Raw genomic sequence first — 57,671 nt, forward strand, 5'->3', positions numbered from 1 at the left:
TTAAGATTTAGCTGACCTTGTATTAAGCGGAGCAGCATGGCTTCTCTTTCCGCCTCCAACGACTGGGACATTCGTTGCCGCACACCATTTTCTTGCCAAATCTTATCGGCCAGCTTTCCTAATACCTCTGTAAGCTCTTCATCGTTTATTGGCTTGAGCAAATAATGATCCACACCAGCCTCGATCGCTTTTTTGGCATAATGAAATTCACCATGACCGGATAAGATCAGTACTTTCGTATTAGGGTATTGTTTCTTAATGAGCACGCTTAATTCCAAGCCATCCGTTTGCGGCATTCGAATGTCTGTGATTACGACATCCGGGAGGAGCTTGTCCATGATTTCAAGAGCTCCGGTTGCTTCTTCGGCCTCACCGATGATTTGATAGCCGAGTGCGCTCCAATCTACACAATACTTCAACAAATCTCTAACCAAATATTCATCATCCACGATAAGGACGCGTATCGGTAGTTCAAGCATGGTCTTTCCTCCGTTTCTAAGTAAGCGGGATACGAATCGTAATTTCGGTTCCTGTGCCTTCTTCGCTATCTATCGTAACGAGATGAGTCCTCTCGTAATACAAATGAATACGTTCTATCGTGCTTCTCAATCCAAATCCGCCTTCATCCTCGTCAACATCGCTGCGCTCATTGCTGTTATCCGCCAGTACCGTTTCTAATTGCAGTGAACTCATGCCTACACCATTATCGGCAACTCGAATGACGAGCCACTGCTTCTCTTCCGTTACCGACACCTTAATTTTCCCGTGTTTTCCTTTTGGCTTAATTCCATGATACAAGGCGTTCTCAACAAGCGGCTGCAATATAAGTTTTAGAATGGGCAAGCCGAGATAGCGATTATCGATCTCCAACTCTAGATCCACCAAATCCCGATAACGTATGTTTTGAATCGCAATGTAACTGCTTACGATGTCCAGCTCTTTGCTTAATGAGATCACTTCTTTGCCGTTGCTTAGACTATTCCGGTAGTATGTTCCTAAAGCTTTAACCATTGCGTATACCGTTTCCGACTTGCCGGCAAAGGAAAGAGAACTGATCGCATCGAAGGCGTTGTACAAAAAGTGCGGTTTAATTTGAGCTTGAATAATGTCCAGCTCAGCCCTGCGCAGCTTGTTCTGTTCATCGATGATACGTGAAATCAAGCTTTCTATTCGTTCAACCATTAAGTTGTAACCGTCACGGAGGACGGTCATTTCATAGCTGCCGGTTTTGAATTGAACAGGAACCAAATGTCCCGTATTAATTTTGCGCATGGAACGAACCAAGCTTCCGATCGGGACCGTAATGATTCTAGAAATGACGAACGAACCGCCGAGCAGGAACAGAAAGTTGATGATGAGCAATGCGAGCAATATCATTGTAAAATAATCGTTCTCCTTAGCCATCTCGGAGAATGGGGTAATCGACAGTATGACCCAATCGTACTTGTTGATCTTTGTCGATGACACCATATAATTTACGTTCTCATGCTTAAGAAGCGATGAGCCCTCTGTTCGATGCTCTGACAAATAATCCGGACGCACCCGCTCCTCTAGAACCGGATATTGTTCCCCGGCGGTGGACAGCAATTTCCCCTCCTTGTCCAATATTTCAACAAAGCTAGAGGTCGTATTTCCAACTCGCTCATAAGACGGCTGGATATCGTTACCGGGAATATTCACAATAAGCAGCCCGATTGGCTGCATCGTATCTGTACTATTGATTATTCTGACATAAGACACCAAATTGCCGTCCGATCGCGGCTTTAGCAATTGGTCGACGTTTACGGAAATAACCGGAGAGCCATTCAACCGCAATGCTCTGTCAAATAATCCTGAACCTTTAACATCGTTTAGACTAAGCGAGAGCTGGGCTTGAGCGCGTTGTGTGTCGCTTGAATAACGATTGCCCTCCAAATCAAAAATGTATATCGAGGAGAATAACGGAGCGCTGTCTAGAAACTCCAGTAAATATAAATTGATTTTTCTGGAATCGGACAGCTTGACTTCACTGCCTAAGGGTAAGTTTTCTTGCAATAGCTCATTGGATAGAAGCATCTTCGAGAAGTTATTTACCGTATCCATGGTCAGTAATACGTTCTCCCTAATGATCGTATTCGACTGCTCCGACATCTCGGCCACTTTGGAGAACAAAATGCGGGAGTTGATCTCCTTGAAGGTGAATCCCGTTATCGTAATCGTGAGGACTACCAATACGAAATAATAAATAATCAATTTGTGCATGATTTTCATTTTCAACATTCGTTCACGCCCTTCAATCCATCTAAAATATATCTAAAAGTTGCATTCAACATTTTAGCACATAGACAAACGAAAAACCCGCAAGTCGGTCGCTTCGTTATGGAAGCAGCCATCTTGCGGGTCTTCGTCATTCACATCATATCATTATTTCGAACGTTTCTTGGAAGATGTTTTGGCACGTTTTCCGCGTTTTGCGCTTGAAACCATGACATTTTTTTCTGAATACGTGTACTGGTGCTTATAAACTGGGCAGCAGTGATGCTGTTTGACTGTTTCAATATTTTGAACGACATTCACAAGCTGCGGATGGTAGTAATTCTCGTATTGCGTAATTGGAGGATCAAAAATAGTTTGGGTTGGACAATCGGGACAAAATTCAGCGTCACTCACGCCTGCTACTTGATTCATGTTGTTACCTGCTTGACTCATATTATAGTAATTGCGATTCAAAGTAACTAACCCCTTCCTGTTATTGGAATACATCATATTGTATTCATTGAAAAACAATACGATTGTATGTTTGACATGGAAGGCTTTCGCCTCTTATGTTTCCGCGACAGGGAAGGCAAGATTATTGTCCTGTACCATGTAATTTCTCCGCGTTAATGCAGAGAAGTTCTGCGCTAGGAAGAGCGGTGTATACGGAATATCATTTCTTAGCCACTGCACTATCGTTCCGATCAAAGCTGCCGAACCATACCAAATCGCGATATCCTTCGGCGCACCTGATGCCGAGATGATCCTATTACTCGTTCCTGCTCCTTGCTCTATTCGGGAGGCAATCATTTCGGTCAAGATTTTCAATAAACGCTCTGTAAAGATTGACGTTTGCTTCGAGCTTAAAATGGTTTTATAAAACTTGGCGTTTGCCGCAATATGTTCAAGCAAGTTAACCAAATTTATCATATCAAAATCTAACATCGAAATTTTATTATCCACCGGTAATTGTTTTAACACATATCGAATGTCATCTTCCATATCATCCGCCATCTTCTCCATCATATCCGAGATATCATGATAGTGCAGATAGAAAGTGACTCGATTAATGCCGGAGCGCTCCGCAATTCGGTTAACGGAAATTTTCCCGATATCCATTTCCTGCAAAAGATCAATGAAAGCATCCTTTAGCAGCAGTCGAGTGCGAATTTTCCGGGGATCAATCCTTGGCTTACCTTGATCTGTCATTTCCTGATTCATCTCCTACATTTTGTTAATCTACAATATTTGAAATTTTGTCTTATATTTTAGAGATAAACGACACTTTGATTAATATTGACAACTAGTTTACATTTCGTCAAGATGCGTTGCTTGTAAGACCATGCTTTCTTATTATATTCTACTTTATACGATGTTGAGTATTTTACACATTGTAAAATAGATTAGAAGAAATGTTGGAGAGGATGGAGTAAGTTGAGTAAAAGCAAGGTACCAAACAGCAGTTCCATACAAAAAGGGCCAATCTTAATCATTATGATTTTAGGCGCCTTTCTAGCGACGTTGAATCAAACGATCATGAGTGTCGCTACCCCAGAACTCATGATTGATTTCAACATCACGGCCGCAACCGCACAATGGTTGACAACGGGTTACATGCTCGTGAACGGCGTGCTAATCCCGATTACGGCCTACTTCATGCAGCGATTTACTACTAGGCAGTTATTCCAAGCTTCAATGATCATTTTCCTTGTCGGCACAATCGTATCTGCGCTCGCGCATACGTTCGAGATTTTGTTAACAGGTCGTATGATCCAGGCAGCCGGCGCGGGTATCATCATGCCGCTGCTCACGAATGTTATTCTTACGCTATTCCCTCCTGAGAAACGTGGAGCAGCGATGGGTATGATGGGGTTGGCTATTATCTTCGCCCCAGCTATCGGACCTACGCTTGCCGGTTATATTCTTGAGAATTACGCTTGGCAAACCATGTTCTACGGCATGATCCCGCTTGCGGTCATTGTTATCGTCTGCGGATTTATTTTCCTTCGAAATGTATCTGAACGCGGGAACACCAAAATCGATCTCGTCAGCGTTATCCTTTCCACCGTTGGATTCGGCACCTTGCTATACGGCTTCAGCCGGGCTGGCAGTGCGGGCTGGTCAAGCGCAGAAGTTATCGAGTCCATTGTGGCGGGCGTCATAGCTCTTGCTCTATTCACTTGGAGACAGCTGATGGCCAAAAACAAAAACCCATTGCTCGATCTTCGGGCTTTCAAGTACAGCATGTTCTCTCTAACTACAGTTATTAATATTGCGGTTACGATGGTCATGTATGCGGATATGATGTTGCTTCCGCTTTATCTTCAGAACAACCGTGGTTACACGGCATTAGAATCCGGCTTGCTGCTGCTCCCTGGTGCGCTTGTCATGGGTTTCCTAATGCCGGTTGCAGGCAAGCTGTTCGATAAATTCGGAGCGAAGTGGCTGTCCATTGTCGGTATGATCATTACAATCGCAACTACGATTGGCTTTATCAACTTAACGGATTCGACCAGTTATACGTATCTCCTTCTTATGTCGACGGGACGTCGAATCGGGATGGCCTTGCTGCTGATGCCGGTTCAAACCGCGGGTCTAAATCAATTGCCTAATAGACTTAATGCGCATGGTACAGCGATCTCCAATACCGTTCGGCAGGTTGCAGGTGCGGTAGGCACTTCCCTTCTTATTACTGTCATGACTAACCGAACGGCGACACATATGAAGGATATGGTTACATCAGGTGCTGGCGAAGGCGCTACTCAAGAGCATCTGCTTATGGAAGCATCTATTCAAGGGATCAACGATGCTTACCTCGTCATTGTCGGAATCGGCGTCATCGCATTGCTGCTTTCCTTCTTCATTAAGAAAGTCCCTCAAGCTCCAGATGAAGAACCTACAGTAACATTGAAGAAATCCGTCCTCAATGAAGCTTAATTGCATAAATAATTAATCATATAAAGGAGACTACTTCCCTCGTAGAAGGAAAGTAGTCTCTTTTTGTCCGATTAAGATCAGACACGCGAAAGTGTGTACGCCTACGCCCCGCAAAGCGTCGTCGTTTCCGTCCAACTCATTTTCCCATAACACTTACGCCATCAAAAGTTCCATTCTCGAACTCACATTTTGTCCGCATAATCGTCACCATATCTCCTCTAAAACGATCCATTATTCGAAAATCAAACATTATAACATAGTCACTATAGATCAACAAGAAAGAAATTATTCATCCCAATTATTCCAGCACGTTTATGATGCCAAAAACCCGTATAAACACTCGCTTTTTCTAACCCTATTATGTAATTGTCGCGTTTACATGCCAATTTTTGCAGGTTTTTTACTCCTCGAAAGGATCTTTATAATACAAGGGAGACGAACAACGAGGAGAGATGATCGATCATGAAAAAAGGCTTTAAAACAAAATTAGCTATCTTAATGTTAGCCGTCAGCTTACCTGCCACTTCCTTATTTGCAACTTCCAATGTGGATGCTGCCTCGGCATCCGTAACGGCGAAACAAAATAAAGTCGTTCAAACAGCACTTTCGCTGCAAAGCAAAGTACAATATGTGAACTGGAAACAAAGACAAGAAGTGAAGCCTCCATACAAAACAGACTGCTCTGGATTCACATACCTAACTTACAGACTTGCCAATATCGGGGTATCGCTCGTAAACAAAGACGATGACGATCAAGCTAAAGTAGGTACGAAAGTATCGTGGAGCAATCTTCAGAAGGGCGATCTCGTATTTTTCTGGCTTAACAGCAAGAACAAAAGCGACGTCGGCCATGTAGGTATCTACATCGGCGACGGCAAAATGATTCACAATCTTACAGCAGCACGCGACGTAGTCATTACGAACATCTATACGAACAACTGGTACAAACAAAGATTTGTAGTCGCAAGACGCGTCATCAAATAAATACAGCTGCTTCTAGTTTAGAGGGGATTAACAGTCCAAGTTATCACCTATCAGGTCATCCCAATCCCCTCTAACTCTTTCCATTCCTGTAATGCAAAGGTACATAACCGGTCACCGACTTGAACACTCTGCCAAAGTGAGTAACACTTCCGAAGCCTACTTTAGCGGCAATCACGCCTACTTTCATCCCAGATTGCTCTAAAAGCTTCTTCGCCTCCTTCACCCTTACGCTGTTCAAATACTCCACGAACGTGAAGCCGGTCGCCTCCTTAAAGGTACGGCTCAAATAATAAGGACTGACGTAAAATTTCTCAGCTAGCAGATGCAGCGACAGCTCCTGCCCATAATGGTTGTTGATATACGTTACAATGTTCGAGATCGTTTCGTGCATGAGGCTTGGCGACTCCAAGTGTCCATTGATGTCTTGCCTAACATGCCGACAGCATATGATGAGCAGCTGTATTACCAACGTCTGCATATACATCTCAAAGCCGGGTTTCTGATCCAGCATCTCCTGCATGATCTGATGCGACAGCGACTTAATGACGAGCTGATCATGCAAGGAACATTTGATAACCATGTATTCTCGTGACAACAACGGCTGGAGCAGCTCCATATAAGAACGATTAACCGCTGCCATATAGCTCTCGGAAATATTTACGATAAGCCGCTCATGCTTAGGCATTGCCGCATTGATTGTGCGATGCAAAATATTCGGAGAGATAATAATGACATCCCCCTCATCAACCTGCATCGATCGATCCTTAATAAAAAACTCCCGGTTGCCCGACATCAGATAAAAGATTTCATACGTACTGTGAAAATGGCTGATCGGCATATGATGGCTCAATGCTTTCCGATACGACACCATAAAGCTACCCTGACCGTTGTCATATAAAAAATTGTCCATGATGCGCCTCTCTCCTCCCCGCCAATTATCTCTCCATTATACGATTTCAACTCACCAGCGCAAGATATAAGAAGAAATACTCGTTTCAAGCAAAAAATGTACATATTCATCATGCTACTATAGTTCTATAAATTGATGAAGGAGGCATGCGGAAGATGAATGCATCATCATCCAATACGAAAGCGGATTTACGAGCGGTACTGACTCCCATACAGTGGGCCGAGAAAGCTTGCGAGGCATTAATGTTCAAATATGAGCCGGAGTCGCTGCCGCCCGGTCGCTTTCATTATCATCAAGGCGTATTTCTGTCCGGCATGGAGAAATGCTGGCAGCAGACTAACAACCATCGCTATTACGAATATATTAAGCGCTGGGTGGACAGCCAAGTTCTTGAGGATGGCAGCTTCAAGAAACATAATCCTGATGAGCTCGACGATATTCAACCAGGTGTGCTGCTCTTTAACCTCTACGAGCAAACGAAAGATGAAAAGTATAAGAAGGCGTTATACAACCTCGTTCCGCTGTTCAAGACATGGAAGACGAATCCGTCAGGAGGATTCTGGCACAAGGAACATTACCCGAATCAAATGTGGCTCGACAGCTTGTATATGGCCGGACCGATTGCTGTACAATTCGGGAAGACGTTCGGCGATAGCGAATATTTTGATAGGATGACCCATCAGGCTTTATTGATGGAGAAGCATACGAAGGACCCCGTCACCGGCCTGCTGTACCACGGGTGGGACGAGACCAAATCCGCAAGCTGGGCTGACCCGGTCACGGGCCTAGCTTCACAGTTCTGGGGACGCGCGATCGGCTGGTATCCCGTCGCTCTGCTCGAAATGTTCGAGCATATGCCCGAGGACCATAAGGATAAAGCTGCGCTCATAACGATTGTGCAAGACCTGCTTATCGCACTGACTGCCTATCAGCATTCGGCTACGGGCTTATGGTATCAGGTGGTGGACAAAGGCGACCTGGCCGATAATTGGCTGGAAAACTCCTGTACCTCGTTGTACGTTCACGCGATTGCCAAGGCTGTGCGATTGGGTCATCTAGACGCCAGGTACCTGCAATATGCATGGAAGGGTTATCAAGGCGTCATTGATACGCTGAAGTTCGACGAGAACGGCAATGTTATCATCGGTCAAATATGTATTGGTACGGGGATCGGCGATTATGCCCACTATATTGCCCGTCCGACCAGCGAGAACGATCTGCATGGCGCAGGCGCTTTCATTCTCATGTGCGTTGAGATGAACCTTGCTCAATCGGTTCAATAAACAAAAAAGCTGAAGCCCGCATGTAGCGGGATTCAGCTTTTTATTTATAACAATAACCGTTACAAGGTCGCCATATCAATGACGAAGCGATAACGCACATCGCTGCGAAGGATGCGCTCGAAAGCTTCGTCTACTTGCTCTGCGCGAATAACTTCGATTTTCGGGGCGATGCCATGCTGAGCGGAGAAATCAAGCATCTCCTGCGTTTCACGAATGCCGCCTACAAGCGAACCGGCTATGCTGCGGCGACTCATGATTAGCGAGAACACTTGATACGAATCCGGCTCGGAGGGCGCTCCGACGTTGACGAGCGTTCCATCAATTCGCAGCGTAGATAAGTACGCATCAACGTCCAAATTTGCAGATACGGTATTAAGGATAAGATCAAATCGGTTAGCAAGCTCAGCGAACACAGTTGAATCGCTTGTGGCATAATAATGATCTGCACCGAGCTCCATCGCTTCGTCTCGTTTGGAATTGGACTGGCTGAGTACCGTTACTTCCGCTCCCAGTGCATGCGCGAACTGGACAGCAAGATGTCCCAGCCCGCCCATTCCCACGATGGCAACCTTCTTGCCCGGACCGACGTTCCATTTTTTTAAAGGAGAGTACGTCGTAATGCCTGCGCATAATAGCGGACTGGCAACATCCAGGTCCAGCTTGTCAGGTATACGGACAACGAACTCTTCCTTCACGACAATATGCTCACTGTAACCGCCGTAGGTGAGATTGCCATCGTAGTCTAGTGAATTATACGAATTTATAACGCCTTTCGTACAATATTGTTCTTCACCGCTTAAGCAATATTCGCATGTGCCGCACGAGTCAACGAAACATCCGACGCCAACGCGATCGCCGGGAGCAAATTTCGTAACGGCCGTCCCTACCTTCGTTACCACGCCGGACATCTCATGTCCCGGAACCATAGGGAACATACCGCCTCCCCATTCATCGTAAGCGCTGTGGATGTCGGAGTGGCATATACCGCAATACTTGATATCGATTAGGATGTCGTTAGGCCGCAGCTCTCGCCGCTCAATCGTCGTTTTCTCAAAAGGCGCTTTTGCAGTTGGTACGCTTAATGCATGGGTTTTGCACATATGGTTTTCTCTCCTTAATCTAATGCCTATCTTTAGCCATTACTTCTCTGGTCTAGATAGCAAGTTTACTTTGTCCACTACCGCTTCTTGATACCGTTCAATCTTATAATCCAGCCGCTCCATCGTATTTTGCATATCCTCAATTCTCGAGTTTAGCAGCCTTCGTTGCTCAATAAGAAGCTCTTTCCTAGCCTCGAGCGTTTCATCCCCTTGTTGAAACAAAGCGACGTACTCGATTAAGACTTCAACAGGCAGACCTGCGTTACGCATGCATTTAATGAACTCAACCCATCTGCAGTCTTCTTCGGTATAACTTCGGAATCCGCTTTTTTTGCGATTGACTCGCGGAATCAGACCTATTCGTTCATAATAACGGAGCGTATCCTGTGAAAGCTCGAATTTGTCGCTCACTTCCGCAATGGTCAGCATGCGGGTTCACCTCCTTCAAATAACTAAAGCTGCCTACCAGCTGACTACTGAAGTGTACACCTTGGAGTTAACTCCAAGTCAATACCTTGCTTCTAAAAATAAAAAAGTGAAGCAGGCAATACTCCCATGCCGAGCGTTATAGACGTATTGTTGATTAAAAGATACAGTGCTGATAAGATACTAGCATGATCAAGATTGGCCGCAAAAATAGACATAAGGATGGGAATCGATGAAATCCGAGAACGACAAAATAGATCCTCGAATTAAACGGACGAGGAAAATGTTTAAGGAAGCGCTTATCGCATTAATTCAAGAAGATCCGGACAAAAGCAAGCTGACCGTCCAAACGATCGCCGATCGGGCTGAATTGAACCGCGCAACGTTCTATTTGCATTACGACAGCATTGACGATTTGATGGAGCACATGATTGAGGATGTGCTGGGTGAGATGTACCAGACGATTACAATCGAGGCGATCAAGAAGTCTCCCCCCACCCCCTCGTCGCATCCGGTGCTTACTTCATTTTTGGAACACTTTTATCGCAATGCCGGGTTATATACGGTAATGTTGGACAACAAAGCGTTCCACGATCGCGTGTTCGCTATGCTGATGGGCATTATCACGGAATGGGGGGAGGAAAGAAGATCGAAAGGCAGACAATTCCATGTGCTTAACGAGGTATTAGCCTCATCGACATTAGGAATCGTAACCTGGTGGCTGAAGGAAAAAACGCCATACAGTCCTGTCTATATGGCCAATCAGATTACGCAATTAATCAAGGGCGAGAAATAAATCTCGACACATGACTAATCTTCCTAAATAGCCTGCATGAACTGACTATTATAGAGCTCGCTGTAAACGCCTTGAAGCTCCAGCAGCTGTTCATGATTGCCTTGCTCGACAATCCGCCCTTGCTGCATGACGAGAATCCGGTCCGCATCCTGAATCGTGCTTAATCGATGTGCGATCACAAAGCTGGTACGCCCTTTCATCAACGTTTTCATCGCTTGCTGGATATGCATTTCGGTACGAGTATCCACGCTGCTTGTCGCTTCGTCTAGAATGAGAATGGCCGGATCGGCGAGAATCGCTCGCGCAATGGTCAGCAGCTGTCGTTGTCCATGGCTCAGATTGCCGCCTTCCGAGCTTAGCGTCGTGTCATAACCGTGAGGAAGCCTGGATATGAACCCTTCGGCATTCGCCAGCCTGGCAGCCTCCTCCACCTCTTTGTCGGATGCGTCCAGTCTTCCGAAGCGAATATTGTCCCGTACGGACCCCGAGAATAAGTGCGCGTCCTGCAGCACCATCCCCATCTGGCTGCGCAAAGCGTTTTTGTCCAGCATTCGGATATCATGGCCGTCAATAAGAATAGAGCCCCCGCTCAGCTCATAAAACCGAATCAGCAAATTAACGATGGTCGTCTTGCCGGCGCCCGTTGGACCGACGAGCGCTATTTTGTCGCCTGGCTTCGCATCGAAGGTTACTCCGCTCAGTATCGGAACGTCTGCTTTATAACCGAAGGACACATCGCGATATGCAACTTCTCCAGACAGTCTTGGCAATTCCATATGATTAGCTTGCTCGTATTCGGAAGACCTATCCATCACTTCAAATACCCGTTCGGCACCTGCGATAGCCGACTGGATAAGATTGTATTGGTTGGCAAGCTCCGAGATCGGTCTGCCGAATTGCCTCGAATAGTTAAGGAAACTAACGATCACGCCTACCGTAGCCAGATCATGAAAAGCCATCCACCCGCCAACGCCGGCAATGATTGCGAAGCCGAGATTATTGATCATGTTCATAGTCGGACCTACAAGTCCCGACATGATCTGCGCTCTGATACCAACCTTATTCAGCTCTCCGCTGATCGCCCGGAATCGTTTCACTTCAAGCTCTTCCCTGCGGTATTGCTTGACTACCTTCTGTCCGCTGATCGTCTCCTCGATGTACCCGTTCAGTTCGCCCAAATACCGCTGTTGTTTTTTGAAATATTTACTGCTGATGCCAATGATTTTGCGACTGGCGATAAGGACTAAAGGAATCGTGATGAGCGATACGACGGTCAAAGGAACATTCAGCATGAGCATAATCACGAGTGAACCGCTTAGCGTAATCAGACTGTTCAGCAACTGCGTCACGCTTTGATTCAGCGTATTGGACACGTTCTCGATGTCGTTCGTAGCCCGGCTCATGAGCTCCCCGTTCGCATGCGTGTCAAAAAAAGGCACTGGCAACTCCTGATATTTGCCGAATAAATCGCGACGCAGCTCGAATACCGTTTTCTGCGAAACGAATGTCATTACATACGCTTGCACCCATGCGATAACGCTTCCCAGGACATAGATGCCTAGAATAAGCAAGCAATAACGAATCAGTCCGTCATAATCGCCGGGAATGACAGCATGATCAATCGCTTGACCCATCAGGTACGGACCGATCAAAGTAAGGATCGCACCAAGTACGGTGAACACATATACGATGATTAGACCGGACCGCTGGCGATTCATATACGCCCAGATGCGTTTGATCGTTGCTCCTCGATTTTTGGCGCGCGCTTTCGGTACAGGGCCGCGTCCTGGACCTGGGCCATGACCTGGCATTCTTCCGAATAATTCAGTCGACCTACCGGGAGATTCAGCATCCTTGCTCTTAGTTAGCATGGTCATATATCTCTTCCTCTCCTTTCAACTGTGATTGCCTAATATCCCGGTATATTTCGCTGCTGTGCATCAATTGCTCATGCGAGCCTTGTGCAACGATCTTGCCGTTATCTAGAACTAATATACGGTCTGCGTCCATAACAGTCGAAATCCGTTGCGTAATGATAATGTTAGTGCTGCGGCGTCGTTGCGATTTCATATGCTGCCGGAGCCGTGACTCTGTTGCCGCATCCAACGCGCTTGTACTGTCATCCATAATCAGAATAGCTGGATCGCTTAGGAAGGCGCGCGCAATCGATAGCCGCTGCTTCTGTCCTCCGGATAGATTGATTCCTCGTTGACCGAGCAAGGTGTCATACCCTTCCGGAAGTTCAGTGATGAAGCTATGAGCTTGGGCGGCTTGGGCGGCTTCCTCAACCTCTTCGTCTGTTGCATCGGGCCTTCCGTAACGAATATTATCGCGAATCGTGCCGCTGAACAGAATCGTTTGCTGCATGACGAATCCGATCCGGCTGCGCAAATGATCAAGGCTCATCGAACGCGTGTCTGTTCCATCGATTGTAATTGAGCCTGTGGACACATCATAAAGCCGCGGAATGAGACTAACGAGCGTTGACTTGCCGGCTCCGGTAGCTCCTAGAATTGCAACGGTTTCTCCAGGTTTCGCGGTGAAATCAATGCCTTCCAGCACGAGATTTTCGTCGCTCTGATCATAGGCGAATGAAACGTTGTTGAAAGCGATCTGTCCTGTGAGAATGGCTTCACCGCTCGCGTTAGAAGGCTCTGTAATCTCGCTTGCCGAAGCAAACACTTCATTCTCCCGATATGCCGAAACCTTCGCCCGGGAGACGAAGGTTAGCATCGTACTCAGCATGAGCATAGACATCAGCAGCTGGGTAACATAGTTAATGAAGGCAACCAGCTCACCGACCGTCAGCTTGCCGTTCCAGCTCTGCAAGCCGCCGAACCAAAGGACGGCAACAATGCTAACGTTCAGCACAAGCATCATAAGCGGCATATTTAACGCCATTAATCTTACGGCTTTTATTGCTGTTTCTGTATAGTCCTTATTCGCTGCATTGAATCGCTGCTGTTCATGCTTGGCACGTACGAATGCCTTAACGACACGGATACCAGTCAAATTTTCTTGCAGAACGACATTAACCCCGTCAAGCTTAGCTTGCATACGTTCAAACAACGGAAAGGATAACCGGATGAGTCCAAACAAGATAATGAATAGAATCGGTACGGCAATAACGAGAATCTGGGCAAGCGAAGGGCTGATTCGGAAAACCATCACCAAGCTGCCTATGAAAAGCAACGGAAACCGGATCATTCGGAGAATCATCTGCACGAATGTTTGCAACTGCACCACATCATTCGTTAAACGAGTGATTAGAGATCCCGTTTTCAACTGATCCAAATTCCGATTCGATAACGTCTGGATATGTTCAAACAACCGAATCCGCAGATCATTACCGACATTTTGAGAGGCGATGCTGGAGAATATGGTGCAACCAACTCCGCCGATTAAACCGATTAAGGCAACGCCGATCATTAGCGATCCAGTCTTCATAATATGGGAAAGGTCATTACTCATAATTCCATTATCCACTATACTTGCCATAAGCGACGGCTGCAGCAAATCCATTGCCACCTCGACAACCATCAGCAGCGGCGCTAATAGGCACCACAGCCAATACGGCTTCAAAAATCGTTTAAGCTTCCACATTCAGTCACCTTCATGCCCTTTCGTCGTTTGAAATACTTCTTCAGCCTGCTCCTCAGAGGCAGTCTCATGAAGCTGGAACATATGAATAAACTCATCCATAATCGATTCTGTTGCCTTTAACTCACCGCTGATGACTGCTTTAATGCTTTCAAGCTCAGGATCAATCAGCTGGCGCTTAAGTGTCGCTTGATTTACTTGAAGCTTCTCCAGAAAGGCGAGTGCTCTGCCTCTCCGGAACGTTTGTGCGCTCTTATGGTGATGATGGCCGTTCTCCCGGTGCTCTCCATGCTCCCTATGGCCGTGTCTGCCTCTATGTCCGTGTCCTTCACGCATTGTGTATCCTCCTCATCGTCGTGTGTTGTATACATATGTATACAACAAACTCTATGTATACAAATGTATACGACGCTATCGATGAATGTCAAGCTTGATTCCGATTCAAACAACAAATAAGCCGCTCAATCCAGAGCGGCTTATTTGTTAGCAGTTATTTCGGATATTATCCAACGGGCTGTGCAGACATTTTATTTTTCACGAATTTGACGAACAGATAGCGAACCAACGGCCCCATAACGATGAGCTGGAGCGGGAGAGCAATGACATAATTGTGCCAAACATTCGACACATAGCTTTGGAATAGTGAATTCCCGTGTAATTGGTCAGCAAAGTATGCCATGGCTAATCCAAATAAAGACATGCACAGCACCATGCCGCTTACCATAAAGAAGGCTAACGAAACGATCACAAGCACCTTCTTGGATTTGTCATAAGGCAATGAGAAGGCAATCTACTTGGCAATCGGACCTACCACAAACCATTCAATTATAAATGCGACAATAAAACCTACAACAAGTTGCATGATAACGTCTGCGATTGAAATCGTCCCAATCAAATCATTCCGAATCAAATTGTAACTCGTCATGAAGATAACCATCCCGATACACATCATCATCCCAAAATAAAATTCTTCTCTCTTTGTTTCTGGCACTCTCTATCATCCTCTCTTTTACTTTACCCATTATAAAAAAAGAGGAAGTGTCCGCATAAGTGAACAGTTTGTGAACTTTGCTCAATTAGCATTGCGCATCATTCTGCCTACTCAAAAGTTAGCCCCTTCTGCTGCAGCTTTAAGGAATAGGTGAGCTGTTCGCTCATGGATTCCGGGCTGCGGGCAAAGCCGTCCATGCACCATTGAATGAGCAACCCCATAATCGCATTCGCTTGATAGGTAACCATCATGGAAATGTCTCCTTCTGCGACTTTAGCAATCGGGGAACTGTCCGTAATGAGGCTTTTGATTTTGTCCAGCAACGAATAATAGTAAGATAACGATGATTTTTTATCAAAAACGATCTCGTAAAACGGCTGATATTTTTTCACATGGTGAAAGATCCGAATCGTTGACGGATCAAGCCCTCTCGAAATGAGATCAGGCACAAGCCGGTAAGGCTCATAGAAAGACTCCTCCAGATCCTTAAGCAAATGATGGAGATGCTCGTCGAATAATGCTCCCACGTCCTTGTAATGCAAATAAAACGTACCTCTATTCACGGCTGCCTCCCTGCATAAGGTGGAGACGGAGATCGATTCGAGCGCTTTGGATTTCAATAATGCCAGCAGCGCTTGATGCAGCGCTTTTTTCGTCTTAATGACTCTTAGGTCGTTCTCATTCATTTCCTCTGTTCCCCTCTTATCATGCAAAGCTATTATTCGTTTATCATACAATTTCATGCATATCTGTTCAATAATTATACGGTGTAAGTAGCAATCTGAAAAGAAAAATAGACTACAGGCAGCGAGCGCTGCTTGTAGTCTATGGATTGGATTCACATGATAGTAGATTGATGAATTTAGAAGCCTGCAGTCCAGCCCGCATCTGCCGCAATAATTGCGCCGTTCACGAAACTTGATTCATCCGATGCCAGGAACAGAGCGACTTGAGCGATTTCTTCCGGTTGTCCCAAACGAGGAATGACCCCTTGCGTCAATTTGGTCCGCGAAGCGCCGAACTCGTCCATATTGTTAATGGAAGAAGTGATGTTCGTCATCGTCGCGCCTGGCGCGATCGCATTACAGCGAATACCTTTTTGGGCATACATATAACCTGTGTTTTTGGTAATGCCGACAACCGCATGTTTGGAAGCCGTATAAGCAGCGCCCGCATGAGCACCGCTGAAGCCGCCCGTAGAAGCGGTATTCACAATAACGCCTTTGCCCTTCTCCAAGAAGATCGGAAGCGCTTTACGAATCGCGCGCATAACGCCCTTCGTATTCACATCAAAGATAAGATCCCATTTATCGTCATTCACATCGCCTACAGCAGCCATGTTATCCATAATACCGGCATTGTTGACCAGAATATCGAGCGTGCCGAATTCGTTAACGGCTGTATCGATCATTGTATTCACATCGTTCAGGTCCGCCACATTCGTTTTCACGGCAATGGCTTTGCCTCCGTTTGACTTAATGCTTGCTACAACCGCTTCCGCGCCTTCGATGTTCAAATCCGAGACGACGACGCTTGCTCCTTCTTTTGCATACAACTCCGCAATAGCTTTACCCATACCGGATGCGGCGCCTGTTACAACCGCTACTTTACCTTCTAAACGCATAATGAATCCCTCCAGCGATTTATTGAACAACTGTACAATAAAATTATAGATATTTTTGCATGACCTTGTCAACGTCCATTTGTTTCGCAATTTTAACAGCTGTAGTATAATATACACATGTAAATTATCTACACGAAAATGAGGTGATCCTTTGCACAACACCCATACCTTAGACCCAAGGATTATTCGAACAAGACAATTGATTCATGACGCCTTTTTCGAATTGATTCAAGAGGTCGAATTCAGAAAAATATCCGTGAACCTCATAACGACCAGAGCGGGAATCAACCGCGTAACCTTCTATCTCCACTACAAGGACATAGAGGATATGATCGACAGCTTCGTGAACGAAATGATCAATGAAATCGAAGCTATCTTATTAGAAAAGCAGAAGGAACAAAATATAAACGATTATGTGCGCTCAACGCTCGTGAACTTAATGGAGTATATCGCAAGCCATGCTAAAGTCTATAAAGTGTTATTAGTGTCCAAAAAAATACCTGTATTCACGCCAAAATTTCTTGAATTAATGGTTGAGCTCATTTCGAAAAGCAGCGAATACAAGTCATCTTCCCATTCTAATGCACAAAATCCAATTAGCACTGTCCCAAGAGAAATTACGGCATGGTATGGCGCTTCAGCGCTCGTAGGCACCATATCACTGTGGCTTGGCAATGATATGCCGTATTCACCGCATTATTTGGCATCGCAAATTATCAAATTCAATCTCTAGCTGTTATGTGAAAAAATTTAGCGGCTGTCTGTCTAACATGTATGCTCTAAATTTACACACGATTTCATTGTGTAGTTTAAATGACGAAACGGCCTCTGTTGTCGTTTGCTCCAGGGTTTGAAAACGATTACGATATTGTCAGTTCCTATTACTAGAAGGAGTGACTTTATACGATGAAAGCAGCGATTTATTATGGTAAAAACGATATTCGGGTGGAAGAGCGAGCAATTCCCAGCATTGGGCCAAAGGACGTCTTAGTTCGTAACCTGCGAAGCGGCATCTGCGGCACAGACATTAATATAGTTAAGGTCGGCGCCGGCAATATGGGCATTAGCCTCGGTTCTGAGTTCGGACACGAAATGGTAGGCGAAGTGGTCGAGGTCGGTGCAGAAGTATCGTCAAGCCTGACAATCGGCATGCATGTTGGAATAAATCCGATCACGGCAAAAAAAGTCGGAAGGTACAAATCCTTGGAATGCTCCGGCTTCTCGCAATATGTAGTTGTAGAAGATGCGGCGCTCGATTATAACCTGTATGCTATGGCAGACAGCATACCGCTAGAGGTTGCAGCCCTCATGGAACCGATGAGCGTTGGACGTCATGGCGCATTCAGCGCAAATCCGGTGCCGTCCGATAACATCGTCGTTTTGGGTGCTGGACCAATCGGTCTTACGGCTGCGGCAAGCTTGATCGCGGAAGGCATGACGAAGGTTTGCGTGGTCGATATTGATGAATGGCGCTTAAATAAGGCAGCCGAATTAGGTGCCCTTACCGTAAATACAAGCAAAGAAACTATTGATGAGGGTCTTGCCAAACATTTTGGAATCGTTAGTGTTTATGGACAAAATGTGCCGAATGTCGATGTATTCATCGACGCGGCAGGCGCTCCTCCATTATTCGAAAATGTCATGAAAATAACGAAACCTCAGGCTAGAATTTCGGTAATTGCCGTGTACAAATCCGAAGTGCCCGTCAGCCTTGTGCAACTCATGTCCAAAGAAGTGCAAATCAAAGGTGCAAGCGGCTATACGCATGAAGATATCTCGAAGGTCGTTGAGCATCTGGGCAATCAAAAGGACAAGTTAGCCGGTCTCATTACGCATGTGTACAAGCTCGACGATATCGGAGAGGCTTTCAACAAAGCGATCGAAGCTAAAGGAACGGTTAAAGTGATTGTCGATATGACTTAATAAGTCTAACGGAATATTCGAGGACCTCATCCCACGCATAACAGCGGAGTTTGAGGTCCTTTTTAAAAAACAATATACGGTTGCCGTTATACACTATGATTAATCTACAATGATTTCCAGCAGTTTTGCCTGCTCCACTTCACTACTTATAACGGGTTTACCTGTAATCCAGGTCTTCACCTTCATGCCAATCTTCAAGTCCGACCGGTTCAACATCACATTAGATTCATTGCCATGGATATACAAGTCCCATTCTGGGGAACCAAGCAACTTACGTGATGATGAACCTCCCTCTTGGCTTTCAGTGATTAGAATTTGACCCGCTTGATCGATTGCCGAAATCGTTCCGGTTATATAAGGAACATCTGACCTGTTTTCAACAATAGTTCGAATTGGAAACGACCTGCCTGCTAGGTCATAGATAGCTTGCACGATATTACTCATATCCTTAGCAGTGACGACTCGATTGTCCCAAGAAATTTTGCGCATTGTCAGAATTGTCTCTAACGGGTCGACTCGAAAGTCAACTGGGTATAGACGAAAGCTATCAAATATGCCTCCTCGATTCTCATAGAACTTCGCCATCACCGAAGCCATGCTCACTTGAAGCACGAAGCCTGTCGGATAAATAGGCTTTTCTTTGAAGACCGGCTTCGCCTGAACAAGAACATAAGAAGGCTTATTCTCTGTTTCGAATTGGAATGTTCGAATAGGGTCATTATTAATAGGAAGCTTTTTATCCCATCTAGATGTCTCTCCATTATGATCAACAGATATGATAACCAGTTCGATTGATTCTACTTTCTCGCCCAAACCGTCAACACGTTCAAGCGTCAATGTTAAACGATTTACAGGCCTACCCTCACTGTTTTTGACTTGGGATTGGGTCAGCCATGTTGGTATGAGCGGATAGGCCGTGTCTGATAAGAGATGCGGGTAATCAGGATACTGGACGTCTTCATCCTTGACCTGCGGCAAAAGGCTTCGATACGCAGGATCCGAGATAACTAGCATTCGATATTGCCAATGTCTGCGCAGCTCATAGTTGGAGCCGAATCCGGCTAGTAAGGGAGTAACAGGAACAAAGAGTTCGCCAGCACGAAATTCTGGAGCAACATCGATACTGAGGCGCATATCTCCTCCAAATACGGCTGATTTATCACCTGGTCGTAAACCGCTGACCGCCTCGGGGGTCAGGCTCGTCCACATTTTGTAATATGGTGATGTGCTGGATTGCTTTTCCTCTACCCATGCTCCAATTACATTCGCAAACGGCTGCAACGGTACCATCAACCGATTGTTCTTGATAAAAGGCGCTTTCTCCCCGGGAAAAAGGACAAAAAAGTTATTTATAACAAGTGGAATCGGTTGCTTGCCAGCTGCATCCTCTTGAAGTTCGGTTGAAGCACTAGCCGCTGCGTCCGGTATATTGACCATGACGAGTAAAATAGCAATTAAAAAAAATATAAATCCTTTACGCATTCGATTTTCCTCCCTATGTAAATAATTCCATTACATTGAAGTTTTAGACGTTAGCAGCTCTAGTAATGTTGCTCAGCAAATTGAATGAGCTTGAATAAATGATACATTCCGAACAAATTGGGCATATTGAAATAAAAATGTGAATCGAGGTGAAACATGTTAGCAGGCAGCGTCATGGAGTTAACAAACGATATTCATCACAATGCTGCCCTTATACAGCATCAGTTCTCGAACACTGAGGACTTCACTCAGAAAAAATTGCTTGTACATAACCAAACCTGCCTGATCTTATACTTGAATACACTCGTGAAAACAGAATTGATTCATTCCGGCATCATTGAACCGTTAGTTATCGAGAATCCAGGCAATGCCAATGATATCGTATCATCTGCCGCTGTTCATCGGACAAGCGATCTCGCTATCATTGTTGACGCCCTGCTCGCCGGCTCTTGCATCCTTTTAACAAATAACGATGCCACCGCTACTCTTATAAGCGTTGCGGAAACGTTGGGCCGTTCTATAGAAGAACCCAAAGAAGAGCAGACCGTCATAGGGCCGCATGAAGGATTCGTAGAAAGTGTCAATACGAATATCTATTTGATCCGAAAGCGACTTCGAAGTACTAAGCTGAAAGTACAGTATCAACAAATAGGCAAGCTTACCAATACGAGTGTTGCCATGTTATATATGGACGAGCTCATTAACCCGGACATTGTCGCAGAATGCGCCGCAAGAATAGCCGCGTTCGAAACAGATCATCTCTATTCGATCGAAAATATCGAAGAGTGGATTGAGGAGCATCCTCTGTCCCCCTTCGCCCAGTCGTTGAAAACAGAACGGCCCGATCGCGTGATCTCGTACTTAATGGAAGGAAAGCTATGTATTATCGTTGACGGGAGTCCGAACGTATTAGTTGTCCCGATTAGCTTCTTTTCTTTTTATCAATCATCAGACGATTATACGAGCAGATGGTTAGCAGGCACCTTTTACCGTCTGATACGACTGATCAGCTTTATTTTCGCCATTACTTTGCCTGCCATTTACATTGCCATCGTGTCGTTTCATTCCGAGATTCTTCCTTTAGGCATTTTTTATTCCATTAAGGTTTCATTGACGTACGTCCCGTTTCCGCCTATCTTAGAGGCGCTCGTCATGCAAATCACGCTTGAGATCTTAAAGGAGGCTTCTATCCGTTTGCCGTCGCCCATCTCGCAAACCATCGGCATCGTTGGGGGACTCGTCATTGGAACCGCGGTAGTGGAAGCACATCTGATCTCCAATACGATGATTGTCGTCATCGGATTGACCGCCATAGCCTCCTTCGTCACTCCGTTAAGCGAGTTTGGAACAAGTCTGCGCATATTGGGATTTCCGATGATGATAGCAGCGTCCCTCTTCGGATTTTTTGGAATCGTGCTTATGTTGATGATTATCGTCATGCATTTGTGCAAACTGGAAACGTTTGGCGAACCCTATTTTTATCCTTTTACGAATTTCCGTCCAAAACGACTTCAACATGCTTTATTGCGATTGCCCGATTGGAAGCGACATATTAAACCTGGCTTCGAGGGCGGTCAAATGTCATTTTTCAAGAGGTGGAAAAAAAATTGAGCACCGCGCGAGGATCGATATCTAAATTTCAATTGTTTTTCTTGATAATCCAGAGCCAGGTCGGAATTGGTTTATTATCATTGCCATCCGATATGTATCAATCGGTTGACGGGGATGGTTGGATCTCTACTTTGATCGCCGGAGCTGCCGTACAGTTGCTATTACTTATCTATTGGGCATTGTACAAGAGATTTCCGAATCATAATTTTTCCGAGATGACAATAAAGCTATTCGGCAACATAGCAGGGAAGGCATATAACATCTTCTTTGGTATTTGCTGCATGGTCATTGCTGGTCTTTCCTCCACCCTGTACACCGAAATGATTAATATTTGGCTGCTCCCTCAAACACCTAAATGGGCGTTGCTTGTGCTCATTGTAGCTACATGTCTGTTTCTAGCGCTTGAGGATATTAAGATTATTTCACGTTTTTTTGTTGTTTCCTCCTTTCTTTTTGCAATATTAATATTGATGAGTTTACTTAATTTGAAGGAAGACATGCATGTTACTTACCTGCTTCCAATTGCGAAATCCAACTTTCTCGATATTGTTAAGGGAAGTCATCATACTTTTCTTTCGATGATTGGGTTTGAAATCGTCTTGTTTGCTTTTACCTATGTAAAGAGTGATACGAGAGGGTTATTGAAGGTCATTTCTTTCGCCAACTTGTTCGTTACGATATTGTATACCTACTTCGTTCTCATTTGTCTGCTAAGCTTCAGCCCGAATGCATTAAAGCAGCTCCAGTCTCCGCTCCTGTTCATGCTCAAAGGACTGGCCTTTCGATTGGTTGAACGTTTGGACCTCATCTTTCTGTCGTTATGGATCGTCCCTATGACGACCTCTATCATTGCTTATCTATATATAGCCGGCAAAAGCTTAAGTAATAATCCGCGTTTTTATCGGAAATCGGTTATTGTCAGCAGTGCTGTGATCTTTATAGCGGGTTATTATTTATCGACGCTGGAGCAATTAGATCAAGTCAGCCAATGGATTCAAAATAGTTACTTTGTCGTCATCGGCGGTGTGCCTGCGTTCATGCTGCTGCTATCGTTTCTTCTCAAAAAAGTTACTAAAAGGTGTCCGTCATGAGAGAGAGGTTAGTCACAATTATTATGTTCCTGCTTATGCCTTTGACGCTGACCGGTTGCTGGGATACAAACCATATCGTAGATCAAAGAATTATTAGCGGAGTAGGCTTGGATCTGGAACAAAACAATAACATCGTAGGTACGGTTAGAGCTTTGCGCCTCGAAAGCAAAGGTGCGGGGCAATTCAAATTACAAGACGAGCTTGTTCAATCTTCGGGAAAATCGCTTCTAGAAATCGGGGTTAAGCTTGACAATATGCTCGCAGGCAAAACCGTCGGAAATAAAACACATATTATTATCATCAATGAACAGCTGGCCAAGCAAGGCATATATGAGCCTCTAGAATATTTTTACCGCAACTCCAAAAGCTATATCGGCTCCAAAGTTATTATTAGTCTTGAACCCGCCGTCCGTATATTATCGGTGGATAAGCTGGAGAAAAGTCCGATTTCATTCGATATTCTCCAAACGATCAAGGGGGCTGAACGTAGTACCACGATCCCAGTTCAATCGCTGTACACGCTTTGGTCCAAAATGCTCGACACCAGCCGGGATACGATTCTGCCCTTAATCAGAATGAAACAATCCGAAAATCTAATTCTCGACAGTATCGCTTTGTTTCACGGTGATCGATTCACGGGCGAGACCATAACCGGCGAAGATTCCACCTTGTTGCTGCTCTTAATGAATGAGCTTTCTAAGACGGCTATCATCAATGTGGAGATCGAGCCGATTCGTTCAAACAACCAACATGAGGAGTCCACCAAGGAAATAATCTCGTTCAACACGATGAGTATGAAGCGGAACATGCAAGTAACCGTTGATGAAGCAAGTCAAGCGATTACTTGCTCCATCAAGGTTCATCTATATGTTGAAATCGTTCATTATCCCTATATCTCCGGCGTCGAGAAGGAAAAGGAAAAGTTAAGCAAGGCGATTGCGACGTCGCTTAATAGGAAAGCCGAAGCGATAACCAAGAAGCTGTTGAAAGCCAATTGCGACGTTTTTGGCATAGAAGGTCAAATGTCGGCATTCCATCCGAAGCGAAGCAATCGTATGGATTGGGACGAAGAGTACCGCAACATACAAATTAAGCCAGAGTTCATCGTCCATATTAATGGGAGCGGGTTGTTGAAGTAGTTTTCCTTTGTAATCATCTACTTCAGCGCTATCGTCTTCGTTGCAATATTGCTGCAGAATTCGCTGTCATGCTCTACGAACAGAATAGTCGGCTCGTATTCCAGCAGCAGCTCCTCGATTTGCATCCGGGAAATGACATCGATGAAGTTAAGCGGTTCATCCCAGATTAGCAAATGGACGTTCTCGCACAAACTCTTGGCAATGAGCACCTTCTTCTTCTGACCGCCGCTGTATGACGATATATCTTTCTCGAATTGCACTCTGGCGAAATCCAGTTTCCGTAAGATCGCTTTGAACAAGCTTTCATCAATGCCGCTTTGTCTTGCGTATTCTGTCAGATTGCCATGCAAATGCGAGGTGTCCTGCGACACATAAGAGATTTTAAGCTGGCTGCCCCGTCTGAAAGTTCCGGTATACGACAAATCCTCGCCGCAGATGAGCTTGATGAGGCTTGACTTTCCGGACCCGTTTTTGCCCGTTAATGCGATTCTCTCCCCTTGCTCAATCGTAAAGCTGATGTCCGAAAAGACCGTCTTCTCCCCATATTGGATCGAAACATGCTCAAGTTCGGCGAGCTGTTTCTTATGATAAGTAAGCTGGGCAATTTTCAACTTCTCCGAGCTCTCGATATTTTTGAGCAGTTGCGACTTCTCATCAATGGACGATTGCTGCCTTTGCTCCAACGATTTCGAGCGTTTCATCATTTTAGCAGCCTTATGGCCAACATAACCTTTATCGACCTTTGAACCTGAATTTCTTGTCCCGTTTTTCGTTTTCTCCACTTCATGCGACCAATTGCTCGTACGTTTAGACGCTTCCGACAGACGATGAATGTCCTTCTTCAGCTTGTCGTTTTCGGCGAGCTCGAAGTTATCCTGACGTTGTTTATTTTCCCACCAATCGGAGAAATTCCCCTTCTGTATTTCAATATTCGTCTTATTGATCGAAAGAATATGATCGACGCACCGGTCAAGGAAAGAACGGTCATGGGACACGAGTATATAACCGCTTTTCGAACTCAAGTACCGGCTGACAAGCTTTCTAGCCTCCATGTCCAAATGGTTAGTCGGCTCGTCAATAAGCAGAAAGCTGTTTTCCTTCAGAAATAACGCCGCCAGCAGCACTTTCGTCTGCTCCCCGTTCGATAAGGAATCGAATGGCCGATATAGCACATCCTCGGTTACTTTTAGCAAAGAAAGCTCGCGCATCAATTCCCAGTGCTCATAATCCGGTATAATCTCGTCGATAACGTCCAACACATTATTCTCTTTGTTCTCAACGGGGAACGGAAAGTACTCAAAGCCGACCTTGGCCGAAATGCTGCCGCTGAACTCATATTTGCCTAGAAGCAAGTTCAAGAAGGTTGTTTTCCCTCTGCCGTTTCTTCCCGTAAAACCTAATTTCCAATCGGTATCAATCTGAAAACTTACGTTTTCAAATATAAAATCATAGCTGCCGTCGTAGGCAAACGTCAAATTCGACACATTTATTAATGACATAAATAATATCCTCCTGTAAGTAAAAAAATAAGAGCTACAAGAAAGTTACTTTCTTGTAGCTCAAATAAATACAGCAAATCCAACCCGCTAAGCGGATTAGGAAAAGGATATTTAGATTGAGTCATGAAGAACGTTGTAACTTTCTTGCATATAACAAATAAAACAGACGAAATAAACTCGCCTTAATCGTTTTATCCATGTATACTCGCTGCAAGAAATATTACATTATTCCGTTCAACCCCAATCGTTAATCTTAAATTAGAAGTATCTTACCATACCTTATTTCATAATTCAACCGGCTTCTCGTATAGGTTGAAGCCATCCGTTAGTCCCTTTTTCACATATCCGTTCCGACTGTATAGATCATTTAAGGTCGGATTGTCCGCTATGCAGTCTAAGCGAACAACGTCCTTGCCTTCGAACAATATGCCTGAATTGGACCATTGCAGAATGGCTTCGCCAAGCCCCGACTTCGCATAACTACGGCTGATTGCAAGACGATGCAGATAGATGGAGCGATCGTATGAGCTCGCTGCATCTCCCCAAAGACGAAGATCCCACTCGCTTGGCTCGCGCATCAGAATAACGATACCTGCCGCTGTCTCCCCGGCCTTGGCAAGGAAGACATCGCCTCGTCTGATCGCTCCGGCTGTATCATGCGAGTCTTCCCCGCTTAGCAGTGCGCTCCACTGGGTAGAACCCTTGCTTTGCAGCCACTTCGCCGTCTCCATCAAGAGCGCTAGAATCTCTTCCGTGTCCTCTTGCTTAGCTTGTCCTATTGTAAATGCTCCGCTCAGGAGGGTCGCTTTCTCGATGCTGAAGATTTGTGTCATCGCTATCCCCGCTTTCGTTGCTTCTCGTTGATCCCATAAGTTGACTTACAATTCCTTCGTCATAAAGGCGCTGAGCGGATCGTCGGTATAGTCCGCGAACGGCCCGCAGTAGGCGAAGCCCAGGCGCTCATAAAGCATTCTCGCCGGCTCGAAATCGATCGTGCTCCCCGTTTCCAAGCTCAAACGCTCATACCCTCTAGCTTTCGCTGTCTCGAGCATTTGCAGCAAAATATTTTTGGCTACTCCTTTTCGAAGATGCTCGGCAGCCGTGCGCATGGACTTAATCTCTCCATGCTTCGGATCCAGCTGCTTGATTGCACCGCAACCAAGCAGCTCCTCTTCCTCCCAAGCGCTCCAAAACGTAATATCCGGCTTTCTTAGTTCGGCAAGTCCCAGCGCATGCACACTTTCAGCCGGCGTATTGTCGTGCATCCCTTGAAGATGATAATTAACCAAAGCAATCACTTTCGATCCGGATAAATCATCCACTCTGATATCCATAGCGTCTCCACTCCTACGTCTTACAACCTATTTATCACGAGTAATTAAATAATTCAATAATTGCTTTAAGAAACCTGTATTGCGAGGAATATCTCTCAGTACTTCCATCGCTAGACAATAATGATCCCACATCGTCTTACGCGCATCCTCCACGCCAAGAACGGTTACGAAGGTCGAGTTGTTGTTCGCAATATCTTGACCTGCTGGCTTGCCAAGCACTTGAACATCCCCTTCCGAATCAAGTAAATCATCCTTAATTTGGAAGGCGATTCCCGCATGATACGCGAACTTCTTCAACGATTGTATCTCCGACTCCCCAACCTGGGCAAGAATGGCCGGCATGACGAGTGAAGCTTCGAAAGCAATTCCCGTTTTGTAATAACTAATCGTGTTCAATTGCGCAAGCGTAAGCTCTTTGCCTCTAGCATTCAAATCCATCGCTTGGCCCGCGCTCATGTCGGCAGCTTTCTGGGAGGAATAACGGATCACTGCAAGCACGTTATTGGCATCGAACGCGACAAGCGACGCTTGCTCTTCAATCCCTTTCTGTATGAGATACAGTCCCGTTAATTCCGCTGTAGCGCTATTATGAAGCTGATGCAGCGTTGGGCGCCCTCTGCGGGCAGAAGAATTATCTTGCGACGGCAAATCATCGAAGATCAAGGAAGCGGTATGCATATATTCGAGCGATCTAAGAAGCGGCAATATCCCTGTAGGACTCAATCCGTATTCATTGACGCCCATGACCCAAGTCAGTATAGGGCGAATTCGCTTGCCATCCCCGTTCAGACTATAGTTGGCAGCGTCAATCAGCGTTTCTTTCATGGCGGGAATCCCGTTTGGCTTAGATATTGGCAGATGGCTATTGATCTGATCCCGTACATTCTTAATCGTCTCTAGAAACTGCTCCTTCTCCTGCCTGTCGTTTCTAAGAACGTCCAACATCTGATCCCGCAGTAATTTGTCATAAAAATCAATATTGTCCGCTCGGCCGACCATACGTTGAATGAGTCGATTGAACGCCGGATTTCCCGAAGCAAATATTTCCATGATCTCGTTATACTTCACATCACCGACACGTTGCTTGCAGCGCTTAAGGCCGTTAATGGCACGCGACAACAGCACCTCACGAGACTTGGCATCGGAGTCATATACATTATGAATCAAATAAGCGATGACCGCCCAATACAATTCATACGGATTTATGAGATCAGGACGGCTGTCACGATAAGATAAATAATAAGTATAAGCCGTGACCGCTCCGTCCCTCATATCGTCGAACATATCGGCAAAATCATCAGCAAGCTGATTATAAATTCCATAATAAAATGTTCGTTGATCGAAACCGTCATCTGCATCAGAACCGATAACGGAACGAACAATCAGCCTTGAAGAGGACGACTTAATGATAACAGGCAAGTACAGCTCCTCATTCGTGTAGCTTGAATTGTGAAGCACCTTCATACGGTCTAGATCCTGTGAATGAAAAAAAACATAGGACTGTTCCGTGAAGGCTTGCATCGTATCCGGCAGTTGGCGCCGCTTAATATATTCGAATGCGTCGCGCAGCTCTGCGTGCACGAAATGCACTAGCTCTCTATTGTTGCCGTTCCATTCTTTCATATCCGGTACGGCTCCATCCATAAGCGTCGCACGGATCAATTGAGAATATTGTTTTTTCTCTTCTTGATTCAACACTCCTGAGTCGAGCAGATCATCAATGAATGGATAGGTCAGGCCATAGGAATAACCGAGTCTGATCGCTTCATCCAACCGCTTGGCACGATCTGCCGGCAATACGGAACTGTCCATGTCGTCCATGACATGCATGACGACACCGACAATAAGCTTGATCAGTTTGCGGACAGCTTGCTCCGCATTCATTCCTTCCGGAATAATCGAGGTAACGGCCCGTATCTTGCCGATCACCCAAATAGCAGCGTTCTCGATGCCTTCCTTCTGGGCCCAACGATATAGACCGTGCATATTCATAAATTGCGGCTGCTCGTCATGCTTCGTATGGGAACCGCGCAGCAAATGTTTCTTAACGTCATTAACTATATCTCTTATTTGGTCCTTTGCATCGGAAGAATGCAGCGCCTTGCCTAAATCCCTCATATAAATATACGATACGCTTCGATCCAAATAACTATCCAGCTTCCCGTTGTCGCTCAGCCAGCGGATATATCTGCTGTAATCATGAGCTTCCGGTCTCTTGTTTAATCGCGTAAGCATCGTAAGCAAAGAGTGAGGTTTGACATGAACCTTTTGCCATAATCGAATGTCTTCCGTCAAGGTTGTCACATAGGACTTGTTTGCAACCTGCGCCGAAAGCGATTGAAAATACTGAGCCGCCTTCTCCTCAGCATTGTTATACCATGTATCGGAACGTTCGGATACTCCCACATTCATACGATAGATTAACTCACCTTCTGTTTATGATAAAACAATAATACGCGCCAAATTGATCCCGGTTACGGAGCACTTTGAGCTCATTCCTTATGTTGGCTTATTATGAACAAAAAAACAAGAGTGCAATTAGATCTGCGCTCTTGTTTTTTTGATCTTTATATCCTTATTTAGCTTGAATATAGCCTTCCGCTTTCAGCAGTTCGGCGATCAGTACTGCGCCGCCAGCCGCGCCGCGCAGCGTGTTGTGCGATAAGCCTACGAATTTGAAATCATACAACGAGTCCTCGCGCAATCTGCCCGCCGATACGCCCATACCGTTCTCGATATCGCGATCCAGCTTCGTCTGCGGTCTGTTCTCTTCCTCGAAATACGTAATGAATTGCTTAGGCGCGCTAGGCAATTCAAGCTCTTGCGGGCGGCCCTTGAAGTTCTGCCAACGAGCAAGAATTTCTTCCTTCGAAGGTTTGTTCTCGAACGATACGAATACCGTTGCGAGATGTCCGTCCGTTACCGGTACGCGGATACATTGCGTCGTGATCAATGGAGCGCTTGCTTTCACGATCTGATCGTTCTCGATGCTGCCCCAGATTCGAAGCGGCTCCTGCTCGCTTTTCTCTTCCTCGCCGCCAATATACGGGATAACATTGTCGAGCATATCCGGCCAGTCGGTGAAGTTTTTGCCTGCTCCGGAGATCGCCTGGTATGTCGATGCTACGACTGTCGTCGGTTTGAAGTCCTGCAGCGCATGAAGCGCCGGCACATAGCTTTGGATGGAGCAGTTCGGCTTCACGGCGATGAATCCGGTCGAAGTTCCAAGGCGTTTGCGTTGTGCTGCGATAATGTCCATATGGCTTGGGTTAATTTCCGGAATGATCATCGGAACGTCCGCTGTCCAGCGATGCGCCGAGTTGTTGGAGATTACCGGCGTTCCTGTCTTCGCGTAGGCCTCTTCCAACGCTTTAATTTCATCTTTCTTCATATCAACCGCGCAGAAGATAAAGTCTACGTCAGCCGCAACCTCTTCCACTTTGGAAGCGTCTTGAACAACGATTTGTTTCACTTCTTCAGGGATTGGGGTAGCTAGCTTCCATCTACCTTGTACGGATTGTTCATATGTTTTGCCGGCCGAGCTCGCGCTGGCAGCGATTGCTGTTACTTTGAACCATGGGTGACCGTCGAGCAATTGAACGAAGCGTTGGCCAACCATGCCTGTTCCTCCGACGATAGCAACTTTGAGTAATTGTGACATTTGCTCTTCAAATCCTTTCGCATGAAATATGAATGGGCAACCTATACTATGTTACTTGCAAGCTATCCTTTCCATAAAGGCAACAAAAAAATCCCACCCCCAAGACTGATGTCTTAGGGACGAGATTATTATACTCGCGGTACCACCCCAGATTCGCCAATATGTCGCCATATTAGCCTCTTCGAGTACGACATTGCCAAGCAATGCTTATACTCTAGCTCTGTAACAGGAGCTCCTGGCACATGATCCCCGTTGTTCACGGTTCCCATGCGCTGCTCTGAGTCTTTGTTCAATAAAGTACGCTTTGCTCCTTTTCAGCGGACGGAGCTCTCTGTGAAAGTATCCCTTTATTTACTCGTCTCTTCATAGCATTTCATATGCGATTATATTATCAAATTACTTTTCAAAGGTAAACATTTTTTTTGAAAATAAATTAATTAATTTCTTCAGCTCTAAAAGCCTTCCATGCTTGATGGTCAGCTTCAACCCTTTTCCATAATAAGTTTCGTTCGATGCTGTCGTAGTGAACGAGCTTTTCTCCGAACACGTCTGCTATTACGCTAAGCCATTGCGACTCATTAACCAATTCGGTTTTTGACACCCCGTTTCGGTCTCGCTTGCTCCAGATGCAGCCGCGAAGCTCATTGCTTTCCTCCGCATCGCGTTGTCTTATTAGAAATATATTCAACCATGGAGATTCTGGTGAACGGCTGTAATGCTCATGCTTCGGATAGAACTCATCCAGCCCAGTCAGCACTTCAGCATCAATATCTACGCCGACAAAAGAAGCGTTCGGATCATGCTCGAGCCTCCAGCCTGGCGTCACGACCGATGATTCCGTCACCTTATAACGCAATGGGCCTTGCTCGTATGAACCGTATTGCAGGGGCAGCGGGTGATACGGCATATCCCCGAGTCCTACATCCACGATCCACTTCTCAGGCTTCGATTGCTCGTCATTGAAATCGACGCTGAGTCCCAAGTGGAACGAGTTCACTCGCGGTTCTAAGCCCAAAGGCTGAACGCCGGCACGATGCAGGTTAACCTGATATCCCAAAGAATGAAGAAGTGCGCTAAACGCCCCGTTTAAATGAAAGCAATAACCGCTCCTACCGCTTAGAATCAGCTGTACGGATGGCTCAAATCCGATCATAGCAGGTTTTCTTGTAAAAATATCTATGGTTTGCCAAGTAAGTGTTCGAACATGCGCCTCATGAAGAGCGACCAAGTAAGCTTTTGTTGGCGGCTGATGTTCCGCGATTCCAATTCGCTGCAGATAAGCCATTATTTCTTCTTGCGTCAGCGTATACAAATGAGATCAGCCTCCACTCTTGCAACTATCCTTCTTCCACATCCGCTGTCAGTTCACTTGCCACATCCATCATCACAGGTATAACGGCATCATTGCTGCCTGAGACATAAATATCTCCGCCATAATGACGGAATGGGATTAATGCATCTCCGTAGCTCCACATGAAGAAATCCCCTTCAATCGTCATCGTCGTCTCGCCATGAGCGATGAACACGGGCGAATAGGTGAAATCAGGCTTCGTCGCAAAATATCGTTTGCATTCCTCTAACGATATCGCTTGCTCCTCCGCACTTCTATGTTGTTGATATTCTCTTGTCAATCGATAACGCTTGCTCATCCTATGTCCTCCAGTTCAATAATCGATTAGCCGATTGCATAAAATTCATTTTACAGCGATATACGAAGGGGTGCAACATGCGACTTAAGCCTCCTGATACCATGAAGCTTGTGCATGGAACATCGCGGCATAGACGCCATTGGCGGCCATCAGCGACTCGTGATCCCCTTCTTCAACAATTTCTCCACCTTTAAGAACGACGATCCGATCAGCATAACGGGCCCAGCCTAGACGATGCGAGACGAACAGAACCGTTTTGCCTGCTGCAAGCGCTTGGAAGGAGCGATACAGCTCGGTCTCATGCACCGGGTCAATCGCAGAGGTCGGTTCATCAAGGACGAGCAGTCCCGCATTTCGAATGGCCGCCCTGGCAATCGCCAGCCGCTGCCATTGTCCGCCGCTTAACTCACGGCCGCCGGCGGACAACAACCCAATCGAGGTTTCTAACCCGCCTTCAAATTGCTCCACATCGGCTAGACCTCCAGCCTCCAAGGCATGATTTATCGCTGAGTCATCGTGTAGAAACGCTGTTGCACCGAAGCCAACATTATCACGCAAAGTCGATTCATACCGAACAAATTCCTGGAAGACCGCTGATGAGGATCTCCGTAGCATCGAGTAGTCTAACCGCTTATAATCAATGCCATCCCAGGTTACAGAACCCGATGTAGGGTGATATAAGCCGAGAAGCAGCTTCACAAGCGTAGATTTGCCTGCCCCGTTCTCTCCGACCAGTGCAACCGTCTCGCCCGGATTGAGCCTCAGATTGATGTCTCGCAACACATTTAGGTTACTGTTCAAATATTGAAAATTAACGTTGTTAAATATAATCCTGCCTAGCTTTAGTTGCTCGTTAGCGAGCGGTCCGGTATCTTGTGAATCCGACTTCTGTTTCATGGATAAGTAGTCGGCCAGATCATTCACTTTGTCGCTTTGAATAACGATTTTGCCGATTGGAAAAGCCATTCTTCCGGATATGCCGTATGCTTGCCGGATAGCTAGAAAAACAATAACGAACGTACCGGCCGTAAAGTCCCCCGACTTTAACTGAGACAACATCCATGTAACCGTTCCGATTAACCCTAATATCTGCACGGTTGATACGAGCATACCGCGTTTAATTTCTCTCCTGCGCGCTCCCATTCGCAGGGAGAGTGAGTCGCGCATCATGCCGCTCCATTTGTCAGTCAAATACTCAAGTGAACCGAAGATTCTCATTTCTCGAACGGTTTCCGGCTTAGTGAGCTCCTCCTTCAGATAGTCAGACTGTCTACCAGACCTGGTTAAGTCACGATTCTGCTTACGGACAACAAGGTCTGACTCCAGCCGAATCACGAACGAGATCATAAATACAACAACAAGTAAGAAACCGATTACGGGATGGGCGAGCCACGCTACGAGCATGAGTCCGATGAGTTCGAATAACAACCGAAGAAAAGCGATCACATTTTGCAACACTCCGAATAAATCCGTTCCCGCCACGCTCTTCGCTCTTTGCAGCAGATCATAATATTCGGTTTGCTCCATCATTTCTAGCGGTACGCTTACGGCTTTATGATGGACCTCTGCTTGAATCTTCATCGTTGCTTGATCACGAAATTTGGCATCTATGATGTTATGGAGGGCAGATAAACTTACCCGAATGAGTGACACAGTTGTAAAAATAGCTAGAGGCGCCCAAACGAGTCCTATCCACTCGTTCATCTGACGCCCCACCGGATCGGCAGCACTCTCATGGACAAACAGGTCAACAAGCTCACGCTGCGCTGCTAATCCCGGAACGACAAGCATACCAAGCACGATGGGAATAGTCAGCCATGCCAGCGATAGGAGAGGCATATGACGCCATACGAGATAAAATAATGGAATGATGTTTTTTATTTTCATTTGTTTCATCCGGTATACCACTTCGCCTGTAATTGATACATATGGCTATATAGGCCGTCCCTCTCCATTAATTGTTTATGCGTTCCTTGCTCCACGAGCTGCCCCTCTTTCATAACGAGGATGAAATCAACCATCTTATCAGCTCCCAGCCGGTGCGTGACGAGCAAAGCTGAACGCCCCTCCGACGCACGCAAGAAAAGCTCGAAGGCGTCCTTCTCTGCTTTAGGATCTAGAGCTGCCGTTGGCTCATCGAACAATACAAATTCAGCGTCATTAAGGATAGCACGAGCCGTCGCAATCTTCTGCCATTCCCCGCCGGAGGGCTCGATGCCCTCGAATGGAACGCCAAGCTGTAGGCTCAAATCCTCGAACCGGCTTCCCGCTTCATGCAAGGATTGATGCAAACGCTTATCATTCATGAGTTCCGATATTTGACCTAATGCAACATTTTCACGGAGCGTCAACATCAAGCGGGTGAAATCTTGGAAGACGACGGATACATTTCCTTCGGCCGATGTTGGCACAATTCGGTCAGCCTTTAAACGGCTCCACACGATTTCCCCTGCCGTTGGAGAATAGAGTCCTAACAGCAATTTGACCAATGTCGATTTGCCTGATCCATTCTCACCAACTAATGCGACGCGGCTATTCGGCGGAATTGCAAAAGAAATACCGCGAATGGCATCGCGATTATTGCCGGGATAACCGAAATGGAGATTACTCACTTGCAGATGCAAGCCTCCAAACGGCTTCCCTTCCTCTACTTTTTCTTCAACTGCTGCCGATACCTCTCTATCTGATCGTTTAGGTTGTACTTCATCAAGGTTTAAATAAGCTTGGAAGTCCTCCCACTTCATATAATGTGTCCGCATCGCGACACCTTGTCTAATTAAGCTTGGCAATTGCGATAATAATGTCGTCAGCGCCAAGAATAGGAAAGCAAAATGTCCCGCGGACAGCAATTTCGCTCCAGGCATTAATACGACTAAAGCTAACAGCAGCCCGGTAAGCAATGCCATTAGCAGCTCAGGTCCAACTTTCCGACCTTCAGTTGAACGAACAGCATCCAACGTATGCTTAGAAGTCTGCCCCATCAGTGCCGTCCATCTATCGCTTAAGAGATCCCCTAAGTCGAACAACCGTATTTCCTTCGCCGCATTGCGAATCGTCATCAGATCGGAATAATGGCGCAATAATCTGCGATCGGAGCTTTGCATTCGCGTCATTTGCTCGATCCTGCCAACTGATATACCGGATACATATACAAGTAAGATTGCGGAAGCAATAACTGCAATGACCGGAAGCCATTGGCCGAATCGGATGATAACTATTATGAGCACCAGTAATTGCATAGACAGTTGAAGCAACTCTGTCCCTGTATGGTAAATCTCGTATACAGAAACCCGAAGCGCACGTTCTCGCATATCCTTCACCTTGGCAGATTCAATAGTCGCTAATGGAAGACTTGACGTTTTGCGCATGATAAGACGCTGTTCCTCAAGTGTTCCCACCTCATTTAGGCGGGTCATGGCAAGTGGAATCGGCGCTCCTAGCGCAACACTGTTAACAAACATCAGTAAGCCAAGCCACCCAGATGCCCATAGAATGGGACTTATTGGCGCTGAAGCTGACCATGCCTGAATTCGATCGATTATCGTTTTGACAAGCAGAAGCTCAAGCGGCATAATCGGCACCGAGATCAGGAGTGCTGCCGCTAAGATGAGTACAGATCTCTTCTCGATTTGATATAACATAATTGCTGCATTACGAAAACATTTCCAATAATGAATGACCATTCACCGCCTATACCTCTTTACTCAAACCGCATCGTTAAAGATAACGGAATTTCCATAAAAAGTATAGACTTATAAATTCCCTCAGGTTATACTACTATTATAAGAAGCAGCGGACGGCATGCTTTATTTGAACCCACACAGAAATAAACAGTGACACCTCGTGGTGTCTTTTTTATTTACCGCAAGTTTTTCACCTCGCTAGAATAAACAAATCAAATGATAGACAAAGAAAAAAACAGGCTAACCATTCGTATTGGTTAGCCTGTTTTTGATTTTCTTTTTCACGAAAATTAGGTTCTGGTTTTACCTGATCTATACCACAGACCAACGGGAATGAGCAATAGCGAGAGAACGCTGCCGGATATCGCAAGAGCAGCGTAGCTTGCCCCTGCTACAACCATGCCGGATAATGCGCCTCCCGAAGCACCGGCGATAGCAATAAATACGTCAAGAGCGCCTTGCGTCTTGGCTCTGTTATCGATTGTCGTTGCATCGACGACCAAGGCCGTTCCGCTAATAAGTCCGAAGTTCCAACCAAGTCCAAGCAACGTCAATGCTGCGATCAGTAGTGTCATAGAATCTGCTGGAGCAATAGCAGCAATAAAGCCGGCAAGCAATAAAGTAACTCCTGCCGCAAAAGCCATTGGAATTCGACCGAGCTTATCCACAAGTATACCGGTAAAGAGAGACGGCAAATACATGGCGCCAATATGGATGCCGATAACGAGTCCTACCGCACCAAGGCCGTGTCCATGATGCTGCATATGGATTGGCGTCATGGTCATGATCGCAATCATGACAACCTGGGTTAATACCATCACAGTCGCGCCTACAACGATTCCTCTGCGGCCATCAGCGAGCGACTGGCGCGCGGCAGACGGATGGCTGTCGGAGTTTGCCTTCTGCGACTCCGAGATGGCTTTGGCGATCCGCAGTGGATCAGGACGAAGAAGCGCGAAAAGAACCAAGCCCGCGACGATGAAAGCGGCAGCCGATAAAATGAAAGGTCCGGCAAGCACGGGAATGCCTCTTGCCTCCGCGAAATCGCCCATGACCGGCACTAGATTCGGTCCCGCAACCGCTCCGAACGTCGTCGCTACCATCGCAACGCTAATTGCTTTGGCACGTTGCGAAGGCTTCGCCAAATCCGTTCCCGCGTATCTCGCCTGCAGATTCGTTGCGGTACCCGCGCCATAAATGACAAAAGCGAGGAACAATAGAATAAGACTGTCTGCCACGGCAGCGTAGACAATGCCCGCAGCGCCGATGCCGCCGGTCAGAAATCCGGCGGCCAGTCCGATCCGGCGCCCGCTGCGCTGGGACAATCTTCCAATGAGATAAGCGCCGGCGGCCGAACCAAGCGTGAGAAGCGCCACAGGCACGCCTCCATAGCTGTCCGTCCCGAGCATATCCTTGGCGAGCAACGCTCCGACAGTAACCCCGGCCGCAAGTCCTGCTCCTCCGAATAGCTGAGCCAGCACGACAATGATCAACGTTCGCTTGTATATCTGCTGTTGCTTTTCGGGAGATACCGTATAAGAATGATAACGTTCAGTTGAATGATGAATGGGTAAGCCCTCCTCTGCACGATACAATGATTCTTTGATTATATCGTCATAGGCAGTATTAGGAAATGCACTTCCCCATATTCACCGTTCATTCCGTACAAACCGAACTAAACGTCCATTTTCAAATCCCCTTCGTTATCGATGTATACTTTGAACTTGACGTCGGCTTTCAAGTTAGGCAAGTAGTTGGCCCGCCACATTCGGAGTTCGTCGCGTTGCAACCTATTGCGGAAGAGCTGGCCGATTCCGAGTATATCCGCTTGCTCCTCCTTCATTTTCGTCAAAACGTGATTAAGTCTATCAGTCAGCAGCGCTTGAAGATTCTGCTTGATCTTGTCTTGCGTCGGATGACCCTTCGTTTCCAGCAATGCGACTCTAAGTTTGATTTGGCAATTCAGCACTGGTTTGCCATCGACGATCGAGCTATGGTGCGTAATCCGATTATTCACAATCTGTACGGTGGCGTTGTCCATCACCTCGATCTTGCCCTTTACGTCCAAGCCGCTGAATAGATTGGCAATCAACGTTTCATTCGGCGTAAGACGGCCTACCATTTTACCGTTCCGTATTATGGCGCTGCCTTTGGTCTCTATGATCGTGCCCTTCCCCGATTTAATGATCGGTATGGCTTCATCGTGCGTATAAGAGTGAATGCTGCGAAACAGCTCCCAGATTCTCGACGTCGCAACTTGCGGGCTCCACCCTGCGTTCACTTTAAAGAAATCATCAAGCAGCGTTCCGTTATTCATGCTGTATTGTTTTATATTCTCGAAAAACTGATCGATCGGTTCGTCGCATATGACCGCCATCGTTTTGGGTGAAATCTCATTCGAGCGAATAAATGCCGTAACCGCATCGTTCAAGCCGCTAGTCGCATAAGCCTTATCGAACAGGATCACTTTCAGATGCAGCAGATCCATCTGCGTTTCCATGTTCGATCCGATTCGGTCTACTATCTCGTTGATCGTGGCGCCAGTACCTTTGACAAGACGAAACTCGGTCCCCTGCGATTGGAGCGGCTCAGGAATTTGCAGAACGATATGGTATTGCCCGTCCAACTTCGAAACGCCCATCACGATCGGGAGCGAACGATGATTAATATCTTTGTTATCCCAGCAACCGGTCAGCGTTAGCAATAGAGTCGATATTCCGAGTAGACGCAAAACTCGCTTACGGCCTATTCTCATGTCTTAACCCCAACCTTCTTCGAATGGCGAATGCCAAGAAAAAGCATGAGCACAGGAATGAACAGCATCGCGTACACGCGAAGGATCGTATTCATCCAGAATAATCGGTCGACTGCGTGCCAATCCGGAATAAGCGCGCTGAGTGAATAAACGAGAATTGCCAGAGGGATCAGCATCGTAGCCTGCTTTACTGGTATCGCAACGCGTATAATGAGTGCTGTCTTCCACAGCAGCATCGCGTGGAACAACATAACGAACGAGATTAAACAGATTAAAAAAAACATCGATGTCCGATCGAACATTAGCCAATTGATTTCGATCGTCTCAGCCGTCTCGAGAAACGGAAAACTGAATAATACCGCCGTGTTTCGACCGAAAGTCAGAACCGGGATATAGACTGAAATGAGAAACATAGGAAGAAGAATAAAGTAAGCGCGGAGCATCTTCGAAGGTTTGTAGGTTACGTATGGCTGGATGAAGCCAAGATATAGAAATCCCCCTCCGAATGCGAGGAAGCTCTTCGCAAACGCAGGCGTGAACAGGAAAGAGAAGTTGATGACCTCTTTGTCCAGTAAGGGGAACAAGTACTGCCAATCCACATTTTGAAAAGCACTTGCAAGAACGAACAGAACGAGCGGGGTGCCCAAAATGATAAGCAAAATGGAAGTGCGAAATATCGCCTCCACGCCGAGAAATGCAATATAGGACGAAATGGCGACAAGCAAAAGCAATATGGCCCAGATTGGCGTACTTGTAAGGAAGATCAGCCTTATGACATCGGCGTAGGCTCGGAACGTGACTATACTCACGCTCACTAAATACACGGCAAGCGGAAGCAGCAGGATGGTCGCTAACAGCTTTCCGAGTTGCTGCAAAATCTGTATCACATTTAGGTTTTCGAAGTAACTGATTCCTTTCATATATACCCCAATAATGGCGAAGTAGAATAGGAAACCGGCCATGATCAGAATCCAATGGCTGCTCTCTGCGCCTTCGATTATTTGGCTAGGATAGAAAAAGAAGATCAGCCCCATATGGCCAATTAAGAACAGCGATGTGACTTGCGTTGTTTTAGCCATTGGCATCTCCTCTTGTCTTCATAATATGCACATAAGGGATTCCGAACGAATTAAGGCTTGCCATATAGGCGCAAATGGCGACCAGACCTGCCACAAGGCCATACAATCCGAAGCCAGCCGATAGGATAAGGATCAAATATTTGAACAGACGAATAGAATAGGAGTTATGGAAGCCCACGACGGTTGAACTCGATATCGTCGTTGCCGCCAGCACGATAATGAGTAGATTGCTGACCAGCTTGGCGCTGACGACAGCCTGACCGAGTATAATACCGCCAACCATCGTGAGTGTCGGACCGATGCTCTTAGGCAGACGAATGCTCGCTTCGAAGATCAGCTCCAAGATGAGCAGCAGCAGCAAGGTCTCCACCAATGAGGGATATGGAACGTCCAGCCTGCTTCTTGCTATCGTAAGCGCGATCTCGATACGGAGCATGTCCGGATTCACGGACACGAGGGAGACGTATAAGCCGGGTATAATGATATTCGTCAAGACGCCCAGAATACGAAGCATACGCGTCAGGTAAGTGAAGACGGTCAGAAAATTTCGGTCGTTCTCTACCGCGAACATATCGGTCAGAAGACTCGGCAAAATCAAAGCGAAAGGAAACCGGTCCAGCAGCAGCACGACCTTCCCTTTCTGCAGCGCTCTCTCGACCTCCTGAGGTAATTCCGTCGAATTAAATTTCGTAACGGTTGACCATTTGCTAAAGCCGAGCATACCGCTCAATTGCTGCAAGTTTTGCACGTTCATGCTAATATTCGATTCAATTTTCTCAACGACGGAATTCAATAGTTTGGGAATGACTTGATTTTGCTTATAAATAACAACAATCTGCTTCTGCCGGTCGGGGCCGACGCCATAGGACTGCGTTCGCAGATCCTCGGATGCAACGTGTCTCCGAATCAGGCCGATATTTGTTCCGATATCTTCTACGAATGCGCTTATCGATCCCCGGAGTACGTTCTCCGTAATAGGCGCTTCGATTGAACGGGACAATATTTTGGAATAAGGATGGTAGTCTACGAATACCTCCTCCGATTCGAACCAAATAACAAGCTGCCCACGCAACAATAGCGAGACGATCGAATCCTCGCTCGGATCTTCAATCATTTGGCCGATACTTTCAAATAATCGGTATTCGCTTTTATCGGGAACGAACCTTGCTGCTTGCGCATGGAGCTCATTCATCGATTCGGCAACGCTCATGAACGATTGGTAGCCAAGCAATACGACCTGTTCGTTGGACAGCAAGATTTTGTATCGGAAAAAATCGGAGTCTTGACCTAATCGCTTTATGATCTTATCTATTAATTTCAACTAAAATCCCCTCAACATTTTCTTGTTATGTTTTCCCTTTTTTCCCCAACTATGCATGCATGGCATAACGAATCAACTCGCCAACCTAATAAGACAAAAAAAACAGCCCATCCCCTGAAGGATGAGCTGTTATCATAAAAATATTAAACGTTCAACGAATAGTTGTTGCGAGCAATCACTGTCGCTTCTACCATGTTGCGCAGAGCTGCAACCGTTTCTTCCGTGCCGCGTGTCTTAAGGCCGCAGTCCGGGTTAATCCAGAACAGCTTCGGATCAAGCACGCGAAGCGCGCGATCGATCATGCTCGTCATCTCTTCCACTTGCGGAACGCGCGGGCTATGAATATCGTATACGCCAAGTCCAATTCCAAGCTTATACGTATTCAGCTCGAAGCTATGAATTAGCTCGCCATGACTGCGGGACGTCTCGATCGATATAACGTCGGCGTCCATGGCTTCGATCGAATCGATCATGTCGTGGAATTCGCAATAGCACATATGCGTGTGGATTTGCGTCGTATCTTGAACCGTGCAAGTCGTCATACGGAAAGCTTTGACCGCCCATGCAAGATAAGCAGCTTGCTCTTCTTTCTTAAGCGGCAACCCTTCACGAACGGCTGGCTCGTCAACTTGTATCATGCCGATTCCAGCTGCTTCAAGCGCCTCTACCTCTTGTCTTAACGCATAAGCCAATTGGTAAGCAATTTGCTCGCGAGCGATATCGTCACGAACGAACGACCAGTTCATAATCGTAATCGGACCGGTTAACATCCCTTTCACGGGACGACCCGTCTTCGACTGCGCATATTTCGTTTCTTCGACGGTCATCGCTTCCTCGAAAGCTACGTCCCCGAATATAACCGGCGGCTTCACGCAGCGTGAACCGTATGATTGCACCCAGCCGTATTGCGTGAACGCGAAGCCTGCAAGCTTCTCGCCGAAGAATTCAACCATATCTGTACGCTCGAATTCACCATGTACGAGCACATCAAGTCCGATCTCTTCCTGCAGCTTGATCCAAATATCGATCTGGTCGCGGATGAAGCCCTCGTATTGCTCGTTATTCCATTCGCCCTTGCGCCACGATTGACGGGCTTTGCGCACTTCGGCAGATTGCGGGAAACTGCCGATCGTCGTAGTCGGGAAGATCGGAAGCTGCCATTTACTATGCTGTGCAGCATGCCGCTCATCAAATGCCGAGCTGCGTTTCGGCTGTTGCGTGCTAAGTGCAGCCACCGCTTGCTGAACGTCGCCGCGGTTGCGCGTGCTGGACATGCTCAGCGCTTGCAGAGCTTTCTCGCATTGCTCAAGCTCTTTAGCGATTGTTGCTTTGCCAGATCCGACAGCCTTCGTTAAGAGGACAAGCTCGTCCAGCTTCTCGTCGGCGAAGGCAAGCGCGCCTTTCAGCTCGGGAAGCAGCTTTGACTCGTTAGCTGTCGTAACCGGTACATGCAACAAGCTGCATGACGATTGTACGATTAAGCGATCAGCCGACACGATGTCTGTCAATTGCTCCAGCACGGACAGCTTCTCTTGGAGCGATGCTTTCCAGATGCTGCGGCCGTCAATAATGCCTGCTCCAAGAACTTTGTCAGCCGGGAATCCAGCAGCTTTGATCGACGCCAAATTCGCGGACCCTCCATGTACGAAATCAAGCCCGATGCCTTGAACCGGAAGCTTAACGATAGCCTCGTAGCTCTCAACCGATTCGAAATACGTTTGCAACAAAATGTTAAGACCCGGTACAGCAACAGCGAACGTCTCGTAGATCGTACGTAGGCGTCCATAGTCTGCATCACTTAATTTCGTTACGACGATTGGCTCGTCGATCTGCACCCATTGCACGCCTTCGCTTGCCAGCTCTTGCAATACTTGAACATATAGAGGAATCAAGCGCTCCAGCCATGCATCCGTTTCCGATGCTTGATACCCCTTCGACAGCTTTAGGAAAGTAAGCGGACCTACGATTACAGGCTTGCCTTCGATACCGAGTTTTTCTTTTGCTTCGCGATAAGCGATTAGCGGTTTGTTCTCAGTCACTGTCGGCGAAGCGCCGTCCAATTCAGGAACGATATAATGATAGTTCGTATTGAACCATTTTGTCATTTCGCTTGCTGCTGCATCCTTTGTTCCACGGGCGATGCCGTAGTACAATGACAGAGGCACAGCGCCTCCTGTATAAGAGAACCGCTTCGGTACAATTCCGAACATCGTCGCCGTATCGAGGATATGGTCATAATAGCTGAAATCATTAACCGGGATAATGTCGATCCCTTTCTCTAGTTGCTTGCGCAAATGAGTCAAGCGGATATCCTGAAGCTTCTGCTGAAACTCCGATTCCTCCAGCTTGCCTGCCCAGAACGCCTCTAAAGCTTTCTTCCATTCACGGTCTGCACCAATTCGCGGATAACCAAGTACACTGCTCTTTGCCATCTTGCAACACTCCTATGCCATTTGTTAAACAAAAGATATCATGGATAGAGAGTTATAGTGTAACTGTATAATACTATATCTAGATATAGCTTTTAGCTATATCTGATCGTCATTGGCCTGTTGCACGCTGTAATGCCTCTATATAGGCAGTTCCAAGCTTCGATAACGCAACATTTTTATGAGAAATCCAGCCCACATTAATCGTTTCCTCGCAATCAAGCGGTACCGGAATGATCTCGTTGCCGTTCAGATCGGCGCTCAGAACTCCCGTCGAAATCGTATATCCGTTCAGTCCGATCAAAAGATTAAATAACGTCGCGCGATCATTGACCCGGATGCTTTTGTTATGGGACAACGTGCTTAGAATCTCCTCGGCAAAATGAAATGAATTGTACTCGCCTTGGTCGAACGACAAATACGGGTATTGCTGCAGCTGATCGATGGTTACAATTGATTGGCCTGCCAATGGATTGTTGATGCTGATGAAAATATGCGGCTTCGCCGTGAACAAGCTGTGGAACTGAAGATTCGCGCTGCTGAGCAGCTTGTTAATGACTTTCCCGTTGAACTCGTTCAGGTACAGGATACCGATCTCGCTCCGCAAGCTTCGAACGTCCTCTATGATTTCATACGTCTTCGTCTCCCGAAGCGCCAGCTCGTATTCCTCATGTCCGTATTCTTGAACGAGGCTAACGAAGGCGTTAACGGCGAATGCATAATGCTGGGTAGACACAGAGAAATGCTGCGGAGAGGGCTTCGCATTCATGTATCTTCCCTCCAGCAGTTCCATCTGCTCGACGACCTGCCTTGCATAGCTTAGAAATTCGACCCCTTCCTTCGAAAGTGAAATTCCTTTGTTGGAACGATCGAATATGGCAATCCCCATCTCTTCTTCCAGGTCCTTAATCGCATTGGACAAGCTGGGCTGGGAGATGAACAGCCTTTTGGCGGCCTCGTTAATAGAGCCGCGGTTAGCGACCTCAATTACGTATTTCAGTTGCTGCAGCGTCATTCCCTTACTCCTATCATTTAACGTATTAAGTGGATTGTATGGGGCAAGCCAGCGTAAGTCAACCTATTGAACGGTTCTTTGTTATTGCTTGTTCTGCTCCAACCGTTTTATTTCCTCCTCAATCCTAACCGTTTCGATTCGTTCGAACAATAGCTCCAAACCTTCGATCTGGCGGTTAGCAGGAACGAAGGTCAACTGCCATTCGGGTTGGCCGAGCCCGAGAAATTTTCTGATTTTGTCACATGAGAATGGAATGAAAGGCTGTAAAAATTGAGCTAGGTTAGCTATCATCTGAACGCATGCATGCAGCGTATGAGCACAAGCTTCGCGGTTTTCATGCCATTGCTTCCAAGGCTTACATTCATCAAAAAATTTGTTTGATAACCGCACATATTGAAAAATGAGCTCTAACGCTTCCTTAAGCTGTCCGGCTTCGATCAATGCACCTGTTTTTTCATATAACGTATTCAGCTCATTCGTTTGGATAAGAGTTAATCCCCCCTCAGGAACTCGGCCGTCAAACGACTTTACTATAAAAGCTAGATTGCGATTGACGAAATTACCGAATGCGCCAAGCAACTCCCCGTTATGGCTATGAATGAACTCTCTCCACGAAAAGTCTGTATCCCTCTTCTCCGGACCATTCGCGATAAGAAAATACCGGATTGAATCAGGATGATAACGGCTTAATAGATCCGGCAGCCATACCGCCCAATTATTGCTCGTCGAGAACTTTTTTCCCTCTAGGGTCATATATTCGCTAGAAAGAATACGGTCAGGCAGATGAAGACCGCCGAGTCCCAGGAGCAGAGCAGGCCATATCACGGTATGGAATGGAATATTGTCCTTCCCGTGTACATAATAAGCCGTTATTTGCGCATGATCCTTCGTCCAGAACGTTTCCCAATTACCGCCCGTATTCGCAGCCCATTGCTTACTAGCAGACAAGTATCCGCTGACGGCTTCAATCCATACGTATATCTTTTTACCTTCAAATCCTTCAACCGGTACGTCGACGCCCCATGACAGATCACGCGTTACGGCCCGGTCCTGCAATCCTTCAGTCAAATATCTGGCAGTCATTTGCACGGCATTATCCTTCCAGCCCTTCGCTTGTTCCGCATATTGCTCCAGTTCCTTCTGAAATCGAGATATTTCAATGTAAAAATGCTCGGTAGACTTCACGGTCGGCGGATTGCCGCATAACTTGCACTTTCTTTCTATCAGATTAGATGGGTCAAGCAGCGATGAACAATAATCACATTGATCGCCGCGTGCTTGATTTCCGCATTTCGGGCATATTCCTTCCACATAGCGATCGGGCAAGAATCGTTTATCTGTCTCGCAATACGTTTGCTGGACGGTCTTCTTGTATAAATAACCTTGATCCAACAGTTTCAAGAAGATCTCCTGAACGATGCGATGGTGATTAGCATCATCCGTTCTTGTATATAAGTCGTACGTGAAACCAAGCTGCCGAAAACACTCAACGAACTCGTTGTGATAGCGATCAGCTATTTCTCCCGGCGCGACATTCGCTTGAATCGCTTGCACTTCAACAGGTGTTCCATGGCAATCGCTGCCCGATACATACAATACTTGCTCTCCTTTGGCTCTGCTGTACCTAGCGATGACATCGCCTGGAATCAAGCTTGCTGCTCTTCCCAAGTGCAACGAACCATTCGCATAAGGCCAAGCTCCTCCGATAAATACTGCTGACATCGTTTAACTCCTCCTTTTGTTTGAACGCAAAAATGCTCCCATCCCTTAAGGGACGAGAGCAGTGCTCACGTGTTACCACCCAGTTTCATTAATGCCTTGCGACACTAACCTTGTCAGGTACGCCGCCATTGACGGTTATACCCTAGCACGTTAACGGGTGCGGGTTCCGGCGCAGCCTACTACCGGTTAAGGGTTCGATGCGCAGCTCAGAGACCATATTCTCAAGGATATTCTTTGCCCCTTCTCAGCTGCCGGGGTTCTCTGTACAAAGACGTTGCCTCGATACTCTTTCTCTTCATCGCTTTTGTTCTGAATATTCAAGTTATTATGAATAGTACTGGATATAATTTCCTAAGTCAAGATCATTTTTCCATTACTTGTCTTATTTCTGAATAAAATGATAGTGCAGATCCCCTTCAGCAAACAACATATGATCACCGATCATGACGATCTCCCCGCTTGCTGCTTCGTCCAACGCCGTACTCACGCTTTCCTTCGTTTCCGGACGATAGCGGGTTATGCGCGCTGTCCGATCCTCGTCATGATATCGACTCCAAATAAGTTCCTTGTCTTCTGGCGTAGACAATATTTTATAATACTCCTGGTCAGTTCCACTCATCAAAAAATAACGGCTTTTCGACCGATCGACGAACAATAAGCCTTCAGATGCATCCGTGACGAGCTCCGGCTGTTCCAGATCCTCAAGTCGAAGCGCCTCGGTCAGCCTGATCGCTTTCCCGCTTGTTACATCGATCCATTCATAGGTCGACCGCTGTTTTACAGGAATGACTGAACCTTCATCCGAGAACTCAAGCTCATATCGTTGTAAAATACCCGAATCTCCGCTTAACCATCCTCGCCACTCGACATGTGACGTCTTATCGTTTGTGGCAGTCGATGTTTCCCAAACGATGCTTCCGCTCCGATCAAGCAATTGTACCCCTTGCGGAGCAATAATGTAGTTTTCTTCGCCACCCAGCACGTTGTCGCTGCTCTGATCTCTCGTATACTCGTAAACGGCCAATCGGCTGTCCGCACTCCATTGGAAGGCTGAGTAACGATCATAACCTTCATAACCGTTCGAGAATCGTTTGATTAGCTCGCCTTCCTCATTATACAGATGATAGACAAGCCCCTCTCCTTGTTCTCTATAAGCCTCATACCAGATTCTGTCTCCGCTAGGGGATGGAGTAAGCATGAAGAATGGAAAAGGGTTCGGTAAGAGATTGTCCGAAAGCTTGCTTTCTCCAGTTCGCACATCGATAATCCACAGACGACCATCACCAAAAACATTCAGATAGAGCTTCCCATCGACCGCGTTAAGCCAACTTTTCCCAAGATGATCTTCTTCTATGCCATTCGGAACATTCTCTGCCACGGTCGTAAGCGTTAACGTCTTCAAATCCAGACTGACGACATCATATCGAATGCTGCCAATTGCTTCACCTACACTTGGCTGGATCAGAATCAAGCGTGCTGGATCAAGAAATCCATGAATGCGACTCGTGGAGCTCACCGAATAGCCATCCTTCAATTGAATATCAGCAAAAGGAATGAGGCTGTACCGGCCTTCCTCGGGATAAACAGCTAGCAGATCAAGCTGATACCTCGTCCATTCGGAATCAGACGAAAGACGTTGAACGATATGAATGACAGGCATTTCGTTATCGTTTGATATGATCGTTTGTGCGACGAATGCATTCTCTTCGTTTAGAACATATTTTATGCCGTCATTTTGTTTAATGACATTAACTGTTAACGCATTTAAATCATCTGTTATTAAATCCTGTTCCAATTGTGTTAGAGGCGGAGCCGAGCTGTCTTCAGCATAGCGATTACCCTCGGCAGCTACGGGGCGTTCAGTCGGCGTTTCTGTCATCTTTGCGTCGTTATTCCTATTATTATCGCAACCAATAAGCAGCAGCAGCAGAAACACGATAACGAGGCTAATCCTCACACACATTCCTCCGCTTCGATCCACTTCCTTGGACCAATCAAACGAAATGGCGGATGACCCGCTGCATCGATTGCGTCCCGGATTCTCTGAATCGTGAAGTCGCTGATCGGTTTCGGAAGATTGTCTATAGCGAAATACCCGCTGTCCGTGATCTCGGGTGAGGCGGGCACAGGCTGTTGTTCGCCGCCATATGCACAAAGGAATACAAAATGATGCATGTCGTGATTAGGCTCATAATAGATGCCGGTTAATCGTCCAGCTTCGACGGAAAGTCCCGTCTCTTCACTGACTTCCCGCATTGCGGTTTGCTGCGCGGACTCGTTCTTTTCGGCCAAACCTCCCGGAAGATCCCAGTTCAACTTGCCGTAGCTATGCTTTACTAATAAGACTCTTTCGTCTGAATCCAATATGACCGCTGCAGCTCCGATTAATTTATTCGACACCTATAAGCAACCCCCATCTTATATTGGTATTTATCCAATATATGGACGTTAGTTGATGCAAATAAGTTTCACAGCCGTTACTCTACTCGTTTGGCTATTACATGAGAGGCAGGCAGGACACCTGCTTTGGCTGTACCGATCAATCGGTTGCTGCCATCCATCTCTACGCGGAACTTCAAGTTCAGCTTCATCGGCTTCGTGACACGCTGAGTCCAGCTAAGACGATTGCCGTTTAGAACAGGATCGACGAACGAGACAGATTCATCGCCTTGTTTCGCTGTTCCGATGATTCCTCCGTCACGGGTTCCTATATGAAACGTTACCGCCAGCTTGCCAACCGGCGTCGCAATCGTTGCTTCCCATACTCCATCGAACAAAGTACCGTCCGTAGAAGCGGCAGCCGGCAGCGGCAGGTCTTCGATTGGAACTTCATCGTCGCCTTGACTATTGCCGACGACTGGATCAAGTCCTTTATTTTCCCATACCGTTCCTCGTCTCTCGAACTCGAACAACATTTCGATGGCATGCGCAATACGAGGCCCTAACTGACGCTCCACTATGTACAACGAAATGTCTAGGCCTGAAGTGACGCCGCCGCCAGACACCAGATTGCCGTCCACAACGATTCTGGCATTCACTGGTATTGCGCCAGTCGCACCCAGCGCGTCCATGCCGTACCTATTCGTTACGGCATAGCGACCTTCCAACATCCCGCTCATTGCGAGCACTAAGGATCCTCCGCATACGGTGACGATCATTACGTCACTGCGGTTCATTGCTTCCTTCACGAGGTTCGTTAACTCCGTATTCGCCGCTCGCGCTAGAATAGCCGGGACGGATTGTTCCCCTTCTCCAGCCATATTGCCTGATGCCCCAGGTATGACAATAATACCCGCCCTTGAAGGATCAAGCGTTCCGCTAGCTTGAATCGGCAGCCCATGCATGCCGCTCTTGACGAGCCGCGGCCCTTCGGCTGTCACTAGCTCAACGCTGCAAGCACCTCCTGCATACATCTCTGCTGCACAGAAAACCTCGTAAGGCCCGATCGCGTCCATCAAATCGAAACCGTCGAATAATACGATTTGTACATGCATGCTGCTCAATGTGCTCTCCCCCTTTTACCATATCGGATGACGACCTCTGCAACTAGGAGATTGGCTGCAATCGCTCCGTATACTCCCGCTGTGTAACTTGTTTCATATTGCATTCCGAAGCCGTCGTTTAATAGCTTAGATATTAAATGAACGAACAGATTGGTGAAGCAGAACGCATAGCTTCGAATCATAAAGCTGCGATGTTGATCCATCCTCTTGCGCCTAATATGAACGATTGCCATTACCGTAATAGTCAACCATATGATGCTCGTTAAATTGAATCCGATGCTGCTAAGCTTGCCTCCCGTAGAGTAAGGAGCCATATATCCAGCGGTTAAGCTTACACCCGCAACAAAGAACACAAAGGCATAGCCGTTTCTTTTGTGATATTTGCGGTGTCTGTTGTACATGAAGGACGAGAAGTTAATCGCTCCGCTGATCATGGCAAGACAACTAAACCACACATGGATATGCAATACAGTTAGCCATACCGATGGATTGGGCTGCTTCAGTTGATCGACCTTATGCGATAGAAATTCACCGGCATCCGGATTCAATACTAAATTTACGATTGCAACATAGAACACGTATATGAGACAAACAATCACAAACACCTTGTACCCTTGCTTTTTCAAACCATGTGATTCCCCTTTCTGCAGATTAGAGACCGAACCGTACGGTCTCTTTTTTAATAATCATACTACGAATACCACTCCAACTCACGCACAAAATGTTACAATATAATGAGCCTGTTCAATTTTTCTTCGAAAGGACACCTATTATGCGCAAAAGCGATAAAACAAAACTGCATATTATTATGAAATCGGCAGAGTTGTTTAACGATAAAGGTTATGCCGGATCGACTATTCAAGACATTATGGATGCAACCGGCCTCACGAAAGGCGGCATCTACCGCAACTTCGCTAATAAGGATGAGATCGCGCTAGAGGCGTTCGCCTATGCGGGACAAGTGCTGTGGGGGCATTTTGCAGCAGCTATCGAAGGCGCGACAACGGTGATCGATAAGGTCACAGCGATGTGCGACGTATATAGCGATACGGTCAATAATCCGCCAATCAAGGGCGGTTGTCCGTTTCTTAATACGGCTGTCGAGAGCGACCATTCCTTCCCCATTCTTCGGGACAAGGCTACCCAGGCATTCGATCAGATGATGTCGTTCATACAAGGATTGCTGCAGCAAGGCATTGATAATGGCGAATTCCGCAGCGATTTGCAAACCGAGTCGATGGCTTCCTTCATATTCACGGCTATCGAAGGCGGAATCATGGCAAGCAGACTAACGCGCGACAATAAACATGTTGCTTTTGCCAAAGACAATATTCGAACGCTGCTTCACAGCTACCAAGAAGTCGAAGCATCGGTACTTGTCATACCGGATGATGAGGAATAATGACAAAGACGGCTGCCATCGCGGCGGCCGTCTTTCCTTTATACACCTATTCATTAAACTTTAACGCCTTGAAAATGAGTTTCCACGCCTCTGTTGATTATGCCATTATTCCCGATCGCCCTTGCAAATACTTGGACACTGTCGCGGGCTTCCAGTTTCACAAGTCCTGACGCATCGATCAGATTCTCCCCTTGGATGAAATGTTCGCGGTCGGATATTCTAGCAAGTCCATTCACGCGAATTTCCAAGGTCATCTCGATATCTATCATCGTGATGACGGAGAGTGCTACGCTTGCCACTAGCGAATAAATGCCAGCTTGCTTCGGACGGAACGTCGATGTCGCAGGGTTGTACTCGTTGTTCAGATCGACTTCCTCGACTTGGTATTGCACTTGCGTGAAAGGACCCATGTTCAACAGCTGATCCGCACCTGAAACCGCGATAAAGGCAGATTTTCGTCCCCTAAACTTTTTGCCGCCGCACCCTTTGCGAATAACCTGCCTGCTCGTCGTCTTCTTGACGACGATTGTTTTGCAGGCGGGCTTTGACTTCACTAATCCTTTGAAAGTCATGCCTACTCCTCCTTGAAAGCTTAATAGATCTGGCTTTCTATATCATATGGAGATCGGCATTTCATAGAGACGGCAACAGCCCAAAACTTCGTAATATTAATAGATTCATAGACTCTGACCACGGGGATCCTAACTTACCTGCTCATTTGCTTCTTCAGTAGCTCCTTATTATAAAGCAGATTCGAATCATTCGGCGAGTAGGATAATGCGATTTCATTGTGCTCGTAAGCGAGCGCCAATTGCCCGAGCTTGCCATAGCAATAGACGAGCTGAAGATGCGGAAGCCAAGTCCATGCCGCGAGATTCATACTATATAACCTGCTTTCCGGCTTCTCTAACTTTAGAGCTATTTGATACCAGTGAACAGCCTTTTCATAAAGTCCGTTTTCTTGATAAAAATAACCGATGCGGCATACGTAATCCGCGCGCGGCTGATCGTACTTGAAAGACGCTTGCAACGCCTCTAATTCTTGTTCCTTTAGACCAAGCTCATGATAGCAATGTGCCATTCTACCGCAGCATTCCAGCTTTATTGCATTGTGCCCTGTAGAATCCCTGAGGATAGAATCATAGCTTGCGATTGCCTGCTCATAACGGTGATTAGCCATAAGCTCCATCGCATATTGCAATGTTTGCCTGCTATTGAGCTTAGTGCCCTTCGCAAGCATGTCTTCATAAATAAGCAAGTTTCGATCACTATTCGAATGATCCCGCCCATGACAGACTGCGATATCTGATAATAAAACATTCCCTTGGACTGCTAGCTGCTCATGCACGGGATCATGCCATTTGAATTGTCTAGACGTCTTTACAAGCCGATGTCGCTTAACAACCGTTGTCGGCTGTCCAAGCGGATCGAAATCCAGCCAATAATCCATCATTACGGCATCGACCGCTGAATCCATCTCTTCCTTAAGCGACATAAGCTTGATTCGTTCCCTCTCATCCAACCAGTCGTCCGCATCAAGCCATAATATATAATCTTTCGTTGCATAACGAAACGATTCATTGCGAGCCGCGGAGAAATCATTAATCCAATCAAAATGATAAATACGCTTCGTATACCGTGCCGCTATTGCTAGCGTGCCGTCTGTGGAGCCCGTATCCACGATGATGATCTCATCGACCGCATTGGCAACCGTGCTTAGGCATCTGCCTAACTTCTGCTCCTCGTTACGAACAATCATGCATAAGCTTATCGTAATCAAAACGGTATCTCCTCCAATCGCGTACTCTTCATTCATGTTATGGAGCTGATACCTGTTATGTCTGTACGTCTGCTTCGGGAAGTTGGGATTTTAATATAAAACATGAATAATTTCCTTCTTACAAGGCATGATGATATAATGAGTTTATTCATACTAGATGGGTCGGCTATAAGCCTGAACATCGGATGAATAACAAAATGAAGCCAATCGAGGAGGAAATGAGTAACGATGTCTAAACTCAATATCGGTATTATTCTAGGCAGTACACGTCAAGGACGAGTCAGTCCTCAAGTAGGCGAATGGGTGAAGAGCATTGCCGACAAACGCGGCGACGCGAACTATGAGATTGTTGATATTGCTGAGTACAAGCTCCCTCTCTTGGGCGAAGAAGACGCTACAGAGCAAGCGACAGCTTGGAATACGAAGCTAGCCAGCCTTGACGGCTTCGTCTTCATCGTTCAGGAATACAACCATAGTATTACAGGAGCGCTCAAGAATGCTCTAGATTACGCGCGCGATGCGTGGAACAATAAAGCTGCCGGCATTGTGAGCTATGGTTCTGTTGGCGGAGCTCGCGCTGCTGAGCATTTGAGAGGCATTCTTGGCGAGCTTTCCGTAGCGGACGTTCGCGTTCATCCGGCGCTTTCCCTCTTCACCGACTTCGAGAACGGCTCGGTATTCAAGCCTGCCGATCTGCATTTAACGAACGTCAACGGCATGCTCGATCAAGTGCTTGCATGGAGCGGCGCTCTCAAAACGATTCGTCAATAAGCCAGGCCAGAAGCCTTTCTACTGCTAACGGCAATCAATATCAAAAAAACATCGCCTAATACATAGGCGATGTTTTTTTTGCGTTTTTCATAGGAACACCCAAGCTAGTCTATCATTTTTCCATATCATATAGCATTGCTAGAATTAGCAACTATCATATGGGAGGAATGATTATGATCAACAAGCAAGCATTGCGCAAAAAAATGCTGACGAGCGGGCTGAAGAAAAAATGTGGGCCAAAAAGGTACACAAAGCGCCCCGTACTGTGCAAAAGGAAAGGATCTGCCTTCTCGGCGATCGCAACCGATGCGCAACCCATCAGCAGCACAGGTTTAGTTCAAGTGTTATTTGATCGAGAGTTATTCGACCTTGCTAACGAATACAATCCGGCAACCTCCATTTTCACTCCGAAGCGTAGCGGCGTTTACGTCTTCTTCGCAAGCATGAATTATCGGCCTTCAACGGATGATGCTGGTGTCGTATCGCTAGCTATCATCGCAGGAAGCCGAGACATTCAATTCGACTCGGAACCCATTGATCCAATAAACGGCAATCAATTGGACGTAGCTGGCATCGCGAAGCTTAGAGCTGGCGAACGCGTTGCCGTACTTGCGGTTGTTAGCGCGGGAAGCGGCGTCATCGAACCATTCGGCACACGCTTCGAAGGCTCTAGAACGCAGTAATCGGCTTCAGCTTGCTCTCGATCTCTTCGCGTCTTCCTTCCAGGAACGGAGGCAACGATAACGGCTCGTGCAATACGTCGGTTTCATCGCTTACTTCGTAGCCAGGACCTTCGTCCGTAGCAAGCTCGAATACGATGCCGTTTGGATCCCAGAAGTAGAACGAAGTAAAGAAATGACGATCAAGAATACCTGTGTTTTTCAAACCTTCAGCCGTTATGCGAGATGCCCATCCAGCCAGCTCTTCCTTATTCGATACTCGGATCGCAACATGATGCACGCTTCCTCGTCCAGGTCTTGCCTTGTCTTCGAGCGCTGATTCCTTCACGTGGATCTCCGTGCTAAGACCGCCTGTTCCTGTCTCGAAAATCGTTACATCATGAGCCCCATCCCCCATCGCTTTTGCGCTGCGGGTTTTTTTGTATCCTAATAACCGCTCCAGCACATCAATCGTCTTAGCGCTGTCGCTAACGGTCAATACGGCCGGGCCAAGGCCAAGAAGGGCATATTGAGCAGGAATATCTTCAACCTGCCATGCAGCGTTTGGCGGGTAAAGCTTATCTCCTTGGACGGAGACGAGATGGACGGTAAGATCGTCAGGATCAGAGAACGTCAAAGAAGCTCGTCCATCCTCATGAACGATCTCGCCAACTGACACTTGGCTGCTTTCGAGACGAGCTTTCCAGAAGGACAGCGCTTCATCGCTTGCTACCGCTAGCGAGATAGAGGATATGCTGTTCGTCCCCTTGCGTGCATGCCCGGCATTTGGCAGCTCGAAGAAAGTAACCCCCGTCCCCGGCGATCCGAGCTTATCCCCGTAGAATAGATGATACATACCCACATTGTCCTGATTGACCGTCTTTTTCACAAATCGCAAGCCCATTACTTTCGTATAGAACGCCACGTTCGTTGAAGCGTCTTTCGTAAACATGGATACATGATGTTGTCCAATAATCGGTTTCATGCTTATCTTCCTTTCTATTCCTTATAGTTCCTATTATACAGAAAGAACCCGTGAAGCATATTGTTCACGGATTCAGAGGTGAAGCTTATTGATTAAGCATGGAACTGCTGCCCATCCAGCACTTCCGGAACATAACCGGCACGGATAACGAAGTCGCCGAAGTACTCGTTGGCTTTGCGTTCCTGTGCGTATCTTGCAAAGATCGGCTGAAGGGAATCAAGAATCTCAGCCTCTCCGATATTCTCTTTGTACAGCTTGTTCAGACGATGACCCGTGAAGCTGCCGCCCAAATACATATTGTATTTGCCTGGCGCTTTGCCGATGAACGAAAGCTCAGCCAGCATCGGACGAGCGCAGCCGTTCGGGCAACCCGTCATACGAATGACGATTTCTTGATCTCTAAGTCCCAGCTCCTCCAACATCGGATCGAGCTTATCCATCAACGTCGGAAGATAACGCTCCGACTCTGCCATTGCAAGACCGCAAGTCGGAAGCGACACGCATGCCATTGAATTTCTGCGCAACGCGGAGAAGTGAAGGCCGTCTGTTAAGCCATATTCGCTCGCTAGCGCATTGATCTTCTTCTTGTTCGCCGTAGTGACATTGGCAATAATCAAGTTCTGATTACTCGTCAAGCGTAAGTCGCCGGTATGGATCTTGGCGATTTCGCGCAAGCCTGTCATCAGACGGTTGTCGCCGTTATCCATGACCCGTCCGTTCTGAATGAACAGCGTCAAATGCCATTTGTTGTTGCTGCCTTTGACCCAGCCGTAACGATCGCCGTTGGATTCGAATTCGAACGAACGAGCTTCCTCCAGCTTCCAGCCAAGGCGCTCATGCAATTCATTAACGAACCAGTCGAGTCCGCGGTCGTCGATCGTGTATTTGAAGCGCGCGTGCTTACGAACGGCGCGATCACCATAATCGCGTTGAATCGTAACGGTTTTCTCTGCAACGTCGATAGCCTGCTCCGGCGTACAGAAGCCGATGATCTTCGACACTTGCGGATACGTCTTCGGATCGCCATGGGACATCCCCATGCCGCCGCCAACGCTAATATTGAAGCCCTTCAGCTTACCGTTTTCGACGATTGCGATATAACCAAGGTCCTGCGAGTATACGTCAACATCGTTGGACGGTGGAATGGCAATACCGATCTTGAACTTACGCGGCAAATACACTTTACCGTAGATCGGCTCTTGTTCTTCGCCGTCTTGAAGGCTGTCTACAACCTTCTCGCCGTCAAGCCATATCTCATGGTACGCTCTCGTACGCGGATCCAAATGCGTGCTGATCTTGTTCGCCCATTCGTACACTTCGCCATGAATGTCGGATTGGTACGGATTCGGGTTGCACATGACGTTACGGTTAACGTCGCCGCAAGCCGCAAGCGTGCTTAGCAGCGAATCATTCACTTCGCGAATCGTGTTCTTGAGATTCCATTTCAGAACGCCATGCAATTGGAATGATTGGCGCGTCGTTAGGCGGATTGTTCCGTTAGCATATTTGTGTGCAACGGTATCCATCATCAACCATTGCTCCGGTGTAACAACGCCGCCTGCTGCGCGTACACGCAGCATGAACTGATACGCTGGCTCAAGCTTCTGCTTCGCTCTTTCGTTCCGCAAGTCGCGGTCATCCTGCATATAACTGCCATGATGCTTCATAAGACGGTTGTCATCCTCAGGAATCGAACCGGTAATCGGGTCCTTCAACGTCTCTTCAAGACTACCCCGCAAGTAATTGCTTCGAATTTTGATATGCTCGACGTCGCTATGCGGAGCATCGTGCGGAGGATAAAACTCTTTTTTCGACATGCTTGCTATTCTCCCCTCGCGATCAGGGAACGTCTAGTAGACGTCCCGCTGATAACGTTTCTGTTGTTGCAACTGTGTCATATACTCCGTTGCTTGTTCTGGGCTTAACCCGCCGTGACGTCCGATGATCTCAAGCAAAGCTGCATGTACGTCATGCGCCATTCTCTTCTCATCGCCGCATACGTAGACGTGAGCGCCTTCTTGAAGCCATTTGTACAACTCCTCGCCCTTCTCGAGCATCCGATGCTGAACGTAAACCTTCTCCGCCGTATCACGGGAGAACGCAACGTCCATTCGCGTCAATACGCCGTCCTTCAGCCAACGCTGCCATTCCACTTGATATAGGAAATCCGTCGCAAAATGCTGATCGCCGTAGAACAGCCACGATTTGCCTTCTGCTCCAGCCTCTTCGCGCTCGCCAAGGAACGCTCTGAACGGAGCTACACCCGTACCAGGTCCGATCATAATGATCGGC

52 protein-coding genes and 2 other annotated features (2 of these 54 running past the window's edge) are annotated in these 57,671 nt (G+C 46.8%); of the genes, 12 read left to right on the forward strand and 40 right to left on the reverse strand.

All coding sequences use genetic code 11. From position 1 onward, the window contains the following. The 4 genes from V8F51_RS15395 to V8F51_RS15410 all read right to left on the reverse strand — a co-directional run. Positions 1-479, reverse strand: partial view of a response regulator gene (locus tag V8F51_RS15395; protein ID WP_337101170.1) — the beginning only. It extends 1,015 nt beyond the left edge of the window; only the first 479 of its 1,494 coding nucleotides appear in the window; it begins with the start codon at positions 477-479; its stop codon lies off the left edge, out of view. 16 nt (positions 480-495) lie between these two features. Continuing rightward, positions 496-2,241, reverse strand: a complete 1,746-nt coding sequence (locus tag V8F51_RS15400) for a sensor histidine kinase (RefSeq protein WP_337101171.1) — start codon at positions 2,239-2,241, stop codon at positions 496-498. 162 nt (positions 2,242-2,403) lie between these two features. After that, positions 2,404-2,688 (reverse strand): hypothetical protein, encoded by a 285-nt coding sequence (locus V8F51_RS15405; RefSeq protein ID WP_337101172.1) that lies wholly within the window; start codon positions 2,686-2,688, stop codon positions 2,404-2,406. A 114-nt stretch (positions 2,689-2,802) separates the two neighbouring features. Continuing rightward, on the reverse strand, positions 2,803-3,444 hold the full coding sequence (locus tag V8F51_RS15410; protein ID WP_337101173.1) for a TetR/AcrR family transcriptional regulator: 642 nt from the start codon (positions 3,442-3,444) through the stop codon (positions 2,803-2,805). Between the two features lie 285 nt (positions 3,445-3,729). Here V8F51_RS15410 and V8F51_RS15415 point away from each other — a divergent pair, with 285 nt between their 5' ends. Both V8F51_RS15415 and V8F51_RS15420 read left to right on the forward strand, forming a co-directional pair. Beyond that, positions 3,730-5,172, forward strand: coding sequence for a DHA2 family efflux MFS transporter permease subunit (locus V8F51_RS15415; RefSeq protein WP_337101285.1), 1,443 nt, complete (start codon positions 3,730-3,732; stop codon positions 5,170-5,172). Between the two features lie 462 nt (positions 5,173-5,634). Continuing rightward, positions 5,635-6,156, forward strand: a complete 522-nt coding sequence (locus V8F51_RS15420) for a C40 family peptidase (protein ID WP_337101174.1) — start codon at positions 5,635-5,637, stop codon at positions 6,154-6,156. 70 nt (positions 6,157-6,226) lie between these two features. On the opposite strand, the gene V8F51_RS15425 is transcribed toward V8F51_RS15420, so the two are convergent. Then, on the reverse strand, positions 6,227-7,066 hold the full coding sequence (locus tag V8F51_RS15425; RefSeq protein WP_337101175.1) for an AraC family transcriptional regulator: 840 nt from the start codon (positions 7,064-7,066) through the stop codon (positions 6,227-6,229). Between the two features lie 155 nt (positions 7,067-7,221). On the opposite strand from V8F51_RS15425, the gene V8F51_RS15430 reads away from it, so the two are divergent. Continuing rightward, on the forward strand, positions 7,222-8,349 hold the full coding sequence (locus tag V8F51_RS15430; RefSeq protein ID WP_442956435.1) for a glycoside hydrolase family 88/105 protein: 1,128 nt from the start codon (positions 7,222-7,224) through the stop codon (positions 8,347-8,349). Between the two features lie 59 nt (positions 8,350-8,408). Here V8F51_RS15430 and V8F51_RS15435 read toward each other — a convergent pair whose 3' ends face one another. Both V8F51_RS15435 and V8F51_RS15440 read right to left on the reverse strand, forming a co-directional pair. Further along, the gene (locus V8F51_RS15435; RefSeq protein ID WP_337101177.1) at positions 8,409-9,449 is read right to left on the reverse strand and encodes an NAD(P)-dependent alcohol dehydrogenase; all 1,041 of its coding nucleotides are present in this window, start codon (positions 9,447-9,449) and stop codon (positions 8,409-8,411) included. Between the two features lie 39 nt (positions 9,450-9,488). Further along, on the reverse strand, positions 9,489-9,878 hold the full coding sequence (locus tag V8F51_RS15440) for a MerR family transcriptional regulator (RefSeq protein WP_337101178.1): 390 nt from the start codon (positions 9,876-9,878) through the stop codon (positions 9,489-9,491). Positions 9,879-10,107: 229 nt separating this feature from the next. Here V8F51_RS15440 and V8F51_RS15445 point away from each other — a divergent pair, with 229 nt between their 5' ends. Further along, positions 10,108-10,671 carry a TetR/AcrR family transcriptional regulator gene (locus V8F51_RS15445; protein WP_337101179.1) on the forward strand — a complete coding sequence of 188 codons (564 nt, stop codon included), beginning with the start codon at positions 10,108-10,110 and terminating at the stop codon, positions 10,669-10,671. A gap of 23 nt (positions 10,672-10,694) precedes the next feature. On the opposite strand, the gene V8F51_RS15450 is transcribed toward V8F51_RS15445, so the two are convergent. From V8F51_RS15450 to V8F51_RS15475, 7 genes are all read right to left on the reverse strand, one after another. Beyond that, complete coding sequence (locus V8F51_RS15450; RefSeq protein WP_442956439.1) at positions 10,695-12,542, reverse strand: ABC transporter ATP-binding protein; 1,848 nt, start codon at positions 12,540-12,542, stop codon at positions 10,695-10,697. After that, the gene (locus V8F51_RS15455) at positions 12,532-14,274 is read right to left on the reverse strand and encodes an ABC transporter ATP-binding protein (protein ID WP_337101180.1); all 1,743 of its coding nucleotides are present in this window, start codon (positions 14,272-14,274) and stop codon (positions 12,532-12,534) included. The genes V8F51_RS15450 and V8F51_RS15455 overlap by 11 nt, the downstream gene beginning before the upstream one ends. Next, positions 14,275-14,607 carry a 2-keto-3-deoxygluconate kinase gene (locus V8F51_RS15460; protein ID WP_337101181.1) on the reverse strand — a complete coding sequence of 111 codons (333 nt, stop codon included), beginning with the start codon at positions 14,605-14,607 and terminating at the stop codon, positions 14,275-14,277. A gap of 166 nt (positions 14,608-14,773) precedes the next feature. Continuing rightward, positions 14,774-15,049, reverse strand: coding sequence for a hypothetical protein (locus V8F51_RS31585; protein WP_442956436.1), 276 nt, complete (start codon positions 15,047-15,049; stop codon positions 14,774-14,776). A 12-nt stretch (positions 15,050-15,061) separates the two neighbouring features. Further along, complete coding sequence (locus V8F51_RS31590) at positions 15,062-15,262, reverse strand: hypothetical protein (RefSeq protein WP_442956437.1); 201 nt, start codon at positions 15,260-15,262, stop codon at positions 15,062-15,064. A gap of 107 nt (positions 15,263-15,369) precedes the next feature. Then, positions 15,370-15,948, reverse strand: a complete 579-nt coding sequence (locus V8F51_RS15470) for a TetR/AcrR family transcriptional regulator (protein WP_337101182.1) — start codon at positions 15,946-15,948, stop codon at positions 15,370-15,372. A gap of 176 nt (positions 15,949-16,124) precedes the next feature. After that, positions 16,125-16,886 (reverse strand): SDR family oxidoreductase, encoded by a 762-nt coding sequence (locus V8F51_RS15475; protein ID WP_337101183.1) that lies wholly within the window; start codon positions 16,884-16,886, stop codon positions 16,125-16,127. 199 nt (positions 16,887-17,085) lie between these two features. Between V8F51_RS15475 and V8F51_RS15480 the strand changes: the two genes are divergently transcribed. Further along, positions 17,086-17,619 (forward strand): TetR/AcrR family transcriptional regulator, encoded by a 534-nt coding sequence (locus V8F51_RS15480; protein ID WP_337101184.1) that lies wholly within the window; start codon positions 17,086-17,088, stop codon positions 17,617-17,619. A gap of 173 nt (positions 17,620-17,792) precedes the next feature. Then, positions 17,793-18,809 (forward strand): zinc-dependent alcohol dehydrogenase, encoded by a 1,017-nt coding sequence (locus V8F51_RS15485; protein ID WP_337101185.1) that lies wholly within the window; start codon positions 17,793-17,795, stop codon positions 18,807-18,809. Between the two features lie 99 nt (positions 18,810-18,908). Here V8F51_RS15485 and V8F51_RS15490 read toward each other — a convergent pair whose 3' ends face one another. Continuing rightward, complete coding sequence (locus V8F51_RS15490) at positions 18,909-20,291, reverse strand: stalk domain-containing protein (RefSeq protein WP_337101186.1); 1,383 nt, start codon at positions 20,289-20,291, stop codon at positions 18,909-18,911. Between the two features lie 174 nt (positions 20,292-20,465). On the opposite strand from V8F51_RS15490, the gene V8F51_RS15495 reads away from it, so the two are divergent. The 3 genes from V8F51_RS15495 to V8F51_RS15505 are packed head-to-tail and all read left to right on the forward strand — an operon-like array spanning position 20,466 to position 24,132. After that, complete coding sequence (locus tag V8F51_RS15495) at positions 20,466-21,902, forward strand: spore germination protein (protein ID WP_337101187.1); 1,437 nt, start codon at positions 20,466-20,468, stop codon at positions 21,900-21,902. Next, the gene (locus V8F51_RS15500; RefSeq protein ID WP_337101188.1) at positions 21,887-22,993 is read left to right on the forward strand and encodes a GerAB/ArcD/ProY family transporter; all 1,107 of its coding nucleotides are present in this window, start codon (positions 21,887-21,889) and stop codon (positions 22,991-22,993) included. The genes V8F51_RS15495 and V8F51_RS15500 overlap by 16 nt, the downstream gene beginning before the upstream one ends. Beyond that, positions 22,990-24,132, forward strand: a complete 1,143-nt coding sequence (locus V8F51_RS15505) for a Ger(x)C family spore germination protein (RefSeq protein ID WP_337101189.1) — start codon at positions 22,990-22,992, stop codon at positions 24,130-24,132. Before V8F51_RS15500 ends, V8F51_RS15505 begins: the two co-directional genes overlap by 4 nt. 17 nt (positions 24,133-24,149) lie before the next feature. On the opposite strand, the gene V8F51_RS15510 is transcribed toward V8F51_RS15505, so the two are convergent. The 20 genes from V8F51_RS15510 to V8F51_RS15605 all read right to left on the reverse strand — a co-directional run bounded on the left by V8F51_RS15510 (position 24,150) and on the right by V8F51_RS15605 (position 50,408). Then, positions 24,150-25,631: an Lsa family ABC-F type ribosomal protection protein gene (locus tag V8F51_RS15510; RefSeq protein WP_337101190.1), complete on the reverse strand. Its 1,482-nt coding sequence runs from the start codon at positions 25,629-25,631 to the stop codon at positions 24,150-24,152. A 284-nt stretch (positions 25,632-25,915) separates the two neighbouring features. Further along, positions 25,916-26,464, reverse strand: coding sequence for a GNAT family N-acetyltransferase (locus V8F51_RS15515; RefSeq protein ID WP_337101191.1), 549 nt, complete (start codon positions 26,462-26,464; stop codon positions 25,916-25,918). A gap of 45 nt (positions 26,465-26,509) precedes the next feature. Then, entirely contained in the window at positions 26,510-26,965 is a 456-nt protein-coding gene (locus tag V8F51_RS15520) for a GNAT family N-acetyltransferase (protein ID WP_337101192.1), read from the reverse strand. 27 nt (positions 26,966-26,992) lie between these two features. Further along, a complete protein-coding gene (locus V8F51_RS15525; protein WP_337101193.1) occupies positions 26,993-29,377 on the reverse strand; it encodes a polyprenyl synthetase family protein in 2,385 nt (794 codons plus the stop codon). Positions 29,378-29,540: 163 nt separating this feature from the next. After that, on the reverse strand, positions 29,541-30,626 hold the full coding sequence (gene asd / locus V8F51_RS15530; RefSeq protein ID WP_337101194.1) for an aspartate-semialdehyde dehydrogenase: 1,086 nt from the start codon (positions 30,624-30,626) through the stop codon (positions 29,541-29,543). Positions 30,627-30,738: 112 nt separating this feature from the next. Continuing rightward, positions 30,739-31,002, reverse strand: a binding site (T-box leader). Positions 31,003-31,059: 57 nt separating this feature from the next. Beyond that, complete coding sequence (locus tag V8F51_RS15535; RefSeq protein ID WP_337101195.1) at positions 31,060-31,938, reverse strand: arylamine N-acetyltransferase family protein; 879 nt, start codon at positions 31,936-31,938, stop codon at positions 31,060-31,062. A 25-nt stretch (positions 31,939-31,963) separates the two neighbouring features. Then, positions 31,964-32,275: a hypothetical protein gene (locus V8F51_RS15540; protein WP_337101196.1), complete on the reverse strand. Its 312-nt coding sequence runs from the start codon at positions 32,273-32,275 to the stop codon at positions 31,964-31,966. An 84-nt stretch (positions 32,276-32,359) separates the two neighbouring features. After that, positions 32,360-34,171 carry an ABC transporter ATP-binding protein gene (locus V8F51_RS15545; protein WP_337101197.1) on the reverse strand — a complete coding sequence of 604 codons (1,812 nt, stop codon included), beginning with the start codon at positions 34,169-34,171 and terminating at the stop codon, positions 32,360-32,362. Further along, the gene (locus tag V8F51_RS15550; protein WP_337101198.1) at positions 34,168-35,916 is read right to left on the reverse strand and encodes an ABC transporter ATP-binding protein; all 1,749 of its coding nucleotides are present in this window, start codon (positions 35,914-35,916) and stop codon (positions 34,168-34,170) included. The genes V8F51_RS15545 and V8F51_RS15550 overlap by 4 nt, the downstream gene beginning before the upstream one ends. Positions 35,917-36,248: 332 nt before the next feature. Then, positions 36,249-37,526 carry an MFS transporter gene (locus V8F51_RS15555; RefSeq protein ID WP_337101287.1) on the reverse strand — a complete coding sequence of 426 codons (1,278 nt, stop codon included), beginning with the start codon at positions 37,524-37,526 and terminating at the stop codon, positions 36,249-36,251. Between the two features lie 107 nt (positions 37,527-37,633). Next, positions 37,634-38,713, reverse strand: coding sequence for a Ger(x)C family spore germination protein (locus V8F51_RS15560; RefSeq protein ID WP_337101199.1), 1,080 nt, complete (start codon positions 38,711-38,713; stop codon positions 37,634-37,636). Continuing rightward, positions 38,710-39,792, reverse strand: coding sequence for a GerAB/ArcD/ProY family transporter (locus tag V8F51_RS15565; protein WP_337101200.1), 1,083 nt, complete (start codon positions 39,790-39,792; stop codon positions 38,710-38,712). The genes V8F51_RS15560 and V8F51_RS15565 overlap by 4 nt, the downstream gene beginning before the upstream one ends. After that, positions 39,785-41,113, reverse strand: coding sequence for a spore germination protein (locus V8F51_RS15570; protein WP_337101201.1), 1,329 nt, complete (start codon positions 41,111-41,113; stop codon positions 39,785-39,787). The genes V8F51_RS15565 and V8F51_RS15570 overlap by 8 nt, the downstream gene beginning before the upstream one ends. A 143-nt stretch (positions 41,114-41,256) precedes the next feature. Then, positions 41,257-43,545 (reverse strand): 5-methyltetrahydropteroyltriglutamate--homocysteine S-methyltransferase, encoded by a 2,289-nt coding sequence (gene metE / locus V8F51_RS15575; protein WP_337101202.1) that lies wholly within the window; start codon positions 43,543-43,545, stop codon positions 41,257-41,259. A gap of 109 nt (positions 43,546-43,654) precedes the next feature. Next, entirely contained in the window at positions 43,655-44,557 is a 903-nt protein-coding gene (locus tag V8F51_RS15580; RefSeq protein WP_337101203.1) for a LysR family transcriptional regulator, read from the reverse strand. Positions 44,558-44,638: 81 nt separating this feature from the next. After that, positions 44,639-46,279 (reverse strand): methionine--tRNA ligase, encoded by a 1,641-nt coding sequence (gene metG / locus V8F51_RS15585; RefSeq protein WP_337101204.1) that lies wholly within the window; start codon positions 46,277-46,279, stop codon positions 44,639-44,641. A 45-nt stretch (positions 46,280-46,324) separates the two neighbouring features. Continuing rightward, positions 46,325-46,587 (reverse strand) — a binding site (T-box leader). Between the two features lie 74 nt (positions 46,588-46,661). Continuing rightward, entirely contained in the window at positions 46,662-48,236 is a 1,575-nt protein-coding gene (locus tag V8F51_RS15590) for a TolB family protein (protein ID WP_337101205.1), read from the reverse strand. Next, a complete protein-coding gene (locus V8F51_RS15595) occupies positions 48,233-48,679 on the reverse strand; it encodes an NUDIX hydrolase (protein ID WP_337101206.1) in 447 nt (148 codons plus the stop codon). The genes V8F51_RS15590 and V8F51_RS15595 overlap by 4 nt, the downstream gene beginning before the upstream one ends. Positions 48,680-48,756: 77 nt before the next feature. Continuing rightward, positions 48,757-49,773, reverse strand: coding sequence for a DJ-1/PfpI family protein (locus V8F51_RS15600; RefSeq protein ID WP_337101288.1), 1,017 nt, complete (start codon positions 49,771-49,773; stop codon positions 48,757-48,759). 5 nt (positions 49,774-49,778) lie between these two features. Next, the gene (locus V8F51_RS15605) at positions 49,779-50,408 is read right to left on the reverse strand and encodes a DUF2306 domain-containing protein (RefSeq protein WP_337101207.1); all 630 of its coding nucleotides are present in this window, start codon (positions 50,406-50,408) and stop codon (positions 49,779-49,781) included. Positions 50,409-50,554: 146 nt separating this feature from the next. Between V8F51_RS15605 and V8F51_RS15610 the strand changes: the two genes are divergently transcribed. Next, positions 50,555-51,184, forward strand: a complete 630-nt coding sequence (locus tag V8F51_RS15610) for a TetR/AcrR family transcriptional regulator (RefSeq protein WP_337101208.1) — start codon at positions 50,555-50,557, stop codon at positions 51,182-51,184. A gap of 53 nt (positions 51,185-51,237) precedes the next feature. Here the strand turns inward: V8F51_RS15610 and V8F51_RS15615 are convergent, their stop codons facing one another. Continuing rightward, positions 51,238-51,756 (reverse strand): hypothetical protein, encoded by a 519-nt coding sequence (locus V8F51_RS15615; RefSeq protein WP_337101209.1) that lies wholly within the window; start codon positions 51,754-51,756, stop codon positions 51,238-51,240. 134 nt (positions 51,757-51,890) lie between these two features. Further along, positions 51,891-53,000: a glycosyltransferase gene (locus V8F51_RS15620; RefSeq protein ID WP_337101210.1), complete on the reverse strand. Its 1,110-nt coding sequence runs from the start codon at positions 52,998-53,000 to the stop codon at positions 51,891-51,893. A 192-nt stretch (positions 53,001-53,192) separates the two neighbouring features. On the opposite strand from V8F51_RS15620, the gene V8F51_RS15625 reads away from it, so the two are divergent. Both V8F51_RS15625 and V8F51_RS15630 read left to right on the forward strand, forming a co-directional pair. Beyond that, positions 53,193-53,735 (forward strand): NADPH-dependent FMN reductase, encoded by a 543-nt coding sequence (locus V8F51_RS15625; protein WP_337101211.1) that lies wholly within the window; start codon positions 53,193-53,195, stop codon positions 53,733-53,735. 173 nt (positions 53,736-53,908) lie between these two features. Further along, positions 53,909-54,418 (forward strand): C1q-like domain-containing protein, encoded by a 510-nt coding sequence (locus V8F51_RS15630; RefSeq protein WP_337101212.1) that lies wholly within the window; start codon positions 53,909-53,911, stop codon positions 54,416-54,418. Here the strand turns inward: V8F51_RS15630 and V8F51_RS15635 are convergent. The 3 genes from V8F51_RS15635 to V8F51_RS15645 form a co-directional block, all read right to left on the reverse strand. Next, positions 54,405-55,379, reverse strand: a complete 975-nt coding sequence (locus V8F51_RS15635) for a VOC family protein (RefSeq protein WP_337101213.1) — start codon at positions 55,377-55,379, stop codon at positions 54,405-54,407. The genes V8F51_RS15630 and V8F51_RS15635 overlap by 14 nt on opposite strands. A gap of 92 nt (positions 55,380-55,471) precedes the next feature. Next, a complete protein-coding gene (cysI, locus tag V8F51_RS15640; protein WP_337101214.1) occupies positions 55,472-57,196 on the reverse strand; it encodes an assimilatory sulfite reductase (NADPH) hemoprotein subunit in 1,725 nt (574 codons plus the stop codon). A 33-nt stretch (positions 57,197-57,229) separates the two neighbouring features. Beyond that, positions 57,230-57,671, reverse strand: the end of a protein-coding gene (locus V8F51_RS15645; RefSeq protein WP_337101215.1) for an assimilatory sulfite reductase (NADPH) flavoprotein subunit. It continues 1,424 nt past the right edge of the window; only the last 442 of its 1,866 coding nucleotides appear in the window; the start codon falls outside the window, past its right edge; the stop codon is at positions 57,230-57,232.

The organism is Paenibacillus sp. YIM B09110 (assembly GCF_037167145.1).
In the GTDB taxonomy this organism is placed as follows: Bacteria; Bacillota; Bacilli; order Paenibacillales; family Paenibacillaceae; genus Pristimantibacillus.

Coding starts and splice junctions, on each gene's coding strand:
- V8F51_RS15525 (WP_337101193.1), bottom strand. CDS start 29,377: ATGAATGTGGGAGTATCCGAACGTTCCGATACATGGTATAACAATGCT.
- V8F51_RS15560 (WP_337101199.1), bottom strand. CDS start 38,713: ATGAGAATAGGCCGTAAGCGAGTTTTGCGTCTACTCGGAATATCGACT.
- V8F51_RS15620 (WP_337101210.1), bottom strand. CDS start 53,000: ATGAATGAAGAGTACGCGATTGGAGGAGATACCGTTTTGATTACGATA.
- V8F51_RS15450 (WP_442956439.1), bottom strand. CDS start 12,542: ATGCTAACTAAGAGCAAGGATGCTGAATCTCCCGGTAGGTCGACTGAA.
- V8F51_RS15420 (WP_337101174.1), top strand. CDS start 5,635: ATGAAAAAAGGCTTTAAAACAAAATTAGCTATCTTAATGTTAGCCGTC.
- V8F51_RS15580 (WP_337101203.1), bottom strand. CDS start 44,557: ATGACGCTGCAGCAACTGAAATACGTAATTGAGGTCGCTAACCGCGGC.
- V8F51_RS15400 (WP_337101171.1), bottom strand. CDS start 2,241: ATGCACAAATTGATTATTTATTATTTCGTATTGGTAGTCCTCACGATT.
- V8F51_RS15545 (WP_337101197.1), bottom strand. CDS start 34,171: ATGAAACAAATGAAAATAAAAAACATCATTCCATTATTTTATCTCGTA.
- V8F51_RS15540 (WP_337101196.1), bottom strand. CDS start 32,275: ATGAGCAAGCGTTATCGATTGACAAGAGAATATCAACAACATAGAAGT.
- V8F51_RS15460 (WP_337101181.1), bottom strand. CDS start 14,607: ATGCGTGAAGGACACGGACATAGAGGCAGACACGGCCATAGGGAGCAT.
- V8F51_RS15435 (WP_337101177.1), bottom strand. CDS start 9,449: ATGTGCAAAACCCATGCATTAAGCGTACCAACTGCAAAAGCGCCTTTT.
- V8F51_RS15520 (WP_337101192.1), bottom strand. CDS start 26,965: ATGGATATCAGAGTGGATGATTTATCCGGATCGAAAGTGATTGCTTTG.
- asd (WP_337101194.1), bottom strand. CDS start 30,626: ATGTCACAATTACTCAAAGTTGCTATCGTCGGAGGAACAGGCATGGTT.
- V8F51_RS15510 (WP_337101190.1), bottom strand. CDS start 25,631: ATGTCATTAATAAATGTGTCGAATTTGACGTTTGCCTACGACGGCAGC.
- V8F51_RS15405 (WP_337101172.1), bottom strand. CDS start 2,688: ATGAGTCAAGCAGGTAACAACATGAATCAAGTAGCAGGCGTGAGTGAC.
- V8F51_RS15550 (WP_337101198.1), bottom strand. CDS start 35,916: ATGTTATATCAAATCGAGAAGAGATCTGTACTCATCTTAGCGGCAGCA.
- V8F51_RS15625 (WP_337101211.1), top strand. CDS start 53,193: ATGTCTAAACTCAATATCGGTATTATTCTAGGCAGTACACGTCAAGGA.
- V8F51_RS15490 (WP_337101186.1), bottom strand. CDS start 20,291: ATGCGTAAAGGATTTATATTTTTTTTAATTGCTATTTTACTCGTCATG.
- V8F51_RS15565 (WP_337101200.1), bottom strand. CDS start 39,792: ATGGCTAAAACAACGCAAGTCACATCGCTGTTCTTAATTGGCCATATG.
- V8F51_RS15505 (WP_337101189.1), top strand. CDS start 22,990: ATGAGAGAGAGGTTAGTCACAATTATTATGTTCCTGCTTATGCCTTTG.
- V8F51_RS15410 (WP_337101173.1), bottom strand. CDS start 3,444: ATGACAGATCAAGGTAAGCCAAGGATTGATCCCCGGAAAATTCGCACT.
- V8F51_RS15440 (WP_337101178.1), bottom strand. CDS start 9,878: ATGCTGACCATTGCGGAAGTGAGCGACAAATTCGAGCTTTCACAGGAT.
- V8F51_RS15610 (WP_337101208.1), top strand. CDS start 50,555: ATGCGCAAAAGCGATAAAACAAAACTGCATATTATTATGAAATCGGCA.
- V8F51_RS15455 (WP_337101180.1), bottom strand. CDS start 14,274: ATGTGGAAGCTTAAACGATTTTTGAAGCCGTATTGGCTGTGGTGCCTA.
- V8F51_RS15630 (WP_337101212.1), top strand. CDS start 53,909: ATGATCAACAAGCAAGCATTGCGCAAAAAAATGCTGACGAGCGGGCTG.
- cysI (WP_337101214.1), bottom strand. CDS start 57,196: ATGTCGAAAAAAGAGTTTTATCCTCCGCACGATGCTCCGCATAGCGAC.
- V8F51_RS15495 (WP_337101187.1), top strand. CDS start 20,466: ATGGAGTTAACAAACGATATTCATCACAATGCTGCCCTTATACAGCAT.
- V8F51_RS15475 (WP_337101183.1), bottom strand. CDS start 16,886: ATGCGTTTAGAAGGTAAAGTAGCGGTTGTAACAGGCGCCGCATCCGGT.
- V8F51_RS15600 (WP_337101288.1), bottom strand. CDS start 49,773: ATGCATGTACAAATCGTATTATTCGACGGTTTCGATTTGATGGACGCG.
- V8F51_RS15515 (WP_337101191.1), bottom strand. CDS start 26,464: ATGACACAAATCTTCAGCATCGAGAAAGCGACCCTCCTGAGCGGAGCA.
- V8F51_RS15485 (WP_337101185.1), top strand. CDS start 17,793: ATGAAAGCAGCGATTTATTATGGTAAAAACGATATTCGGGTGGAAGAG.
- V8F51_RS15615 (WP_337101209.1), bottom strand. CDS start 51,756: ATGACTTTCAAAGGATTAGTGAAGTCAAAGCCCGCCTGCAAAACAATC.
- V8F51_RS15415 (WP_337101285.1), top strand. CDS start 3,730: ATGATTTTAGGCGCCTTTCTAGCGACGTTGAATCAAACGATCATGAGT.
- metE (WP_337101202.1), bottom strand. CDS start 43,545: ATGGCAAAGAGCAGTGTACTTGGTTATCCGCGAATTGGTGCAGACCGT.
- V8F51_RS15470 (WP_337101182.1), bottom strand. CDS start 15,948: ATGAATGAGAACGACCTAAGAGTCATTAAGACGAAAAAAGCGCTGCAT.
- V8F51_RS15430 (WP_442956435.1), top strand. CDS start 7,222: ATGAATGCATCATCATCCAATACGAAAGCGGATTTACGAGCGGTACTG.
- V8F51_RS15635 (WP_337101213.1), bottom strand. CDS start 55,379: ATGAAACCGATTATTGGACAACATCATGTATCCATGTTTACGAAAGAC.
- metG (WP_337101204.1), bottom strand. CDS start 46,279: ATGTCAGCAGTATTTATCGGAGGAGCTTGGCCTTATGCGAATGGTTCG.
- V8F51_RS15445 (WP_337101179.1), top strand. CDS start 10,108: ATGAAATCCGAGAACGACAAAATAGATCCTCGAATTAAACGGACGAGG.
- V8F51_RS15425 (WP_337101175.1), bottom strand. CDS start 7,066: ATGGACAATTTTTTATATGACAACGGTCAGGGTAGCTTTATGGTGTCG.